This is a genomic window from Mucilaginibacter gossypii, from assembly GCF_900100945.1.
Lineage (GTDB): Bacteria > Bacteroidota > Bacteroidia > Sphingobacteriales > Sphingobacteriaceae > Mucilaginibacter > Mucilaginibacter gossypii.
In genome coordinates this window covers 749222-806892 of the sequence record NZ_FNCG01000001.1, presented here as the reverse complement: position 1 = coordinate 806892, position 57671 = coordinate 749222, and the positions used below count along the sequence as shown (strand labels likewise).

At 41.7% G+C, this 57671-nt stretch carries 45 protein-coding genes (2 of these 45 running past the window's edge); 13 read left to right on the top strand and 32 right to left on the bottom strand.

Features of this window, described 5'->3' with window-relative positions; genetic code table 11:
- From BLS28_RS03405 to BLS28_RS03385, 5 genes are all read right to left on the bottom strand, one after another.
- Positions 1-15 carry the beginning of a S8 family peptidase gene (locus BLS28_RS03405; protein WP_091162864.1) on the bottom strand. 1086 nt of this gene lie to the left of the window's left edge, so only the first 15 of its 1101 coding nucleotides appear in the window; it begins with the start codon at positions 13-15; the stop codon falls past the left edge of the window.
- Positions 15-1070: a hypothetical protein gene (locus BLS28_RS03400; RefSeq protein WP_091162863.1), complete on the bottom strand. Its 1056-nt coding sequence runs from the start codon at positions 1068-1070 to the stop codon at positions 15-17. The genes BLS28_RS03405 and BLS28_RS03400 overlap by 1 nt, the downstream gene beginning before the upstream one ends.
- Positions 1071-1255: 185 nt before the next feature.
- Positions 1256-1579 carry an HTH domain-containing protein gene (locus BLS28_RS03395; protein ID WP_091162862.1) on the bottom strand — a complete coding sequence of 108 codons (324 nt, stop codon included), beginning with the start codon at positions 1577-1579 and terminating at the stop codon, positions 1256-1258.
- Between the two features lie 105 nt (positions 1580-1684).
- A complete protein-coding gene (locus BLS28_RS03390; protein ID WP_091162861.1) occupies positions 1685-2260 on the bottom strand; it encodes a dihydrofolate reductase family protein in 576 nt (191 codons plus the stop codon).
- 59 nt (positions 2261-2319) lie between these two features.
- Complete coding sequence (locus BLS28_RS03385) at positions 2320-2742, bottom strand: DoxX family protein (protein WP_091162860.1); 423 nt, start codon at positions 2740-2742, stop codon at positions 2320-2322.
- Positions 2743-2899: 157 nt separating this feature from the next.
- Here BLS28_RS03385 and BLS28_RS03380 point away from each other — a divergent pair, with 157 nt between their 5' ends.
- Positions 2900-3880 carry a GlxA family transcriptional regulator gene (locus BLS28_RS03380; RefSeq protein WP_090525495.1) on the top strand — a complete coding sequence of 327 codons (981 nt, stop codon included), beginning with the start codon at positions 2900-2902 and terminating at the stop codon, positions 3878-3880.
- Positions 3881-4113: 233 nt separating this feature from the next.
- Positions 4114-5508: an arginine decarboxylase gene (locus tag BLS28_RS03375; RefSeq protein ID WP_091162859.1), complete on the top strand. Its 1395-nt coding sequence runs from the start codon at positions 4114-4116 to the stop codon at positions 5506-5508.
- 56 nt (positions 5509-5564) lie between these two features.
- On the opposite strand, the gene BLS28_RS03370 is transcribed toward BLS28_RS03375, so the two are convergent.
- From BLS28_RS03370 to BLS28_RS03340, 7 genes are all read right to left on the bottom strand, one after another.
- Positions 5565-5798 carry a hypothetical protein gene (locus BLS28_RS03370; RefSeq protein ID WP_091162858.1) on the bottom strand — a complete coding sequence of 78 codons (234 nt, stop codon included), beginning with the start codon at positions 5796-5798 and terminating at the stop codon, positions 5565-5567.
- 18 nt (positions 5799-5816) lie between these two features.
- The gene (locus tag BLS28_RS03365; protein ID WP_091162857.1) at positions 5817-6215 is read right to left on the bottom strand and encodes a hypothetical protein; all 399 of its coding nucleotides are present in this window, start codon (positions 6213-6215) and stop codon (positions 5817-5819) included.
- Between the two features lie 261 nt (positions 6216-6476).
- The gene (locus BLS28_RS03360; protein ID WP_090525486.1) at positions 6477-7493 is read right to left on the bottom strand and encodes a PorP/SprF family type IX secretion system membrane protein; all 1017 of its coding nucleotides are present in this window, start codon (positions 7491-7493) and stop codon (positions 6477-6479) included.
- 1 nt (position 7494) lies between these two features.
- Positions 7495-11028, bottom strand: a complete 3534-nt coding sequence (locus BLS28_RS03355; RefSeq protein ID WP_091162856.1) for a gliding motility-associated C-terminal domain-containing protein — start codon at positions 11026-11028, stop codon at positions 7495-7497.
- Positions 11029-11672: 644 nt separating this feature from the next.
- Positions 11673-12377, bottom strand: a complete 705-nt coding sequence (locus tag BLS28_RS03350) for an NUDIX hydrolase (protein WP_090525482.1) — start codon at positions 12375-12377, stop codon at positions 11673-11675.
- 174 nt (positions 12378-12551) lie between these two features.
- Positions 12552-14345: an ABC transporter ATP-binding protein gene (locus tag BLS28_RS03345; protein ID WP_256337329.1), complete on the bottom strand. Its 1794-nt coding sequence runs from the start codon at positions 14343-14345 to the stop codon at positions 12552-12554.
- Positions 14346-14347: 2 nt separating this feature from the next.
- The gene (locus BLS28_RS03340; protein ID WP_256337328.1) at positions 14348-16141 is read right to left on the bottom strand and encodes an ABC transporter ATP-binding protein; all 1794 of its coding nucleotides are present in this window, start codon (positions 16139-16141) and stop codon (positions 14348-14350) included.
- 209 nt (positions 16142-16350) lie between these two features.
- Here BLS28_RS03340 and BLS28_RS03335 point away from each other — a divergent pair, with 209 nt between their 5' ends.
- From BLS28_RS03335 to BLS28_RS03320, 4 genes are all read left to right on the top strand, one after another.
- On the top strand, positions 16351-16983 hold the full coding sequence (locus BLS28_RS03335; RefSeq protein ID WP_091162854.1) for a MarR family winged helix-turn-helix transcriptional regulator: 633 nt from the start codon (positions 16351-16353) through the stop codon (positions 16981-16983).
- Positions 16984-17135: 152 nt separating this feature from the next.
- Positions 17136-17825, top strand: coding sequence for an ABC transporter ATP-binding protein (locus BLS28_RS03330; protein ID WP_091162853.1), 690 nt, complete (start codon positions 17136-17138; stop codon positions 17823-17825).
- 4 nt (positions 17826-17829) lie between these two features.
- Complete coding sequence (locus tag BLS28_RS03325; RefSeq protein WP_218134334.1) at positions 17830-20388, top strand: ABC transporter permease; 2559 nt, start codon at positions 17830-17832, stop codon at positions 20386-20388.
- A 20-nt stretch (positions 20389-20408) separates the two neighbouring features.
- Positions 20409-21095, top strand: a complete 687-nt coding sequence (locus BLS28_RS03320) for an arylesterase (RefSeq protein ID WP_091162852.1) — start codon at positions 20409-20411, stop codon at positions 21093-21095.
- Positions 21096-21152: 57 nt separating this feature from the next.
- On the opposite strand, the gene BLS28_RS03315 is transcribed toward BLS28_RS03320, so the two are convergent.
- Complete coding sequence (locus tag BLS28_RS03315) at positions 21153-22166, bottom strand: LacI family DNA-binding transcriptional regulator (RefSeq protein ID WP_091162851.1); 1014 nt, start codon at positions 22164-22166, stop codon at positions 21153-21155.
- 191 nt (positions 22167-22357) lie between these two features.
- On the bottom strand, positions 22358-23161 hold the full coding sequence (locus tag BLS28_RS03310; protein ID WP_091162850.1) for a hypothetical protein: 804 nt from the start codon (positions 23159-23161) through the stop codon (positions 22358-22360).
- A 274-nt stretch (positions 23162-23435) separates the two neighbouring features.
- Between BLS28_RS03310 and BLS28_RS03305 the strand changes: the two genes are divergently transcribed.
- Positions 23436-24746: a PQQ-dependent sugar dehydrogenase gene (locus tag BLS28_RS03305; protein WP_256337327.1), complete on the top strand. Its 1311-nt coding sequence runs from the start codon at positions 23436-23438 to the stop codon at positions 24744-24746.
- Between the two features lie 251 nt (positions 24747-24997).
- On the opposite strand, the gene BLS28_RS03300 is transcribed toward BLS28_RS03305, so the two are convergent.
- The 8 genes from BLS28_RS03300 to BLS28_RS03265 all read right to left on the bottom strand — a co-directional run bounded on the left by BLS28_RS03300 (position 24998) and on the right by BLS28_RS03265 (position 35723).
- The gene (locus tag BLS28_RS03300) at positions 24998-25468 is read right to left on the bottom strand and encodes a RidA family protein (protein ID WP_091162940.1); all 471 of its coding nucleotides are present in this window, start codon (positions 25466-25468) and stop codon (positions 24998-25000) included.
- A gap of 45 nt (positions 25469-25513) precedes the next feature.
- The gene (locus BLS28_RS03295; RefSeq protein WP_091162849.1) at positions 25514-27247 is read right to left on the bottom strand and encodes a carboxypeptidase-like regulatory domain-containing protein; all 1734 of its coding nucleotides are present in this window, start codon (positions 27245-27247) and stop codon (positions 25514-25516) included.
- Entirely contained in the window at positions 27247-28209 is a 963-nt protein-coding gene (locus tag BLS28_RS03290; protein WP_091162848.1) for a FecR family protein, read from the bottom strand. The genes BLS28_RS03295 and BLS28_RS03290 overlap by 1 nt, the downstream gene beginning before the upstream one ends.
- Before the next feature lies 1 nt (position 28210).
- A complete protein-coding gene (locus BLS28_RS03285) occupies positions 28211-28816 on the bottom strand; it encodes an RNA polymerase sigma-70 factor (protein WP_091162847.1) in 606 nt (201 codons plus the stop codon).
- A gap of 241 nt (positions 28817-29057) precedes the next feature.
- Complete coding sequence (locus BLS28_RS03280; RefSeq protein WP_091162846.1) at positions 29058-31427, bottom strand: response regulator; 2370 nt, start codon at positions 31425-31427, stop codon at positions 29058-29060.
- 298 nt (positions 31428-31725) lie between these two features.
- The gene (locus BLS28_RS03275; RefSeq protein ID WP_091162845.1) at positions 31726-33582 is read right to left on the bottom strand and encodes a beta-galactosidase; all 1857 of its coding nucleotides are present in this window, start codon (positions 33580-33582) and stop codon (positions 31726-31728) included.
- A gap of 279 nt (positions 33583-33861) precedes the next feature.
- Complete coding sequence (locus tag BLS28_RS03270) at positions 33862-34716, bottom strand: sigma-70 family RNA polymerase sigma factor (protein WP_091162844.1); 855 nt, start codon at positions 34714-34716, stop codon at positions 33862-33864.
- Between the two features lie 11 nt (positions 34717-34727).
- Complete coding sequence (locus BLS28_RS03265) at positions 34728-35723, bottom strand: NAD-dependent epimerase/dehydratase family protein (protein ID WP_091162843.1); 996 nt, start codon at positions 35721-35723, stop codon at positions 34728-34730.
- 148 nt (positions 35724-35871) lie between these two features.
- Here BLS28_RS03265 and BLS28_RS03260 point away from each other — a divergent pair, with 148 nt between their 5' ends.
- Positions 35872-36345 (top strand): Lrp/AsnC family transcriptional regulator, encoded by a 474-nt coding sequence (locus BLS28_RS03260; RefSeq protein WP_090525447.1) that lies wholly within the window; start codon positions 35872-35874, stop codon positions 36343-36345.
- Positions 36346-36355: 10 nt separating this feature from the next.
- Here the strand turns inward: BLS28_RS03260 and BLS28_RS03255 are convergent, their stop codons facing one another.
- A complete protein-coding gene (locus BLS28_RS03255; RefSeq protein ID WP_091162842.1) occupies positions 36356-36664 on the bottom strand; it encodes a hypothetical protein in 309 nt (102 codons plus the stop codon).
- A gap of 231 nt (positions 36665-36895) precedes the next feature.
- On the opposite strand from BLS28_RS03255, the gene BLS28_RS03250 reads away from it, so the two are divergent.
- Both BLS28_RS03250 and BLS28_RS03245 read left to right on the top strand, forming a co-directional pair.
- Positions 36896-37171, top strand: coding sequence for an ArsR/SmtB family transcription factor (locus BLS28_RS03250; RefSeq protein ID WP_091162841.1), 276 nt, complete (start codon positions 36896-36898; stop codon positions 37169-37171).
- A 77-nt stretch (positions 37172-37248) separates the two neighbouring features.
- Complete coding sequence (locus tag BLS28_RS03245; RefSeq protein WP_091162840.1) at positions 37249-38457, top strand: MFS transporter; 1209 nt, start codon at positions 37249-37251, stop codon at positions 38455-38457.
- 70 nt (positions 38458-38527) lie between these two features.
- Here BLS28_RS03245 and BLS28_RS03240 read toward each other — a convergent pair whose 3' ends face one another.
- The 6 genes from BLS28_RS03240 to BLS28_RS03215 form a co-directional block, all read right to left on the bottom strand.
- Positions 38528-39772 (bottom strand): DUF4998 domain-containing protein, encoded by a 1245-nt coding sequence (locus tag BLS28_RS03240; RefSeq protein WP_091162939.1) that lies wholly within the window; start codon positions 39770-39772, stop codon positions 38528-38530.
- Between the two features lie 34 nt (positions 39773-39806).
- Positions 39807-41012: a DUF5000 domain-containing lipoprotein gene (locus tag BLS28_RS03235; RefSeq protein ID WP_091162839.1), complete on the bottom strand. Its 1206-nt coding sequence runs from the start codon at positions 41010-41012 to the stop codon at positions 39807-39809.
- Between the two features lie 37 nt (positions 41013-41049).
- Positions 41050-43026 (bottom strand): RagB/SusD family nutrient uptake outer membrane protein, encoded by a 1977-nt coding sequence (locus BLS28_RS03230; protein ID WP_091162838.1) that lies wholly within the window; start codon positions 43024-43026, stop codon positions 41050-41052.
- Between the two features lie 19 nt (positions 43027-43045).
- Positions 43046-46558 carry a TonB-dependent receptor gene (locus tag BLS28_RS03225; RefSeq protein ID WP_091162938.1) on the bottom strand — a complete coding sequence of 1171 codons (3513 nt, stop codon included), beginning with the start codon at positions 46556-46558 and terminating at the stop codon, positions 43046-43048.
- A 238-nt stretch (positions 46559-46796) separates the two neighbouring features.
- A complete protein-coding gene (locus tag BLS28_RS03220) occupies positions 46797-47942 on the bottom strand; it encodes a FecR family protein (RefSeq protein WP_091162837.1) in 1146 nt (381 codons plus the stop codon).
- Between the two features lie 36 nt (positions 47943-47978).
- The gene (locus BLS28_RS03215; protein ID WP_091162836.1) at positions 47979-48509 is read right to left on the bottom strand and encodes an RNA polymerase sigma factor; all 531 of its coding nucleotides are present in this window, start codon (positions 48507-48509) and stop codon (positions 47979-47981) included.
- A gap of 435 nt (positions 48510-48944) precedes the next feature.
- Here BLS28_RS03215 and BLS28_RS03210 point away from each other — a divergent pair, with 435 nt between their 5' ends.
- Both BLS28_RS03210 and BLS28_RS03205 read left to right on the top strand, forming a co-directional pair.
- Positions 48945-49340, top strand: coding sequence for a hypothetical protein (locus BLS28_RS03210; RefSeq protein WP_091162835.1), 396 nt, complete (start codon positions 48945-48947; stop codon positions 49338-49340).
- 442 nt (positions 49341-49782) lie between these two features.
- Complete coding sequence (locus BLS28_RS03205) at positions 49783-51474, top strand: sensor histidine kinase (protein WP_091162834.1); 1692 nt, start codon at positions 49783-49785, stop codon at positions 51472-51474.
- Between the two features lie 69 nt (positions 51475-51543).
- On the opposite strand, the gene BLS28_RS03200 is transcribed toward BLS28_RS03205, so the two are convergent.
- The 3 genes from BLS28_RS03200 to BLS28_RS03190 form a co-directional block, all read right to left on the bottom strand.
- Entirely contained in the window at positions 51544-53736 is a 2193-nt protein-coding gene (locus BLS28_RS03200; protein WP_091162937.1) for a carbohydrate binding family 9 domain-containing protein, read from the bottom strand.
- Positions 53737-54091: 355 nt separating this feature from the next.
- Positions 54092-55156 (bottom strand): M20 family metallo-hydrolase, encoded by a 1065-nt coding sequence (locus BLS28_RS03195; protein ID WP_091162833.1) that lies wholly within the window; start codon positions 55154-55156, stop codon positions 54092-54094.
- 161 nt (positions 55157-55317) lie between these two features.
- Entirely contained in the window at positions 55318-56628 is a 1311-nt protein-coding gene (locus BLS28_RS03190; RefSeq protein WP_091162832.1) for an MFS transporter, read from the bottom strand.
- Positions 56629-56770: 142 nt separating this feature from the next.
- Between BLS28_RS03190 and BLS28_RS03185 the strand changes: the two genes are divergently transcribed.
- Positions 56771-57671: the 5' portion of a DUF2851 family protein gene (locus BLS28_RS03185; RefSeq protein ID WP_091162831.1), read on the top strand. Its footprint extends 386 nt past the window's final position; the window shows 901 of its 1287 coding nt (coding positions 1-901); the start codon lies at positions 56771-56773; its stop codon lies beyond the right edge, outside the window.

The window sequence follows — 57671 nt, the reverse complement described above, 5'->3', positions numbered from 1 at the left end:
TACTTTAATGCGCATTAGCCTACTGGTTTTACGGTTACGGTGGTATTTTTAGTTGGTGTGGTTGCTTCTTCTTCAGGCTTTTTGCCTGCCGCACGTAAACTTACAATTTTGTTGATCAAATCGAACCAAAAAGGAGCGCCTAACATTAAAGCTATAGCTGTTAATAATAAACCAGTTATCTTGATTAAAAGCGACAAAAGGCTTTGGCAGAATGTTTTACCCTTCAAATCTGGAGTGTTTTGTGCCGTCCAACCCACAGGGATACCAGAGCTTACTAGAAACGTACTAACTGTGCTGATTTGCTGGGCGACTTTTTTCGCGTTAGGTGCGTTTTTACTTGTATCGGCAGGTATGTTTTTAATAACCGTTACTTTGCTGGCTTCAAACTTTATCGTATCAGTTTTAGGATTATATCCTTTTTCATTTACTTGTTTAACTACGGTTTGTAAATTGTCGGCTGTATGTTTCAATGCTTCCTGGTTACCCCAAAGCTTGTTTACAATATTTATGGTGTCAACATTTAAAGAGGCGCAGATTACCACCGAAATAATAAACACAATAAGCTGAGATGATCGTTTATAAACTCCCGAGGCCCTGTCCATAGCCGAATTATAAAATGTTTCGATCTGTTTTTGAAAACTCTGAAGATCGCCCTGGGCGCGCTCATAAAAATTAAGAAGAAGTTTCCTGATCCCGGCAGAGATGCCAACCTGTGCTGCTATGCCGTCATCTGTTAAAACATCCCGGATCTTATTCATATCAAGGATAATATTTTTATCACCTTTAAACTGATCCATTAAAGCTGCAGCGAAGTTGCCCGCCGGGATATATGATGGCAAGCTGCTTGTATCTTTTTTTAAAGATGTAATGTTCGGATTGTTATAAAGCTTCTCTGCTATTTTTTTCCAGTCCTGGTCAAATAGTAAACATTCGATAGCATTTTTCAGATACTCTCCCCGCTTGTTGAGCAGGGCAGACAGATACTCGTGAACTGTACTAACAGTTAGGCTGAGCGAAAAATAGGTAAACGACAGCGTGAGCGCAAGATCGATAATTGGGGAATTAAACATAAGGTTGCGGGTTTAGCAGGCATAAAAATATTCCCCAATTTACAAAGCAATCGGCCAAATATCAATCCGTTAAAATACGGTATTTTCATACGTATTTTTGCGCAAAAATCAGATGTTCCCTCGTTTTAAATTGGCTCAAAACAGCGAAGGCGTAAATTTTTATGAGTTGCCGAAAAACTAAGATATTACGACGATGAGTTTTGAGGATCATCATTTACCGCACGCGGAATAGTCAATAGTACCTCATTTTTTATGGCCTGCGGAATAACCAGCATCGGCTGAGAAATGATCTCACTTTTACCATCCGGCGAAAGGCAGCTTGCAACTAAAACCAAACATCCCTTTTCAGCTTCAAAGGTCACTGTTATTTTTAATTGCTTCAGGCACTCAAGGTCTTGGTAGGCTGTACGGGTACTGATATGAAAATGTGATTTTAGCAGGTCGATAGAAACCACATCCCTGGTTTGCAGCAGCACCAATACCTTGAGCAACCTGTCGGCTCTGTTCATAACGGATCACGTTTTTACATACAAAGGTGTAATGCGCTATTGACAACAGTGTGTCAGCAGTAAAGATGCCTTTTTAAACCGGTCGGTTTAATGCTGTTACCTAAGTTAATTGTGGGATTGATAAACCATCAATATAACACCCGATGAAAAAACTTTCTTTAAAACCAGTTTTAAAAGCAAGTGGCTTTTTACCCCGTTGAAAAGTGCTTTACCATTGCCTAAAATTACCGGGTGGATCCAAAACTGGTACTCATCAACTAAATTCGCGGCCACCAGCTTTTTGACCACACTGATGCTTCCGTAAGTAAGGATGTCACGGCCCTGCTGCTTTTTTAAATGCTTAACAACCTGCTTTAGATTTCCTTTGACCAGTAATGAATTGTTCCACAACGCGGAGGTCATTGTTGACGACATAACCACTTTTTGGTAGTTGTTCATCATATCTGCATAAGCAATATCCGTACGCGGAAAATTCATGCACTTGGCCTGAAAGGGCCAATAGGCAGCCATAGCCCGATATGTGTTTTTGCCCAATAAAATAGTATCGGCCCGGCTAAGCAATTCTGTTATTGTCTCGGCTATTTCATCCGTCCAGTATTGATAATGCCAATCCAGGCCTTCGTCCTCCGCCGCTACAAAACCATCCAGCGTAATGTTTAAGGATACGATCAGTTTGCGCATGGTAATAAATAAGCAAACCGGATTTGACAAACCCGGGATTTATAATAAAATTGAAAACACTAAGCCAGTTCAGTATTTCCGGCAAGTTTAGTGTTGGTTAAGCCCAGTTCCTTTACCTGCTCATACCTTTTCCATAAATAGTAGGTGAAGAACATAACAAGCAGCATAACTACCGGCGGAATGAGCATGGCAGCCCCGGCTCCAATAGCAAGCCACGATAAAAATGCACCGATAAAGCTAATGGTGAAGCCAGAATAAGCCCATTCTTTAATAACCAGGTACCTGGTTTGCGCTATGGCCAGTACACCTGCTATTTTTGCCCACCCCATAATAACCATGAGGTAAAAGGGATAACCAAGTTTAGCTAATGAATCTTTGCCAGCCCGCTGCATAGTGATTCCCCCGTAAGCATCGCCCAGCATAGCCAATAAAAAAAGGGCGGTAAAGATCCAGTACAGGGTTTTAATTGTTTTTGGTTTCATGATGATATTTGGTTTGCGTGATTATATGTTTGTTAACGATACAAAGTTATTTGGTGCGATAAAGTTGTGTAGCACGTAAAAAGGACTTGTTAAGGGGTTGTTTGCGACTTTAGTGTTCATTATCTTTATCCCAGATAACCAGTTATACAATAACAAAATGAAACATGTTGCCATCCTGATACCCAATGAAGCGGTTTTAGCCAGCATAGTTGACGCCAGAACCATTTTCACAGGCGCCAACGATTTTTTACAATCGATGGGGAGGCAACCTGTTTTTGACGTACAGATGGTTGGGCTTTCCAAAGAAGTTAAGGTGCATGGCGGCATGTTTTCGGTTCATACGGATATTTTATTAAGTGATCTGCAAAAAAGCGATATGGTGATCATCCCTGCCATAAGTGGCGATCTTCAAAACGCGGTAAACGTAAACCGGGATTTTGTACCGTGGATCATCAACCAGTACAATAATGGTGCAGAAATAGCAAGTCTTTGTATCGGCTCATTTATATTGGCCTCGACAGGGTTATTGAATGGTAAAGAGTGTTCCAGCCATTGGATAACAGCCGATGCGTTCAGAAATATGTTCCCGGAAGTGAAGCTGGTTGACGGGCGTATTGTTACCGAACAGCAGGGTTTATATTCAAGTGGCGGCGCTACTTCATACTGGAGTTTGTTACTATTACTGATTGAAAAGTATGCCGGGCGGGATATAGCCATCATGGCCGCTAAGATCTATGCCCTGGAGATCGACCGAAAAAGTCAGTCTCCATTTGCGATGTTCACGGGGCAAAAAAAACACGAGGACAATCCTATAAAGCAAGCTCAGGAATATATAGAAAATAACGTAACCGAAAAAATCTCAGTTGAAGACCTGTCATCAATGTATGCTATTGGCCGCAGGCATTTTGAACGACGGTTTAAAAAAGCCACCAATAATACTCCGGTTGAATATATACAGCGCGTAAAAATTGAGGCAGCCAAAAAACAATTGGAAAGTACCCCCAAAAACATCAATGAGGTAATGTATGATGTTGGGTATACCGATGCCAAGGCATTTCGTACAGTTTTTAAAAAGATCACCGGGCTCTCGCCAATTGATTACCGTAATAAATATAACAAAGAAGCGGCTGTAGCATAGGTATGTTTATCAAAATTTTAGGCGCTTGCTACCCCTTCCCGGATCACCTATGTTGTAGCTTGGTTATTATCGAAAATATCTATTGATTATCAGCCGCAACACACTGTATTGCAGGAGGTAATGGCTAATCTGGCTTCTACGGCAAAAACATTACATTCTGTCAATAAAATTAATCCTAACAAATAGCCAAATATTCCGTTTAAAAATTACATTTTTGCCCAAAATTTTTAAGGATGCAGAGTTATCAGGAATTTCTTGACTTAAGTGTAGGCTTTCCACAGGATGGTTTTGAGATCATCGACGATGAACTATACTTTCAGGACCTAAATTTGATGGAGATGATTGAAACGTACGGTACTCCCCTACGCTTTACTTATCTGCCTATGATATCCAAAAAGATCCAGCAAGCTAAACTGCTGTTTCAACAGGCCATCATCAAAAACAACTATCGCGGTAGTTATAAATATTGCTATTGCACCAAGAGCTCGCATTTCAAGCACATTGTTGAAGAAGCCCTGAAAAACGAGATTCACCTGGAAACATCATCGGCGTTTGATATGCCTATGATTGACGCGCTGGAGAAAAAAGGTACTGTAACAAAGGAAATAACCGTAATATGTAACGGCTTTAAAACCTTCCAGTACAAAACATATATTATTGATATGTTACATGATGGCTTTAAAAACATCATTCCGGTATTGGATAATAAAGAAGAATTTAACCTTTACGACGACGAAATTGAGATGGACACTCCTTGTAACCTGGGCATCCGGATTGCAGCTGAAGAGCAGCCTGATTCTCAGTTTTATACTTCACGTTTGGGTGTGCGTATGGAAGATGTTATTGATTTTTATCATAACAAAATTGAGGATAACCCTAACTTCCAGGTTAAGCTATTACATTTCTTCATTAACTCGGGTATTTCCGATACACCATACTACTGGAATGAACTTGAAAAATATGTAACTCTTTACTGTAAATTCAAAAAAGTAAATCCACATCTGGATACGCTTGATATTGGCGGTGGTATGCCATTTAAAGATTCACTGGTTTTCGATTTTGATTATGAATACATGATCAACGAAATAGTAAGCCGGATCAAAGAGATATGTGCCGAGCATGACACGATGGAACCGGATATCATTACCGAATTTGGTAAGTATACTGTAGCCGAAGCTTCTGGTATCCTGTACAAGGTATTAGGCCGTAAACAACAAAACGACCGCGAACGCTGGCTGATGCTTGATGGCTCGTTCATTACCAATCTGCCAGACGTTTGGGCGCTGAACCAAAAGTACATCCTGTTGCCGGTTAACAACTGGGATTCGGAATACGAACGTGTAAACCTTGGGGGTATCACCTGCGACGGGCAGGATTATTACAACCAGGAAGCGCATATGAACAGCGTATTTATGCCTAAAACCCGTAAGGTGCAATATTTAGGTTTCTTTAATACCGGCGCCTACCAGGAAGTATTAAGTGGCTACGGCGGTATCCACCACTGCCTGCTGCCATCACCCAAGCATGTGATCATTCGCCGTAACAGGGACGAAACGTTTAACTTTGAGGTGTTTGGAGAAGAGCAAAACAGCAAGCAAGTATTGAAAATTCTGGGTTATACCACGTAATTTTATATCTAATCATAACAGCAAAAAAAGGTGGCCATTTCGGTCACCTTTTTTGCTTAACGGCCTATGGTGCCATCTCCGACACCTGCTCCTTCAACATTTGGATCCGGAAGATCAGCCAGGCTCCCATCCTCATGTAAAACTTTAAAGTGTTTTCTTTGAGGACCTTTTGTTTCAAGACAGGGATTGTTTCGGGCAGCATAGTTATAGCTGTCTTTAATGTTACTTTCCCTGGTCTCCTTAATATTACCCTGCCGGGAAGCAGGATAGTTATTTTTATAATCATTCATGATTATACCCTCCTTTTACTAAATTCCTTCAGTTCCTGGTTCATGACCAACCATCCTGCCGGTGGTGCGTCCTTGCGGGCGGCTCTCAAAATCAGTTTTAGCGGGGCCTACCGACGGAAATTCCTTTTTATTCGGCGGTGTTACATCTGTTTGCTCACTAAATGAAGTATCGGCACTTCTGTTGGGTTGATCAATCTCCGATTGGCTATGGGTACCCACCTGTTCGTCTTCGGTTTTTTCTACCTCAGGCTGTTCATCATAGTCTACTATATCATTTACCTCATCCAAATCATCATCATTTTCAAGATCACGGTTTGGATCGGTTTCATCACCATTCACAGAAAATGAGTTGGTGTTGTTTTCAAAATCATTACGATCATTATCCTGGTTTCCCCAGTTTTCATTATTGGTATTCATAGGTTTTAATTTTAGTTGTTATTTAATAAACCTACGAAACAATTGTATTGTTTTATTTTTTATCCTTTTAAGAAATTAAATATCGCAAATTAAAACTATTATAGTTGTAATTATTAGGAAGCTTCAAAATAGTTTATAAATGTTATGCAGCATGGCATAATTGCGCCTTCGCGAGCCGAACCAGATTACAGAGCTTGATTCGGACTAATCTCGAACGATACGGTAGTTTATCCGCCAGTATATTAAAAACGCTTTTTAAAATTAAAAAGTATGCTGAGGGCAAGTTACTTTATATCGATTATTAAGCAGGATGCCTAACACAATTTCATGCGAACCATGACTAACCGTATTCAGGGCAGATGTTGTAAAATCGTATGAGTAGCCAACATTAATAAGCGAACTTAGGTTAAATCCAACCAATGCGGCATATGAATCATTGCGGCGGTATGAACCACCAATCCAGAACCTGTCTTTGAATGACATTTTCATGTTCACATCAAAAGTTACCGGAACCGGTGCTATAAATTTCAACAAGGCCGAAGGCATAAGCGTAATATCATCAGATACAAAAAGCTTAACGCCACCAGTCACAAAATAATGCGGTACCGTTTTGTTTTGTACAGCAGTTGTCGAAGTAGTTACATATAAATTTTGCGGAAGGATTTGCTGTACCGACGCGCCAAAAAAATAATTAGATGAATAAGCCCATACACCTACTCCCAAATCAGGTTTCCACTGCGCCCCCGCGATGCTATTAATGGTTGGGTCATTTTGATCAACATAGGTAAGTTTACTTTTATCTATAATATTATGACTTACCCCAGCAGACACCCCTACCGCTAAATTCAATGTTTCGGTAAGGCCGAGGTGATAAGCGTAGGTAGCGTCAATATTGGTTTGTGTTATCGGGCCTGTTTTATCAGACACCACCATTAATCCCACGCCATGATGCGGCTCGGCAGCCATGTAATTTTGTGTATATGACCTGCTTGATGGGTTTAAACCTCCACCCGCAGGAAATGCAGTGGCATCGCCCTGCAAAAACCGGTTACCTATAGGCGCGTTTACTGAAAAATAGGACGTTACCGGTGCACCTTCAAGCCCTGTCCATTGGCTGCGATAACCCAGTTTTACATCGGTATAGTTTTCAATACCGCTTAACGCAGGGTTTAAAAGGTAATTATTGAATACGTATTGAGTGTACTGCGGCCGTTGCTGTGCTTTTGCTAATTGAATTGTTACGGCAATAATAAGTAGAGTATATAAAATTCGCTTCATTTTATTTGATAATGGTCACATTACCTGCAATAACCTCCCGGCCATTTTTCGGATCAATAATATAATAATAAGTCCCGGGAGGCAAATATGAGCCTTTGTATTTCCCATCCCAGGGTACACTATAACCAATTGACGAATATACCTTTTCTCCGAATCGGTTGTATACGTCAACCTTATTATTTGGATAACTTTCTAAATATTTAACATTCCAAATGTCATTTACCCCATCTCCATTAGGCGTAAACACATTGGGAACGACTAAAAATTTTAAAACCTTTACCGATACGCTGGCCATAGCCTGGCATCCATGTGCCGATGTAACCACTACCTGATAGGTAATATCCTGCGACGGACTTGCAACAGGATTAGCCACATCATCATGATCAAGGCCTGTTGCCGGTGTCCATTTATAACTTAAGTTATTATCGTTTACTATGGGTTTTAAAACGCGCTTTGTGCCTTCAAGCATAGTAAAATCCGGCCCCAACGTTACAACAGGCGATACATCTACCTTAACCTGCTGCATAACTGTATCAGCGCACGCGTCCCGGGTGGTATAAATGTACATGATATCAAATTCGCCGACGCCCGAAACAGCAGGGTTAAACACACCATCTGTACTAATACCAGTTCCTGAAAATACGCCCGAACCGGCAGGGGCTTTAATTTGGGGAATCAATTTTTTGGGCTCCGATTCGATACAAAAAACAGGCGCCTGATCAAAGGTGACTACAGGCGAAGCTTTTAAATTAACCGGAATTTCTGCGACATCAGAGCATGATGTACCCGAATATGCAATTACTCGCAAGATAGCCTGCCGCGATCCTGATGTGAACAAAGGATATTTATGCCTGAGTTGCCTACCATATGCCGGATGGTCATAAACTACCGTAGTTGATGGGTCGTTGATGTCATAAGTAACCTCCAGCCGGGTAATCTCGCCGAAATTAACCGAGGATTGGTTTTCAAAAAACACTTCCTGAGCGCTGCACAAACCTGCCGGATCCTTAATAATTACTTTAGCTTTTGGCTTACTACCGTTAATTGTTAATGACTTTGAAGCCGATGTAAAAGAGCATCCATTTTTTGAAGTAACCCTAAGTGTAACCTGGTAATTGCCGGCTAAAAACTTGTGCTTCGGGTTTTTACCGTGGGAAATATTCGGGTTAGCTGGTGCTGCATTAGGGTCACCAAAATTCCATTCGTAGGTAAAGTCAGCTTCTGTGGCATCAGCAATTGTACTTTGATCAGTAAACTGAACAAAGTCATCTTCACAGGCATCGGGCAACAAAAAATCAACTACCGGCACAGGATAAACTTTGACAGGCAGCGGGGCTATATTACTTGTACAACCATTATCATTTGTAACGGTTAGCTTAACCAAATAATCTCCCGGTCCACTAAACGTATGATTAAATGGGTTCTTGCTTTTAAGGGTTTCAACCGGTGTGCCATCACCAAAGTCCCATTGCCAGCTAATGATACTTCCTTCGGCAGATGTGGAGTTATCCGTAAATGTAACATCCTGACCTGTACAGCTTGGCGACGAATAGCTAAAAGATGCAAGAGGTGGTTTTGATATATGTATTTTTATTGGATCAGATGCAGCGCCGCATCCATTTTCATTGGTAACAAAAAGTTTAACCAGGTAATAACCGGGTTGGGCGTATTTGTGTACAGGGTTTTGCACAACATCAGTTAACCCATCGCCAAAGTCCCATCGCCATGTTTTAATTTGCCGTGTACCTGAGGTTGACTGATCGGTGAATTGAACATCGCTACCAAAACAGGTATTTGCAAAACTAAACTTTACAACCGGCGGCACCGAGATATTAAAATCAAACTCTATGTCTTCATTCGATCCGCATTCGTCTGCAATAGGGTTAAATACAGTCGCCACCACACTATAATCGCCGTCGGTATAGGTTTTATCTACCGGGCATTCATAAGTATAAAGCACCTTCGAATCCTTTATGATGGAACCGGTTGGTATTGGGTTGTCTACAACAACAGCAGCACTGCCATCCTTAAAGTCCCAGCTTATTTTATTGGTTTGAAATGGCAGCGTAAGCTGCAGTTTATAATGAGTATCAGTACAGCCATTGGCCTGCACCGTCTTGTCCGCAGGATTTAATAATACAATAAACTCATTCAGGTTTTTAAGGTTGGTGCCCGCAGCATAACCATATGATTCCGTTTTGCCAAACCCATAAGCAATTGCGTTGAACCCGTCGGATGCTTTGATATTATGTACACCTGCATTTACGCTGATTTGTGCATAAGAATAAATACTGTTCGGCACAGGAGAAAACTGAGTATAAGGTTCTCCATCGAGCGAAAACGTTGGCACCGCAGCTGCTTTAATAATAACATTAATAAAATTATTCAGGATCCGATAGTTTCCGGTTGAGTTTAACGTAACGTGATCGAGTGTTTGTTCAATCGGGGTCAGATAGATCATTTCAGGATCACCTGTATCACCTTGAATAAACTGGCAATTTAAACCTTCGCCCTGGGTTACTGCATATTGCACTACCTGGATTGGTTTATCGGCAGTGATAACATTAGTTGTAGTTGATGTAAACTCGTAATACAAACCATTGTTCAGCCCTCCCGTTGGCGCGGCACCGTTTACAGTAACCTTTGTATCGGGCGAACTAAGCACTATTCTTAAGATATCATAATAGCGCCCTTTTAAAGGTGCGGTTACATAGTTCTTACCCCAAACTGCTAAAGGATAAACCTGCTGAAAGAGGTTATCTGATGATCCCTTATCGCCCTGACATCCTATGCTTATTTTTGAGCTGCCCGAAAAAACAGCGATTTTTTTACAGGCCCCGGCAGCGCTCACAATTGAGCGAATGCGGCTGCCGGTAAGGTCAGTAGCTGATAAGGCCTGGTATACTTCGCCTTTTTTCAAATTAACGGTAAATGGTTGGTTTGCAGGGATCCCGTTTAGCAGTGGCTGCGAGGGGGTTATTTCAACAGTGGTATTATCTTCTGTAGCTATTACCGCAAAGGTTGAATATGAGGGTACTTCTTCAGTATTTTTTGTGCCGTTGTTTGAGTTTGATATTTGTTTATAGTTAATGGAGAGGTAATCTTTACCGAGCGTATTAACGGGCAGCAGAAGCGTTGCGCCGGATACGTTCTCTGCAAAAATATGCGCGTAAACTGCAATAGGTTTTAACGACGTGATATGAATCCCCTTTAAAAACTGCCCCTGGTTTCCGATAAAGGCTTCGGGTGGGATAGCTACCGTCAATATATCCTTTGCGTTAACCTGATAGGTACTTGAAAAGCTGCCATCTGCAACTTTAACTGTTACAGTGGTATTTACGTCGGCAGTTATGTAAAGGTCCATCTGACTACCCCTGCCCAACGCGGTAGGACTGCCTGCTGCACCATCAACGTGGTCAATATATGCGGTATAAAACTCCGTACCCTGGTTTGAACCTTGCGCGTTAGTGCAAATAGCAATGCATATGAAAATAAAAGAGAGGCTTAACGACCGCAAAAAAATTATCTTGCTCAAAGGTGTACAGTTGGATTTGGTTTTGTAGTATTAAACTAACCCTTTAAAAATACAAAAACCTTTAATTTATACGGTATGATTATATAAAATAACCAGCCGTTTAATTGCCCGGTCAATTTCATAATTAGCTACGTTTAATTTATAACTAAGCTCAAGTCGCTTTTCCGCAGATCATAAACTTCAAGAGCATTTTAAATGATGTATTTCAGATCGTCACGTTATCATGATGTAGTAATGGTTTTGTTAATCCCCGCGATAACGGTGTCAGAAAAAATATGGCTATTTAAAAACCCGGTCAGCAGGTTCAGGTGGTAATTAAAAAACATGTTAAAACAGGAAACACGCAGCTAACCGGGGTTAACACGACTTAACACATTTTAAATATAACACATACAAATATCTAATAATGAATTATCTATCTTTTTACAGGGTTGACACTAAACATATTTTCTAAGTAATCACATACATCCGAATGTTGCGCCTGTTATTAGTAAAAACATGCTGATAAGACCGGGTGCGTTTAACCCGCATCAAGCTATAAAACAAGTATTATTTGATGCTAATAGCTAACCGACATCATTTCGTCAGCTATATAAACAACAAGGCGTTGTCACTAAAATATTAAAACGCATTTGTCGTGCATGTCAAAAAAACTTATCAGGGTTGGGCACCAGATTCAGGAACTTTTCAAAATTTTCCTCGTAATGTGACTGATCAAGCTTGTAATAAAATGCACCTTTTTTTGATGAGAGCTTATCTTTTTCAGGAAGCTTTACAAGCAAACCTGTTGAAAGCAGCTTACGGCTAAAGTTCCTGTCATCAAACTTGGTTTGATAAACTCCTTCATAAAGGGCTTGTAATTGCGGAATGGTGAACTTTTCCGGAAGCAATTGAAATAAAATCGGGTGAAGCGCGGCTTTATAACGCAGTTGTCTTTTAGCCAGTCGCACCATTTCATTATGGTCAAAGATCAGATCGGGCATCTCATCCAGTAAAAACCATTCGGGGTGATATTCTTCACTTAGTTGGGCTTCATATTTATGAATGTCGATAAGCGCGAAATAAGCAACGGAAAGGGTCCTTTCTACCGGGTCACGTTCCGGTTTACCGAATACCTGGAACTGCTCCATATACACATTCTTAAGCCCGGTGCGCAATTCAAGCACACGGTTTGCAGCATCTTCGGGTGATTCGGTTGGTTTTATAAAACCACCTATCAGGCTCCACTTGTGTTTTTCGGGCTCAAGGCCACGCTGAACAAGCAATAACTTAATATTTGCCCCGTCGAATCCAAATATGATACAATCTGTTGCAACTAAAATGCGCGTTTCGCCGCTGTACTTATGCATAACTTAGGTTAAGTTTATATGCAATTGTAAAAATAATTTAGCAATTATTTAGTGTTGATCGGACAACTATTTTATATACCGGCAATTTATCTCCAAAAATTTAAAACGATTTATCAAATCCGGATAAAAAACAAGGCAAAACCGTGATACCGCATATCCATATCCCAAGAAAGATCAGCTTACCCTCTTTCCTTGCAACAATAAATCCATAGCGTCATCAAATGATCCAGCCCTGATCACCTCGCCCGAATTAACAAAAAAGATCTCATCAGCATTTTCAATCGTATTTAAACGGTGTGCTATGATTACCCTTGTGGTGGTTTTAGGCAGGTTATCCAAAATGTCGCTCAGCAGTTTTTCGGTAATGGTATCAATGTTAGCCGTAGCTTCATCCAATATCAAAATCTCCGGGTTGCGTAAAACCGCCCGCATAAATGCAATAAGCTGCTTCTGGCCCAAGCTAATGCTGTCGCCGCCCGATAGAACTTTGGTGTCCAATCCCTCCTCAAAAATTGCCAGCAGGCTCCCCAGGTTAGCATCCCTGATCACCTGTTCCATTTCTTCGTTGGTATGATCTTTAAAAAGCTCGTTGCCATAAAGTATATTATCTCTTACCGTGCCTGTAAACAGGAACGGCTCTTGTAAAATAAAGCCTATTTTTCGGCTGCGTTCCTCGGCCGTAAAACTCCTGATATCTTTCCCGCCAAGTAACACCAGTCCTTTAGTAGGGTCATACAAACGTGCTATTAATGAAGCTGTTGTTGTTTTACCGCCTCCGGTTGGGCCAACCAAGGCATAGGTTTTGCCGCGCTCTAATTTAAAGCAGATATTATGGAGGATCTCCCGGCTTTCATCATAACTAAAGTGCACATGTCTGAACTCCAATAAAGCAGCATTAGGTTCGTTAATGCCTGCCTGCAGCACGGGCAAATCGGTTTCAAGGGATAAGATCTGCGAGATCCTGTCCCAGCCCGCCATCGCCAGCTGAAAGTTTGTCCACAAGGCAGCTAGTTGCCTTAACGGGTTATAAAAATTGGTAGCATATGATAAGTAGCTCACCAGCAATCCTATAGAGAACATACCTTTACTGATCAGGTAGATACCAAAGCATAGTACGGTAAGCTGGGCCATACTGGCAAGTAAACCATATACCGGCACAAAGACGTTGTTAGCCAGGCCCGATCCAATAGCTGTTTTATAGTTTTGATTGTTAGCTATCTCAAAACGCTTCCTGAAATAATCGCGCCGGTTAAAAGCGATGATCACTTTAAAATTATTAATACTCTCCTGGATCTCACCGCTCAATGCACCTGTACTTTTCAAATTTGCTGCATTTTTCCTTTTTATCCATGGTGATAATACCAGCGTTAAAAACAGGATGACCAAGGCCGGAGATAAAGCAGCTGCTCCCAGCTCAATATTGATAGCCAGCAAAAAAATACCGGCGCCAATCATAATAGAGATATTGCCGATAAACTGCATCAGTGACTGGGAGAAGAATTGATTAAGCTTATCGGTATCGTTGTTAACCCTCGATATCAGGTCGCCGGCCTTGTTCTGATTAAAAAAGGCTACCGGCAACTGCTGTAACTTATTAAAGATAGAATTGCGTAGGGTAAATAACATCCTTTGCCCTACCCCTCCCATCAGCGTGGTTTGCTTATAGCTGGTAAATAAAGCTACCAGGTACATACAAAATAAAATAGCCGCATTATGTAAGACCCCGCTGAAATCCTTGTGCTGCACATATTTGTCAATAGTATGACCAATAATGAGCGGTCCGAGCAGGTTAAGTGTAGAGTTAACAAGGATGGCGAAAAAAGCAATGATGAGTGTACGCTTTTCATGGGCTATCAGCTGGAGCAGCTTTTTTAACCCGGCCAGCGTAGAAGTTTTTGGCTGATTTTTACCTAATTGGTTAAGATCGTAGTTCATTGTAATCAATATTTTTTCAGTCGTTAACTTCATGTTTAATGGTTAACACCCTGTTCGTAATTGCTGGTGCTTTGCTGTGAATTAAAGATCTGTACATAATCCGGACTCGTTTTCATCAGCTCATCATGCACGCCGCTGGCTACTATTTCGCCTTGCATCAGCAAAATGATCTGGTCGTAATGTTCAACAGAGGCAATCTTTTGGGTCACCGATATCAGTGTTAAACCCGGATAGTTCTTTTGAATATTTGCCAGGATCTTCCTTTCGGTATTGTTATCAACCCTAGCAGTAAAATCATCAAGCAGCAAAACCTTTGGATTAACTGCAAGTGCCCGGGCAAGCATAATGCGTTGCTTTTGTCCGCCCGAAAGGCTTGAGCCCCGTTCAGAAACAATGGTGCTCAATTTATCGGGCAGGTTATCGATAAACGTACTTAACTCGGCCGTTTCAATAGCTTTTTGAAGCGATTCATCAGTTACCGTATCGCTGAAAGCTATATTTTCACGGATGCTCATGTTAAAGATGATGCTATCCTGAAAAACAAAGCCAACCTGCCGGTGAAAGGTTTCGCTGTCATATTCGGCAAGATCTTTACCATCAAACAACACTTCTCCCTCGGTAGCGTTGATCAAACCTGTAAGCAGGTACAACAATTGTGTTTTACCGGCAGATGTAGGCCCGATGATGGCGATCTTTGAACCCGCATTTACTTTAAATGAGACGTTTTTCAGCGCCGATTTTTGGCCGTAGCTTATTGTAACGTTCCTCAGTTCCACATCGCCGCGCAAAGTATCCTTCAACGGGCCACCGTCGGTAACATCCGGCGCATTCAAAACCATGCTGATCCTCGTAAATGAAGCGGTAGCCTGGGCTATCAGGTTGCTCATGAAACCTAAAATGAATATCGGGAATATCAATAACGACAGGTAGCTGTTGAAAGCCGCGAAACTACCCAGGGTCATGCTGCCGCTGATTACAAAATGCCCGCCCATTACCAAAATAGTAAATGCTGCCATGTTAGCGGTAAACGTTACAATGGGAATGAGCCCGGCAAAAAAACCAAGGATCTTTAAGCCGTAATCCTTTGCTTCGGTATTGGCAGCAAGGAATTTATTGTATTCCAACTGCTGCGAGTTGATTACCCTGATGAGTGCTGCGCCAAGTATGCTCTCATTAATTACCTTATTAAGCTGATCGATAACACCGCGGCTTTTCATAAACAGAGCACGTACGTTTTTCAAAACATAAAAAAAAGTACCGCCAATGATGGGAATAATAGTGATCACAACCAACGCAAGTTTCCAGTTAATGGTTAGCAGCATAACACTGCAGCCAATAATGATAAACAGCGACGATACAATAGAAACCAAAGCCTGCGATACGAATAGTTTGATCGAATCGATATCCGAAGTAAGGTTGGTTAACAGTTTTGAAGGATTTGCCTGTTCGATAAAAGCATGGGTTTGGCGGGATATTTTATTAGCCAGTTGCTGCCTGAGATCACGCGCTACTTTTTCAGATGCATATATTTGCACAATTGCCTGTAAGCCTGCAAACAAAAATACCACAATTGTCGCCGTCAGAAATTTGGCCATAACCTCGTTTATCACAAAATGATGATTGGAGTAGGCATCAATACCGTTAGCTATAATTTTAGGCAGCCAAAGGTTCATGGCATTGCCCAGTAAAGCAAATAACAGTAACAGCGCCACAAGCCCTTTATATGGTTTCAGCAAACTAAATACGCCGGGAGGTTTACTGTTTGTTTTTTTTGTAGGATCAGGTTGCATAGTGATCTTTGATTTATAATTCTCTTCTGCGGGTATCAAATCGCGCTTTTATTATAGTTGACGACTCAGCCTGCAAAACATTTTTATTTCAATCTAAAATTATCGAAATAAATCAGAACAGAACGGCAAGCCATTCTCATTTTCCATATATTTCTATTTCGATATAGTTTGGCAAATATATTTCTATTTAGGAACAATTAAAACATTTTAGAAATAAATTTATAATTTTACACCCAAACCGTAACAAAATGAAACCAATAGTGCAATTAGTTGATGAATGGGCTGCTTTTGAAGAAGTAAGTGAACAACCTACTGTAGAAGCGTTTTGCAGATATTATCTGCAAAAGCAACGCCCAAAACCTAAACAAGCCGGCAAAAAAGGTGAGCGCATCATGAACGGCGCATACCTGCTTAAAACCCTCGGCCGCATCCTGAGCGCTTATTCGCTTTATTTCCGGTCGGCAGTTAACCACATCGGCATCCCTCCTGCCGAAAGTTTCTATTACCTGAATGGTTTACTTCACCTTGGTGAGGTAAGAAAAAGCGACCTGATCAACTATATGTTTGCCGAAACAACAACCGGCATGGAAGTCATTAACCGGCTCATCCGGGAAAACAAGATAGATGAACGAACCTCCCCCGATGACAAACGGGCTAAGCTGATCAAAATAACCGAGAAGGGTATTACGGCTCTTGACGAATATTATAAGATCTCTGGAAAAGTGGTGGAAATGACTTTTAAAGGTATCGATGATGATATTTTAACCGATTGCTATGAAATGCTAAAATATTGTGAGCAGCGGAACTCCGCTGTTGCCATCGAACTAAAAAATAAACCTTTTGACCAGATGTATGAGCTTGCAATGGCAGATAAAGCTTAACTTCAATCCCGGTTACGTCGTTATTATTCAGATAAAAGCCAACCTCAAAACTCAATGTCAGCTAAAAGTAAAGATGGCATAATACTTGGGTGTTTAATGGCCGGGCGTAGTAACAACCCCGGCTTTTTTGTATCTATACCAAAAAAACATCTGTGGACAATATCCTCAATATCTCTGATTTAAGTAAAACATACCAAAGTGCAGGTCGTACACTCACCGTGCTCGATCAAATAAATTTCTCAGTCGCAGTAGGTTCAACCAATGCTATAGTCGGGCCATCAGGCAGCGGAAAAACCACCCTGCTTGGCCTTTGTGCCGGGCTTGACCGCTCAACTTCAGGCACCGTTGAACTCAATGGCATTAACCTTAACAAGCTTACTGAAGATCAGCGTGCACAAGTGCGGAATCAGCATGTAGGTTTCATATTTCAGAATTTCCAGTTGCTACCGACACTAACTGCACTCGAAAACGTCATGGTGCCACTTGAGCTTAGGGGCGAAAAAAACATCAAAGCAAGGGCTTTGGATCTTTTAGATAAAGTAGGCTTATCAGAGCGCAGCCATCATTACCCGCTCCAGCTTTCGGGCGGCGAGCAGCAGCGTGTATCACTTGCACGCGCATTTTCAAATGCTCCCCGGATCCTGTTTGCCGATGAACCCACGGGGAACCTGGATGCAGAAACCAGCGATAAGGTGATCAAACTTATTTTCGACCTGAATAAGGAAGCGGGCACTACCCTCGTGGTTGTAACACATGACCCTGAGCTGGCAGCCAAAACACAGCGCATTATCAGGATTAAGGGCGGCAAACTGATTGCCGACGAAAAAACCATTAACGGATAAGCTAATGGACAATACCGCAATTGATTTTAAAAGAAAGATAAATATCCCCTGGCTATTCCGGATGGCCTGGCGCGATAGCCGGCGCAACCGTTCAAGGCTCTTCCTTTTTATATCCGCCATTGTGTTTGGGATAGCTGCACTGGTAGCCATTTATTCGTTTAAGTACAATGTACAAAATGATGTGAACGATCAGGCAGCCACTCTCATAGGTGCAGATCTCGCCATATCCGGAAACAAACCTGTTGATGATAAATTGAAGCATATGCTCGATTCATTAGGCGACGAGCGCTCACAGGAACGAAGCTTTGCGTCCATGCTTTATTTTCCGCGCACAAATGGTACCCGGTTGGTGCAGATCAGGGCTTTACAGGGAGGTTTCCCCTACTACGGCACTTTAGAAACTACACCCGAGGTAGCCGGACTCACCTTTAAAAAAGGCAGAATGGCGCTGGTTGATAAAACCCTGATGCTGCAATTCGATGCCAAAGTGGGCGATTCGGTAAAAGTTGGCAATCTCAATTTTCAGATTGCCGGCATTCTGAATAAAGCACCCGGTCAAAGCGGCGTAATGGCGGGTATTGCCCCGGTGGTTTATATCCCCATGCAATACCTGGAACAAACCGGGCTTGTAAAAATTGGCAGCCGGGTTAATTACAGTTTTTATTACAAGTTCAATTCATCCGTAAATGTAGATAAGCTCAGCAAAAAAATTGACCCAATACTCGACAGGGCCGGAATGCGCTTTGAAACCATCGAAACCAAGAAAGACAATACCGGCCGAGCCTTTGGCGACCTGAGCCGTTTTTTATCATTGGTTGGTTTTGTAGCCCTATTGCTGGGCTGTGTTGGTGTAGCCAGTGCAATCCATATTTATGTAAAAGAAAAAATTGCATCGATAGCTATTATGCGTTGTCTTGGTGTTAAATCATCCGAAGCATTTTTGATTTACCTGATACAAATTGTAGGCATCGGGATTATCGGTTCTGTTACCGGGGCTATATTTGGTACCGCTGTTCAACATTTACTCCCCATTGTATTTAAGGACTTTTTACCGTTTACCATTTCCGTACAAATATCGTGGATGGCTATTGGCCAGGGTATTTTACTTGGGGTCATTATCTCCATATTATTTGCTTTACTCCCTTTAATCTCTGTTCGAAAAATTTCGCCGCTTAACACGCTCCGAATTTCAGTTGATGAGAGCGTGAACAGACGGGATCCTTTGCGTTGGCTGGTTTACCTGTTGATACTGATCTTTATAATAGCTTTTACTTATTTACAGTTAGACAGCGTGATAGGCAGTATCCTGTTTACACTTGGGATCTTAATTGCATTCATGATCCTTACCGCTACGGCCTGGCTGTTAATGCGCATCACTAAAGCAATAGTAAAAGGTTCATGGAGTTACCTGTGGCGACAAGGTTTTGCTAATTTATACCGTCCCAATAATCAAACAATTATTCTTATCGTATCAATCGGCTTAAGCACAATGTTTATCTGCACACTTTATTTTGTGCAGACGTTATTGGTACAGCAGGTTAATCTTTCATCCAGCGGTAATCAATCAAACATGATCTTGTTTGATATCCAAAGCAATCAGGAAAAAGGTGTTGTTCAGTTAACAAAACAACAGGGGCTTCCGGTACTGCAACGAGTACCAATAGTTACTATGCGTATTGAACAAATTAATGGCAAAACCGCTGCCGATCTTACGAAGGACACTACCATCAAAATACAGCATGGTGTTTTTGCCTGGGAATACCGGGTAACCTTCAGGGATTCATTAACATCTTCAGAAAAATTACTGGATGGCAAATGGATCGGTAAAGCTGATCCTTCAAAAGAAATCCCGGTATCCGTTGAAGAAAACCTCTCCAAACGGGGAAATCTTAAAATTGGCGACAAAATAGTATTTAATGTGCAGGGCGTACAAATGCCGGCATATGTTGCCAGTATCCGCAAGGTTAACTGGGGTAAGGTACAAACCAATTTTCAGGTGGTTTTTCCGAAGGGAATACTTGAGGGTGCACCGCAATTTCATGTGTTGATGACACACGTGCCATCAAACAAGGTATCAGCAGCTTTTCAGCAGGTTGTAGTAAGGGCTTATCCTAACGTTTCGATAATTGATCTGGGGCTAATTTTAAGTGTTGTTGATGAGCTGTTAAGTAAAATCAGCTACGTTATACGTTTCATGAGCGCGTTCAGTATTATAACAGGTATTGTGGTGCTGATAGCATCTGTGCGGATCAGCAAATACCAGCGCATCCAGGAAAGTGTTTTATTACGTACGCTTGGTGCAAGCCGTAAACAAATATTCACTATAACAGCGTTGGAGTATTGGTTTTTGGGCAGCCTGTCGGCCTTAACCGGAATCCTGATAGCTTTTGCGGGCACTTATTTCCTGGCAAAATATAGTTTTGAAATACCGTACAGTGTGAACATGTTACCGGCACTTGTACTATTTTTAATAGTAAGTTTGTTGACTGTTGTTATTGGCTTACTAAACAGCCGCGGAGTGCTAAACAAGCCGCCGCTTGAGATTTTAAGAACAAACGCCTGAGCGCATTGTATTTATTTTATATGAACAAAGTTACATTAAGCGGTATCTTGCTTGCGGCCCTTACAATGGCGGGTTGCGGTGACGGTGCTAAATCATCAAACAATGATCAGACGCAAGCTGCCACAGAAACTGCTAAAACTGATTCGGCTTCAAAAAAAATAGTTTTATTTTTTGGCGATAGCCTCACTGCCGGTTATGGTCTTGATGACCCTGCCGATGCATTTCCGGGTGTAATCAGTCGCCGGGTTGATTCATTAAAATTACCGTATAAAGTAATAAATGCCGGATTAAGCGGCGAAACTACTGCAGGCGGCAATGGCCGCATAGACTGGCTGTTAAAGCAAAAAGTAGACGTTTTTGTATTGGAGCTGGGGGCTAACGACGGCCTTCGCGGGATTCCGGTAAACGAAACCGCCAAAAATCTTCAGTCCATAGTAGATAAGGTAAAAGCCAAATATCCTGATGCTAAACTTGTTTTGCTGGGCATGCAAGTACCGCCGAACATGGGCGCCGATTATACCGGTAAGTTTAAAAACGTTTTCCCCCATCTGGCTAAAAAAAACAATATGGCCCTTGTCCCCTTTTTATTGCAAGGCGTTGGAGGCGTACCATCACTTAACCAGGGCGATGGCATCCACCCTACTGCTCAGGGTGCGAAGATTGTAGCCAATAATGTTTGGGCAGTTTTGCAAGATGAATTGAAATGATCAATCGTTCAAGACCTGGTACACCATCACCCCGAATTCATCCTGCAAAATAGTTCATTAGTTTGATGAATCCCTGATAATTAGTTCGGTTGCTAATGTTATGTGTTGATTTTTTTCTTCAGGGACAGTAGCGTTAAGCCTTTCCATCAGCAGCTTGATCACGTTGTCGGCTATTTCGTCAATTGGCTGAGCTATAGCGGTAACAGCCGGGGTATACAATTCAAAAAGTTCGTAATCGTCAAACGCGATCAAAGCAATATCACCCGGTATATTTTTACCTGCCTTACGGATGGCCTTCAAACCGCATTTACCCAAATGATTATTGGCGAACAGAATAGCATCGACATCCTTATTTTTTTCCAGGAAGTTTGTCATTAACTTAAGCATCTCCTGAACGGTAGTGTGAAAATCGACCTCGGTTATATTGGGTTTTAATTTGCTTTGGTGCATGGCTTTTTCATAACCCTCAAGCCTTTCTATCATTTGAGTTTGGATAGAGCTATAAGTTATAAAAGCAATATTTTTATGTCCCTTATCAATAAGATATTGTGTGGCGTTGAAGGTGCTGAACAGGTTATCAACCACTACATAGTCGGTAGCTACTTTAGGCAGGTAGCGGTCAAAAAGCACCACCGGGAAACCATCTTTGATCAAGTCGCTGATATCCTCTTCAATATTATCGGGCGGGGTAATAATGTAGCCGTCAACATGCCTGTCGCGAAACATAGCTATCAGTTCGCGCGTTTTTTGCGTATCGTTATCTGTACTGCTGTAAATGATCTTATACCCATTTTGGTAAGCGAGATCCTCTATGCGGCGTGCTATTGTGGCAAAAAAATGATTGGAAATATCCTGCACCAGCAAGCCAATGATATTTGATTTGCCGGTGCGTAAACTTTTGGCTAACGAATTGGGTTTATAACCAACCTCTTTTACATATTGAAGTACTCGCTTCACCAGCTCGTCGCTGATGCGTTTTTCCTGTGCGCGACCATTAAGGATAAAAGATACGGTAGTTTTAGATATATTCAGACTATTGGCAATGTCAACTATAGATAATTTCTTCTTCAAGGATTTAGTATTTTAAAACCAAATATATAATATAAATGGTAATGCTAAACAGGTTTAGTAGATAATAAATGGTTTATATTACTTATTAATTAATGCATGCAACATAACTCAAAAATGCACAACAACATATAAAACAAAAAAGATCGCCCATACCAGGCGACCTTTCAGTTAATATATAGGGAGTTAGAATATTAAAACCTGCGCATGCCGCGGCCGTAATTTCCATTTTGAGAAAAACGCTCGCCACCATTGCCCCTGTCATAACCGCCGCCGTTCGATGGTCGGCCACCCCAGTTGCCGCGATTGTCATGACCGCCATGGTTATCATTGTTGCCATTGTTAGGCTGTCCGTTACCCCATCCGCCATGATTACCATGGTTGTTATTGTCAGACTGGTTTCCATTACCCCAGTTACCACGGTCATGATTACCGTTGCTCCAGTTATGATCATCCCTGCCACTTCCCCAGTTACCACGGTTATCATATGGATTAGGCCTTCTGCCCCAGTTTCCACGATCACCACCCCAACCCGGGCGATAAGCATAGCCACCTGCAGGCCTTCTGTCAAAGCGGTGCCCCCAGTTACCGTGGTCGCCCATGTAACCGCCCCACCTTTGCCTGTAAAAATCGTGACGCAAGTATGGTCGTGGAGCTCTTACTTCGTAACGCACAGCGGTACGCCAGTTATAGTCCCGGTAAGCGCCTGGCAGGTAAGCACAGCTTACCCAGCGGCTTCCGTCATTGTAGTAGTAGCATCCGGCTCCTACATTATAGTAAGCTTCTACTTCCGGTAAATAGTAATAATCATCGTCGTCACTAACATTTACATTATCATCATAAACAGGCTCTTCTTCAACTACTGGCGGAGGAGGGGCAGGTACGTAAACGCGATGAGCGGGGATATTGATACCAAATTGTATAGATACCTGTGCGTTGGCTTTACTGATAAATAAGCTTCCGGCTGCTATTGCTGATAATATGGCTAACTTTTTCATAATTGTAAATTTTATATAGTTAGGACGATATCTATCAGCAATGGTTTAATCAAACACAGCATTATATGTCACAACATTAGTTGATTGATACTATGTTTTACCCGCAAGTCTTTTAACCAAATTTTATTTCAAACAATTAAGGCCGCAATCTATTGTTGCCAAATTTTATTAATTGATATGCTTAAAAAAAATCAACAATGTTACTCGATTACTACAAAAGAGATTTTAGGATTATCGGTATATTTACTTAATTTAATAACCATTAATTTTCACCATGAAAAACCGCAAATTATTACGTTCCATACTGCCTGTAGTTGCTATGGGAGGTATTATGTTTATTACAGCCTGCAAAAGTAATAGCGACTCAAAGAAAACTGCTGATAGCACTTCTACTCCTGCTCCATCAACAGAAAACGCGGGTATTAAAACTCCTGAAGGCTTTAGCGCCAGTATTATTGCTGAAAAACTTGGTGGCACCCGCCATATTGCCATTACACCGCAAGGCGACATCTATGTAAAGCTTACAAATGTTAAAAACAACAAGGGGATATTAATGCTTCACGAAGATGGCGGCAAGGCAACCGTAAAGAACAGCTTTGGCGCTTATAGCGGCACAGGCATGTCGATTAAAAACGGGTACCTGTATGCATCGTCGGATGAAGAGGTTTTTCGTTATAAACTGAACGATAAGGGCGAGGTAATCAATGCTGACCAGCCCGAAAAAATTGTTACCGGCCTTATTAGCCGTCATGAGCATGAAGCTAAGGCCATAACGCTTGATAACGATGGCAACATTTACGTAAACATTGGCGCTTACTCAAATGCCTGCCAGGTTGAAGACCGAAAAAAAGGTTCCCCGGGCCAAAAGGGCTGCCCTATTTTAGATTCGGCCGGCGGCATCTGGCAGTTTAAAGCAGATAAATTGAACCAGCATTATGGCGATGGTATACGTTATGCCACCGGTCTGCGTAATGTTGTAGGTATCACCTGGAACCAGCAAAACAACCAGCTTTTTGTAATGCAGCACGGCCGCGACCAGCTTTTTGAATTCTATCCACAATATTTCACCGCTAAACAATCGGCCATATTACCTGCCGAGTGTATGTATGCGCTTAAAAAAGGAGATAATGCAGGCTGGCCTTATATGTATTACGACCAGGAACAACATAAAAAAATGCTGATGCCTGAATATGGCGGCGACGGCAAGATTGAAGGCGGAAAAAATGCTATCGACCCTGCAGCTGCTTATCCGGGCCACCTTGCCCCTAACGGCCTGTTATTTTACACCGGCGATCAGTTCCCCGCGAAATATAAAAATGGTGCATTCATAGCTTTTCATGGTTCATGGAACCGCGCACCTGAACCGCAGGCTGGTTACTTCGTGGTATTTCAACCGTTTAAAGATGGCAAGCCTAATGGTCAGTGGGAAGTTTTTGCCGACGGCTTTTCTGGCTCTGCTGCTAATACTGCTTCGGGCGCTGCGGCCCACCGTCCATGCGGCTTGGCGCAAGCCCCCGATGGCTCACTTTACGTTACCGATGATGTAGCTGGAAATATTTATAAAATCACCTATAAAAAACAATAACGGACTAAGAAAAGCCCTCATTTTATCATTGATAATCTTACTTACAAGTATTGCCTCACAGGTAAAAATAAGACATAAAAACCGGCGACAAGGTAACCTGTCGTCGGTTTTTTTTAATTTAATGGCCTTTGGCAATAAGGCAAATGAGGTAACTGCTGCATAGGCAAAGGTAGCAAGGGCTGCCAATAAAAAGTGGTAACACGTAAATCAGCCTGCGAAGTTTTTAAAACTTCGCAGGCTTAATATCAACCTCACTTCTTTTTGATAACAGCCGTCGCTTTTATCTCAATTAAAATATCATCTCTGAAAAGCTTGCTTACCTGCACCAGTGTACTTACCGGTGGTTGCTTTGTATCCACATATCTATCCCTTATATTACGAACTACCTGTACCTGCGATGCGTCTATGATATAGTAGTTCAACTCAACCAAATCATTCATGGTGCCGCCTGCAGCCTCAACAATGTTTTTGATATTAGTAAAAACCTGTTCAGTTTGGCTCGCCAGATCACCTTTGCCGGCAAGCTTACCGGCCTGATCCAAACCAACCTGGCCCGACATGATCACCATTTTATTTTTACCCAGGTCAACAATTACAGCGTGAGAATAGCCAAATGGCTTACCGACTGTGGATGGGTTTAAAAAAGTCACGTCTTTATTAGCCTCCTGGGCAAAACAAGCCGACGATGTGCAGAACAAAATGAGGTAAAGGATTTTTTTCATCAGGTGATTATTGGTTTGCACAAATTTGACCATATTAAAGCACACTTACAATATCGTGATACCGGCCGACCAACCGATCCAACCTTTTGTGCGGTTACCCCAATCAATCAAACCGGGTTTGTTTTTTATGATCTGCTGAATATCGCCGTCACCGGGATGATGGCCATAGTTTGTGTAAACGTTAAATGACGGCCCTGCAAAGAAGCTAACTTTTGAACCTGCCCTGAAATTGAGCAACGCGCTTACCCGGTTTATCTGATTTTGGTTTTTCCATCCTTTTGCCAATAGTAAGTGAGTCGAACCTTCAGCTGACAGTGACATATTGTTATTGAAGATAAAATCGTGACCTAAGCCAAAACCTGTGCTATAATAAACATGCTTATCTGTAAAATTAACGCCGCCTGATATGATGGAATACAGTTTAGCATTCCCCGATTTAAAGGCGATGTTTGTTGTAGTGATCTCGTTACTGTACACTTCAATTTTAGCATATCCATTACGCGAAATATTCAATAAGCCGATGCCATAACCATCAAGCGTATCGGCAATATTTACCATAGCAAATGACACACCTTTTATTACCCGGGCTTTATTAAAAATTCCTGCCATCTGCATTCCACTTGCGTCGTTGCCTGTAACATTGGCTATCCCTGCAATACTAAAACCTTTGTTGTTTTTCCGGGTGTAATTGTAAATACCTGCCGCCTGGATACCTTTGCTATTTCTCACGTGGTTAAAGATCCCGGCAAGCTGAACACCCTTAAGACTGTCTTTTACCATATTATATATGCCCGCCGCCTGGATACCTTCTATGTTTTTCTGGTCGTTATTATTAATGCCGGCCAGTTGAACGCCTTTGCTGTTACCCCCAACAATATTAAAGAGCCCGGCCGCCTGTACATATTTAACTTCCTGTTTGTTGATATTAAACAGTCCCCCAAGTTCAACGCCATTAACGCCACCGTTATACCCCCCTAAAATATTGAGCGAAAAGTTATTGACAATTTGCCCGCTCATCATACCATGGCTTCCTAAACTTGGTAAAAGCGAGGTTTGTACCGGAACCGTTGAAAGGTAACCGCCTAAATTAAGGTTCTGTATTTTCTGGCCTGATGAAAGGAACATTCTGCCCAGCCAGCTCCTGTCTGATTTTGAATTTGCGGCATCGGCGCTGTAATAATATTCGCGTGATTTTATGGATACGTTTACATTATTTAAAAAATTGATACTGGTATCACGATATAGCTCCTTACTTACATTAAGAGTAATCATACCATTGGCTTTTATCTTGAGCTGGAAGTAACCGTTCTGATCGGTAAGGGTTGATTCCAGCGAATTTTTTTCATAAACACTGGCATTGTAAAGTTTTTTGCCGGTGAAATCATCATACACGTAACCGCTGATGTAATAAACATTGCCTGGCCCGGCCAGGGTATCAGGCACAAGGGTTAACCTGTATGGGGTAGGCCGGAGTATAATATATCCCGGCGACTCCTTATAATCAACCCTGCCATGAAACAGCTCATCAAGCAGGCTTTTAATTGTTTGCCCGGATGATACTATGCTCACCACACTATCAGTTTTAATGACATCATTGCTGTATGAGAAATAAAACTTACCTTTTTCACCGATAATGGTCAGTATCTCGGCTATCTTTTTTTGTTTAACACTGAGCGTTACAGTACGGCTCAGGTTATCCTGTGCCAGCGCGTTGGTAATGAGCAGGCAGCCCGCCAATACGAGCATTATATAAAATAATATATTTAGTTTCTTTTCCATCAGTTTTTGATTATGATGAGATGAGGCTTTTTGATCACTTTAACATCGCCAAGGGTTTTGCTTATGACCTCTAATATCCCATCAAGTGAACCTGCTTTAAATGTGGTTGTTATAGTCCTATTAGCCAGCTTTTTATTATCTATCACAATATTTGCGTGATAGGCCTCGTTGAGTACGTCCACAAGCCGCCATAGTGGTGTTTTATTAGCTACGAACTTTTGGGTACGATAATAATTATATAGCTCATCCTGGCTGCTACCTTTTTGCAGGCGACCACCTTGTACTGATGCTTTTTCCTTCGGCTTTAGCTTTACGGTGATCTCCTGCTGAATTACCTGCACTACGCCGGTTTCAACAATAACCTCGGTATTAGGGCCAATAGCTTTGATATTGAATGATGTGCCAACCACCTTTACAACCACATCATTTACGTGGATCATAAATGGTTTTGATTTGTCATGAGCCACATCAAAAAAAGCTTCTCCTTTTAACGATATCTCCCTGGTATCGCCGGTAAATCTGTCCGGGTAATTCAACACCGAGTTTTTATTCATGGTGATCAATGATCCATCTGATAAGGTAACCTTGCGTACTATATTACCACTTTGCAGTGCAAGCATATTAACTTTGACCGGCTTGAGCAGGGTGTATAAGGTACCGGCAGTGCCTAATATCACCAGCCACATAGCAGCCATTTTAAGCCAGCGGTTTACCGGCTTTAAAGATTTAATTTTAGCCGGTGCTTCACCCCTGTTTTGTGCCAACTGTTTAAATTCGACCCATGAAGTATCGGGATCAAGCTTACTTTCTATTTTAAGTTCGCGGCTGGTATCCCAGATCAGTTTAAAATGATCAAAATATTTCCGGTTATCATCATTTTCGCCAAGCCAGCGGTTGATGGTTTCATTCTCAACCGGCGTGGTCTCGTTCAGCATGTATTTGGTTAATAAATCGTCCATCATGTTAAATAATATTAAAAGCCCGGCTTATAAGCCAAATGATCAACGGCAGGTAGTCAACTAATTTGAGCCGTAATGTTTTCAGCGCCTTGCCCATCTGGTTTTCTACTGTTTTTATGGAGATGCCTAATTCATCAGCAATTTCCTGGTATTTTAAATCCTCAAACCTGCTCAACTGAAACACTGTACGGCATTTTTCGGGCAGGTCATTTAATGCCTGTTGTAATTTTTCTTTGAGGTCAAGCAGTTCCATACCGGCGGCCCCATCAACTTTATCCTTTGTCATATACAGTACGTGCTGCTGGTGATTAACCTTTACTTTCTGGTGCCTAAGGTTATTAAGGCATTCGTTATAAACCGCGCCATACAAGTAGGCCTTTATCGAGCCGGTAAAATTCAGCCGTTCCTTTCGTTCCCACAGCCGCATAAAAACGTTTTGTACCATCCCCTTCGCGGTATCTTCATCTCTTAAAATAGAGATAGCATACACATGCAGCGGCCTGATGAAGTGCTTATATACCTTTTCAAAGGTTGCTTCATCGCCCGAGAGCAGCAGCGGGATCAATTGTTCGCTATTTATATCCAAAATATGATCAGTTTGGGTTAACATTCAATTAAATCTTAATGCGGTAATTAATGGTTGCAAGGATGTTTATCCATTTATTTTCCTCCATTATCCGCCTGGCCCAATTATTATCGGGAGGGTAAATAAAAGTAATAAGAAGTAATAAGGAAGCTAATCTGTTCATTTTAGTAAAATTTATCCTGAAACACGCCAGGATCATTTTACCCCTATGAGTGAATGAAATTTTTATTCAGAAAATAAACAGGAAGTTTGATTCAGGAACATCTTACACATGCTCCTGCTTAAAAACGTAGTGCAATACTTTACTATGTAGTTCATCGGGTAAAAAAGGCTTCATCACAATGTCATCAAAACCTGTTTTATAAGCTTCGTCCTCTACATCTTTGGGAAGATTGGCGGTAAGCGCTATAATGGGGATGTTTATGCCGTTCAATCTCATTCTCTTTGTAGATTCATACCCATCCATCACAGGCATTTGCAAATCCATCAACACGAGACGATGTTTTGACGTATCCAGTTTGTCAAGCGCTTCCTGCCCGTTGGTTGCCACGTCGGTAGTAGCCCCCCAGCGTTTTAAATAAGTTTGCGCTACCAGCACATTCATCGGGTTATCATCAACCAGCAAGATAGAGATCCCGCTCAGGAGCTTATCATTTGCATCGGGTTTAAGGTTAACATTAACCGTCTCCGATATTTTACCAGCTTTTTCAAAGGTTTTAATAAAATAAAATACCGAGCCTACTCCTTCCTCACTAATTAACTGCAAGGACGATTCCTGTAACTCCAATATTTTTTTACTGATTGCAAGACCTAAACCTGTCCCACCAAAACTGCGTGATATGGACGAATCGGCTTGGGTAAAGCGCTCAAATATGAGTTTCTGTTTGCCGCGGGGAATGCCGATACCAGTATCTTTAACAAACACCATTAATGTAGCCGTAGTTTCGGTTTGCTCTTTCACCTCAATTCCTAAAACTACCTCGCCGCTTGGAGTAAATTTTATGGCATTATGAACGAGGTTGGTAATTACCTGCGATAAGCGGGTAGGGTCGCCAAGCAGTTTATGCTGCAATTTCTTATCAAAATCAAGGCGTAGGTTTATATCCTTATCGTGTGCTACTGTTTGCAAACCACCTACTACATTACGGGCAAGTGCAGCCAGGTCTATTTCAATACTTTCAAAAGTTATCTTCCCGGCTTCTATCTTGTTATAATCCAATACATCATTCACTATTGCCAAAAGGTTATTAGCCGAAAAAAGCATGACGTTGAGATGTTCGATCTGATCCTTGCGAGGCTCGTTCTTAAGCAGCAGATGGCTCATCCCTATTACCGAATTAAGCGGTGTCCGGATTTCATGGCTCATCGTGCTCAAAAATTCACTTTTAACCTTTAAACCCTGTTCGGCTTCAGCCCTCGCCTTTTTCAATACAAATGATACCCGGTGCGCTAACACCAGCGACTGCAAAAAGAAAAAAGCGATATATCCTAAAAAACTAATCAGCTGCAGCGGAGATATTAATGCCCAGTAATGAAAAAGCGATATCGCAAATACCGACATTAAAGCAAATGCGCTCATTAAAGCATAAACAGATCCGGGCCTGTTATTGCGCCAGGCTTTTGAGTATACATATGGAATATAAACGAGGCAAAACAGCATCACTGCTAAAAATGGGTTCACGAGCTGGGTAAAAATCCACGGAGGACTAAATAATGTCATTAAAGTGAACGAAAAGCAAATGCCATTAATAATATTTACAACCCGCCGATTTACATCTGCCGGATATAAGTATAACGTGTAAAGGCCAAACAAACCTATCCCTGAAAATAAGCTCATATATTCCAACCGGGCCGTTATGTACCAGTTAATATTAGGCAATAAGGTGTGCAGCACATAGTTATCTGTACCTATGATCCGGTAACTATAAACTATCGAGAACAGGGCAAAAAGTAAAATGGCTTTATCACGGCTGCCCAGCAGGTATAAACCAAGAAAAAATAATCCCCCCATCAGTAAACAGCCCGTCAGCATCAGATCAATACCTTCGGCGCGATGCCGGGCCAGGTCAATTCTTTCCGCAGGCCCTATGAAGATGGGTTTACTGATCCCTCCTTTACTGTGTATAAAATTGGAAACTTGTAATGTGATATTGATGGTATCGCTGCTGGGCAGGTCAACAGCATGATATTCCCAATGTCCTTCAAATCCCTTTCGGGAAGTAGTTACTTTCCCGTTCGACGATACTAACTTTTTGTTAATATAAAGCCTGTACGCGCTGTAAACATCAGGCATGGCCAGCTTTAATTCGCCGTGTTTTTGGGGAAGTAAAATTTTAAGCCGGTAAGTACCATAGCCAAACGCAGGTAGCTTTTTGCCCCGCCAGGTATAGCCACTCCATTTAAATGGGAACTCAACCAAAAGCCTGTCTTTAATAGCAGTGGTGTCAGTGGGATTTATTAATTGGTTCCAATAAAACAGCCAGTTTCCCGTCAGTTCAATTTTATCGTTGATAGGCTGATTACGAAGATCGAGCACGCCGTGTACCGCGGCTACATAGGTTTTTTGTGCAGATACCCTTGCTTTGGTTCCGATCAATAATATAAATATAACATATAGAACCTTACTGATCTTCATCGATTTACGGCACCTATTATCAAACCAAAAGCTTGCAAATTGTTTCGTTCAGAAATATGAAACAGGATTTATTTTCCTTAATCTAACTTAAGAATTTCATAATTAAGCGTGAATATAACAACCCGTACGAATATTTAGAACTATTATTAAGGCTTATCTATTGATATAAACGATAGGTTAAATTACCCCTTATGTTTAAATAGTAATAGTTAAATATTAAAATCCAACCCTGTTGAATAACAGCCATAAAAAAGACGCCAAGATAATTTCCTGCCGTCATTCCTTAAGTTAAATTATATTATTTACTCACCGGGCCATCTAATACCGGCATGGTTACCGTAACGATCTCCGTTTGATGGATATCATTCAACTGATCAAGTACAACGATACTGTTTGTACCTTTTTTAAGCCAGCAGCCTGGCAAATAAAGCGTTTGCTGCGGGCCAATTTTCCAATAGCGACCAATGTTGATCCCGTTTACAAATACTATACCCTTTCCCCAATTCTTCATGTCTAAAAAGGTATCCCCCACTTTATTCAGGTCAAATGTTCCCTGGTAAAGTGCTGGATGGCCGGTTGTGTTTGTTGTGCCTGCCCCGAGCGCCGGTGCTTTATCCATAGGTAGCTCATACATTTGCCAGTTACCTGTAATTTCATGATCGTCGTCCTTCACCGGGCTAATGATTCCTTTAAGATTGTGAATGATCTCGCCACCATAATTGATCCTGCCAAGGTTTTCAACCAAAATATCCAAACGCGCGTTAAAAGGAATATTTATAGGACAGCTGAATTTATTACTTTGTCTGTTAAGCTCCGCAACTTTTTCGCCATTTATATATATGGTTGCATAATCCCGCAGGCCTTCCAGGTTTAAAGTGCCGCTGACAGGCTGGGTAAATTTACGGCTGTATAATACATAACCATAGCCCTGATTAAGCGCTTCAAATGTTTGTGGGGTATCGCTTTCTACTGCCTGCTGGGCTTTCGCCATCTCCAGCAAATCGGCCGTTTTGGTAAGCTTAATAGCCGGAATCTGTATCACAGGGATCTGCGTAGGCACTTCAGGAATAGCATAGGCCGCATACTTTTTCATCAGGTTGCGGATAGCTGTAAACTTGGGAGTTATCCATCCTGCCTCACTAATAGGGGCGTCGTAATCATAGCTGGTGATATCCGGCTGAATTTGATGTTCCTTGTCATAATTAGCACCGCTTGTGAAACCAAAATTGGTGCCACCATGTGCCATGTATATATTAAATGATACGGTATCTTTCAGGTACTTCTCCAGGTCTTTGATTACCGAGGTTTCTGATACTTTTTCAAATTTCTCGCCCCAATGGTCAAGCCAGCCAGGATAATATTCGGCCACCATATAAGGGCCTTTTCCTCCGTTATATTGGTTAATGAGCTTCTTCAAATTTTTGGTATCACCTTCGCCATTGGCAGTTGGCAATGCCCCTTTAATTACGCCGCCTTCAAACAACCAGTCGCCATCAGAAGTAAACAATGGCACATCAACGCCCGCTTTTAAAAGCAGATCTTTTATAGCTGCGCTGTAAATTTTATGATCGGCAAGCGGCACATCCTTACGCTGGGCTACATATGATCCAAATTCATTTTCGGCCTGAACCATAATTATTGGCCCGCCATGGGTTATTTGCAAATCTTTAACCTGCCCCATCAACTGGTTGATGTAAGTTTTGCACGAATCAAGGAAGCGGTCGTTTTTACTGCGGATAACCAATTGTTTATCATTTTGGAGCCACCAAGGATAGCCGCCAAATTCCCATTCGGCACAAGCATAAGGCCCCGGCCTTAATATTACCATTAAGCCCTCCTGCTGTGCGGTTTTTACAAACTCGCGGATATCGCGGTTATCCGTTTTAAAATCCCATACACCCGGACTAACCTCATGATGGTTCCAGAAAACGTAAGTGGCAACCGCATTCATACCCATTGCCCTGAGCATTTGCAGGCGCTGCTTCCAGTAAGCTTTAGGGATTCTTGCAAAATGCATTTCGCCCGAGTGGATTTGGATAGGTTTTCCATCATAAATAAAATTGCCTTCAGCAATTTTAAAACTATGTTTCGCCTGGCTAAAAACCTGTGAAATTATGAGGGTTAGCAATAATAAAGAGAGGAGTGTTTTTTTCATTTGCATTTGTAGGGTTAAACATGATTGACCGTGTGTTAAGTGTACCGACCATGATGTTTTCAAGTTCCTAAATTATAAAGGTTAAATAGGAATGCCTAATTTCCTGCAATCTTAATTTAGCGCAAACGTTTGCTTAATCCAGCGGATGCAAGATAAATAGTTCAGCAGCTCATTTTAATCGCAAATTAGCCCTGAATAATGGACTGGTGAAGTTAATGCAGGATAAAGTATCGAAAGAAATTAAGACGCAGAAAAAAATAAAATCCCTACCTGCTTATTTTAAATTTCAAGCTTTTTCAAATTAGCACTTTCCCTAAGCTTGTCAATAGCCCGGTTTCGTAGCTGCCTCACCCTTTCTGCGCTAATACCAAGCCGGTTACCGATTTCGGGAGCCGAGAGTTCACTGTGCCCGTCCAGACCATAATGATAAAACACAACAGATCGTTCAGCATCGTTTAGCTTATTAAGCAAATCATCAAGCTGCTGTTTAAGTTGGTAAGCTTCCAAAAGGCCTTCTATTCCGGGTTCATCTGTATGTAAACGATCAAGCAGGCTGTATCCGTCATTGCCGGGTGTATTGGCTTTATCATACGAATGTGTAAAAGGCGCCGCATGCAAAGCTTCTTTCACTTTCCATTCAGCAGTTTCCAGGAATGCCGCTATTTCATCCTGAACGGGCAGTCGCTCAAGTCGTTGTTCCAGAACCCCTGTAGCCCTGTTAACATGAACAATCATATCCACCTGGTTGGCAGGCAGGCGGATCATCCGCGTTTTATCTAACAGTGCTTCCATGATTCGCTGCCTGATCCACCAAACTGCATAAGATATAAACTTGAAGCCGCGGGTTTCGTCAAACCGTTTCGCGGCTTCAAGCAAACCCAAATTACCTTCGCTTATCAGGTCGCCCATGGGCATGCCCTGGTGCTGATACTTTTTTGCCACGGAAACCACAAAACGCAGATTGGCCTTTACCAACCTATGCAAAGCCGACAGATCTCCCTGCCGGATCTTCCCAGCCAACAGAACTTCTTCTTCCGCATTGATAGTTGGCTCGCGGGTAATATCACTAAAATACTTCTCCAGCGAAGCAGCATCCCGGGCTGTGATCGATTGGGTAATATTCAGGTCTCTCATCAACCCCTTATTTAACTCACTGTTGCAATGTTGTTGTTTTTATAAACAGGTGTAAGATGATCAAGCATATCTGCAGTCATAGCGACAAGATCATATTCAGGGTGCCAGTTCCAGTCGCGCCTTGCTTCAGCATCATCAACACTGGCCGGCCATGAGTTTGCAATGGACTGGCGCTTGTCGATGCTATAACTGATGGTAAAATCGGGCAGGTGTTTGTTCAGTTCTGTGGCAAGCTCGGCAGGTGTAAAACTTAAAGCACCGATATTATATGCTCCGCGTTCTTTGAGTGCTTCCACGCGCGCGTTCATCAGTTGAAGTGTAGCCCTTACCGCGTCATCCATATACATCATAGGTAATGCAGTGTTGGGGCTTAGGTAGCATTCGTAACGTCCATTCTTCAAAGCTTCGTGAAATACAGCTACCGCATAGTCCGTAGTCCCCCCGCCAGCCGGGGCGCTGTAGCTGATCAATCCTGGATAACGCAGGCTGCGTACATCCACCCCATAATGCTCCCTGTAATAGGCGCACCATTGTTCACCAGCTTCCTTGCTGATACCATAGACAGTTTGCGGATCAAGCAAAGCATTCTGGGGACTGATCTTACGTGCTGTTGAAGGCCCGAATACAGCGATACTGCTCGGCCAAAACACTTTATCCAATTTATGATCTTTGGCTGCTTCCAATATATTGAGCAGGCTTTGCATGTTCAGGTGCCATGCTTTTAGCGGGGTCTCTTCTCCTTTGGCAGATAAGGTAGCTGCAAGATGATAAATTTGAGTTACTCCATAGGTAGCAACCAGGTTTTCCAGTTCATCTTTGTCTAATACATTTAACTGATGATATGGCCCTTCTAAATCCACGATTGTCGTAGCATCGTGTAAGTCGGTGGCAATTACTTGTTCCCTGCCATAAATATTTCTTAAAGCGGCAACCAGTTCGGTACCGATCTGCCCCCGGGCGCCCGTAACAAGGATTACCGGCGATAGTTGTTTTTTGTCGTGCTTCATAGTATTACGATGTAAAATTGTATATTCACAATCTCATAATCCACACAGCACTTAAAATTTGGTTTTTAAGACTAAAAATATTCTTAAAAACAGGTTTTAAAACTTTTGATAAATATTTAAAGCTTATATTTTAGTTTTTATAACTCTCATGCTCAACCAACTCGATGAAACAGATATCCGCATACTCCAGCTTTTACAGGAAAATGCGCGCCTTACCGGCCAGGAGATAGGCCTTAAGCTTAACAAAACCACTACTCCTATCAATAACAGGATCCGTTCGCTCCAGGAGCGAGGTTATATTAAAAAATATGTTGCGGTGCTTGATCATGAAAAGCTCGAGCTGGATTTCATGACCTTTACGCATGTGCAACTGAAGGACCACAGCCAGCACAGTTTAAGTCATTTTGAAAGTGAGATCATTAAACTTCCGGAAGTACTGGAATGCTATCACCTCACCGGCGATTTTGACTTTATACTTAAGGTAACCGTAAAAGACCGCAAAGAGTACTATGATTTTTTGATGAACCGGCTTTTCGCGGTTGTTGCCATTGGCAAGGTAGAAACCAAACTCGTAATGAAAGCTGCGAAAACAGAAACGGCTTTACCAATCGGCAAACAGTAGTTTTAGTGCATTAAAAATAGGTCTCCGTAGACGCCACAAGCGAAAGCAGCTCAAGCTTGGGTTCGACTTCTAAATCACTGGCCTCGAGTTCGTCAGCAAACTTATGGAACGAAGCCAGCCCTTGTAATACAAGGTGGGCTTCTTCATTTTCGAGCTGATCAAAATGCATGAATGTTTTACCGTCGGGCAATAGCCATGCTGTATATTTAATACCGGGATGATTTAAAGTTTTCAACTCTTCAACAATGGCAGCGATGTTCCGCTGATTGGTGGCCGCAAACTCCGCGCGCGTGGTGTATTGTACTCTTACTACTTTCATACCATAAAATTAAGATCAGCACGATCACTATTAAACAGGCAAATGTGCCAACAAACGGGTGTGTTTGTGACAAAATGAAACATCGGAGAAGCATCTCTCTCCCATAAGGCTTGCCCATATATCCTTTTATTGTCATTTATGCGTGTTAAATACATAGAAACATTTCTATATGTTAATATTATTTTACCTTTACACTATAACGTTGAATACATATATAATTGACGGCAAAAAATGGACAACAAAAAAATAGAGAAAATATCCAAGGCGCTGAGTGATGCGAACCGGATAGCTATTTTACAACAGTTTAAAAAAAGGAAAGATTGCCTTTACTGTGCGGAGGTAAATGATCTGCTTGACCTTACGCAGCCTTCCGTATCACACCACCTTAAACAACTGGTTGATGCCGATTTATTACTATCACAAAAAGAAGGTCGGAACCTTAAATATGTATTGAACCAACAGGTACTTAACGACTACATTGCCTGCCTGAACGAACTGAAAAGCTAAGTACTGACATCTTCTGATTTGACTGGTTACTTCAACATAAAACATCGAAACATTCAAATATTCAAATACATCTACTCATGAATAAATTAATCTACATTATGGCCCTTGGTGCCTTCGGCATCATAACCACGGAGTTCGGAGTTATCGGTATCCTTCCTGACCTGGTGAAAGAATTTCATATTTCCATTGATACGGCAGGTTGGCTGCTTAGTGCTTTCGCGTTAACTGTGGCCCTTGCGGGACCGTTTACCAATATGCTAACAGCACGTCTTAACCGCAAATTTGTGATGTGCCTGGTATTAGGGATATTTGTTATTTCCAACCTGTTATCGGCAATAGCGCCGAACTTCACCGTGCTTATGATTGCCCGTATATTACCGGCGTTTTTACACCCGGTGTTTTGGGCTGTATCCATGACTGCAGCTGCAAAACAAGCAGGGCCAAAAGACGCGCCCAAAGCCATCTCTATAGTAATGGCCGGACTTAGCGTTGCCACCGTGTTGGGCGTACCCTTAACCACCTATATGGCAGATCTCTTTAGTTGGAGGGCATCTTTTATCTTATCGGCCATCATTAACTTATTAGCCTTTGGCGCATTGACGCTATTTGCACCTTCAATGCCGGTTAATGAAGAACAGCCAAGCCCCAAAAGCCAGGTAAAGCTGCTGCGGAGTGCACACTTATGGATTAAGCTACTGGCTTCAACCATTATCCTGGCAGGCATGTTTGCCACCTATGGTTATCTTGCCGAATACCTGGATAAAGTTTCGCGTATGAGCGGGGCTCAGATTAGCATCATGTTGCTGGTATTTGGAGGAACAGGGATAGCGGGCAACTGGCTTATGGGTGTAGCGCTTAGTAAAAATGTAACGCTTACAACGCGGCTGTTTTTGCTGTCTTTAGTTGCAACCCATGTATTGGCCTATATGTTTGGCGGACATTTTATTCCAATGGTTATTATTCTTTCAGTTTGGGGATTTATACACACCGGAGGATTTTTGGCGGCAAATATACAGCTTACCCATGGCATTCAGGAACCAGCGCTTGACTTTGTAAACAGCCTGCTTCCCTCCTTCTTTAACGCCGGTATTACATTGGGCACTTTACTGGGTGGTTTTGTGATTGCTCATTATGGTATCCATCAGGTAATCTGGATGACAGTACCCCTGCTTTTACTTGCATTTGGCATGAGTTTTATTAACTCAAATGCTACAAAAAAATCGATATCAGCTCAAATTGACGAAATACCAGAGGGCGAACCTGTACAAGTGGCCATTTATGAATAAGCTCAATTGTAAACGATAGCTATATTAAAGTAAAAAGCCCCCGGCTAACACCAGGGACTTTTTATCACTTTTAATTTTTAAACAGTTTAATATTAAACACCGTAAAATAATTGCCCGGATTTCCATTACCGACCAGATTACCCAGAAATCCTATGGACACCACCTGCGGTGAAGAGATTGTAAAGGTGAAGGTTTTTACGTCTCTTGAACTCGGACTGGTTGTACCTACATTTGCACCGTTATACATCTTTACAGATCCCAGCGCTGTTGAAAGGTTTGCGAGTATCGGGATGCCGTTCCCTCCGGCAGCTGCCACACAATAAACCGATGAATTTGATTGCACCTCCGAATAGGCATCAAATGACACAGTATAACTTCCTGCCGATAGCTGCGAAGAAGTAACCTGATATACGATACCGTTTACTACCGGGGTATTATTCCATGTTTCCCAGTTAATGGTACCACCGCCATCAGAACTATAGCCCCCATTGGTACCGCCATCTTTATTTTTGGCCGCCGCATTGGTTATCCAGGGCGCAGCGAGGGTTCCCCAACGGCCATCAAAGGTGTTTCTTTGAAAAGGCCCTGTGTTTAAGAGGTAAGCATTAGTTACATCGATTACCTTCTGATCTACGTAATCTGCATAAAAAGTATCAATGGCCGTTTTATTGGGTTTAAAACCTGTGCGGTAACTAAGCGTTTTTCCAGCATTAAATTTAGGCAGAGATGTGCTTAAACCAGTTGGCTGCGATACAATTACTGTATCGCGTTGTTTGTTGGCAGCGTCTGTGTATTTTAGTTCCATTGAAACCAATCCGTCATCAGCATTCACGTCAGCCCAGTTAATTAACGCTGAGCCATCTGTTTGTAATTTGACCGCGATTATACCTCTGTTGATAAGTGAACTTTGGTAAAGATTACCATATACATTGGCAGCCAACGTAACCGGAACGGAAATATGCCCCCCGTTATCAAAAGTGCGGACCTCGAAGGTCATTGTACCTTCAGGTAAATTGGGTATGAACAATTTAGCCGTATCAACCCCGGATGTACGGGTTACCGGCGTTTCTATCGAATCCTGTTTACTGTTCCAGTATACCCGGTATTTCACAATTTTAGGGTCAGATGTAAACAGACCGGTTAGCAAAACACGGTTCCTGCCAGAGAACACCTGAACGGAATCCAGTTTGCCTGGATATATTATTGCCCCATTGGGCTCATATTTCTTTTTATAATCATCCATTTTTGTACAGGCGCTCATAGTGAAAGCGGCCAGCACTAAAAGATAGCATGATGTTATTTTATATAGTTTCATAATTGTAATTAAATTGATAAATGCATCGGCCTTGTTACTTTCCAAACATGGTAAATTCACTGATACTCATAAAGTACGATCCTGTCCAGTTACGCAAGCTCCTGATCCTGATGTACCTGTAAGCACTTAATCCGGCAGGGAAATCAAAACCCCATCCGTCATGTGCATATTTGTAATCAGCAGCTGTTTCCGTACCTGAAGGGGAACCAGATGGTTTTACTATGTTACAGGTTAACAATTTCGTCCATGAAGCATCCAGCGCGCCATTCACATTTGGCGAATTTGACCCCCATATTTCAAAATCACGCAAATTACCCCTTACATAATATACATTACCGATCTCGATGAATGGATTGAGAATAAAGCGGCTGAATACCCTTTGTTTACCAAGATCGATTGTTACCATTTGCGGGCTTCCGGCACTTTCAACCGTGAAGAGGCAATTTGGCCAACCGCCGGTAAAGTTTCCGTCAAAAATTTTGGTTACATCGGTATATGAATACAAGTTGGTTGCGTCGCCTGGCAGCTTGTAAACCGACCAATCCGATTTTGAAAACTGCTCCTCATAAAAAGGCGTAAGATTTAAAAATAAAGTGTCGGATTTATTTAAAAATCTATCCCTTACAAAGAATGCGTACTTACGCTCAATAGCCGGCTGACCTCTTACAGCAGCTTTTATTGAGATGCTGTTACTGTAAACATTATCCATACCCTTTGGCTGCACATATAAACTATTGTTAGCTGTATCAACCATTGGTACTATAACCAGGTTATCCTGGGTAAGGTTATCACAAGCAATGTTAAAACCACCGAAAGTAGCAGTTATTTTAAGTGATCGGTAAGCAAGGAGATACGGTGGCGTTAAAGGGTTTGCTGTGACACTAACAGGTGCCGAAACCTTTTCGCTTGAATTTACTGCGTAAAGCTTTATCACATGTGCCAGAGTATCGCCAAAGCCATCAACAGTTAATGTATTGGTGTAGCGTGATGCAATTACCTCGCGTGTTTTACCCGGAGAGGTTTCGTAAACTGCTTTTACGTAAAACAGATCATTATCTCCGGGTAACGTATAAGTTAAACTGGCTTTACCGTTTTCGTTTTGTACCTGCACGTTGGTAACAACTCCAGGCGGGTTGTTATTAGTTATAGTAGGTTTATTAAGTGTTTCCTGCTTACAGCCCGTTATTATTATTGCTAACAACCCGATCCAGAAAGCAGCCCGTAATTTCATTGTTTCCATGTGAATGTTTTTATTGTTAAACATATTGTCGCTATATCTACCAGTTAGGGTTTTGAACCAGGTTTTGGTTAACCAGTAAATCGCTTTCTTTTATCGGCCATAAGTAATCGCGCGGAATCACAAAATGCCGCGAAAAAATCAACCGTTCGCGATAATACAACTGAGGTGAATTTTCGCTTATTGTCCATCCTGTTACGTTTCCATTAAGTTCAACACCGGCTGTTTTCCAGCGTAAAAGGTCCCAAAACCGGTGGCCTTCAAAACAAAGTTCAAGGCTGCGTTCCCGCTGTATAATCGACCGCATTCCTTCTTTCGTAGTATATTTGGTTGGATTAATACTGTAATTAGTCCAGGCATCCTGAACCGTAGGCAGGCCGGCCCGCGCCCTTACGCGGTTTACGTAGGTATATACATCAGCTACAGGCCCCTGAGCTTCATTTAATGCCTCTGAATAAAGCAAATACAGATCAGACAAACGCATTTCGGGCCAAGGGTAATTGATATAGGTAACCGTTGCCCATTCGTAGTGCCAGTTAAGGGCTTTTTTCATATAAAAACCAGCAATTGGTATAGGTGAAGATTGGCCTACTTCAGCACCACGAGCCTTCATCCACCAGGTATCTTCATCGGTTTTAGTTGGGCTGTTGGCCATATACCAAACACCGCGGTCAAATCCCAGATCGGCATAGTAGCGCGGTTCCCTGTCAAAATTAAGCCTTGCAGTTGTTTCCCCTTCTTTGATGTTAAAACGCTCATCATGAGTACCAACTCTTAACTGGGCTACATCACTAAAATCAAGAGTTTTATCTTCGTTAATCGGCACCCCGTTTTTAGTGTAGAACATCTTAGCCATTTTTAAGGTAGGGCCAAGTAACGGGCGATTGGCTGACTTTGCTGCATCGGCATTGTTAAAATCATATTGCCCGGCGCACATCGACTGGAAGAATGAATTATAGTTGATGTTATTATTGGCAGTTAGCCCCCATATCAGTTCTTCATTCCACTTTTCGCTCATCGCGTTTCTGATACCCATTTGAGTCATAGTAGTTTGACTAAGTGGATTAGTAGGTGTAGGAAACGTATAAAGGCGTATATTTTGGGATTCGCAAAAATCAATGGCTGCTTTGCAGGCATCGGCAGCGCGCTGCCATTTTTCGACACTAAAAGTAGGGTTAAACAACTGCTCGCCATCCTTATTCTTGAATGAATTATAATCCGGGTTGCCATTAAACAACGGGCTTGCCGCCGTTACCAGCAATTTGGCTTTCATACTCAAAGCAGCCGCCTTGGTAACACGCCCCAGTTCACTTCCTTCATTCCTGATTGTTAAAGGTAGTTTTGCAGCAGCCTGATCATATAATCCGGCTATATAATTTACTACTTCATCAACCGGCCTGCGTTTTACCCGTATATCGTCGATGGACGCGTCAATGGGCAGATTTTTATCGATAATGGGTATTGGCCCATAAGCCCTGAAAAGTTGAAAATGATAAAAAGCCTTTAAAAATTGGGCTTCCGCTATCCAACGCTCACGTGTGTCAATATCCAAATCCAGCACCTTGCTTTTGTCGCTTACATTTTCAATAAAAACATTACAATCCCGTATAGCCTTATAATTCGCAGCCGCGTCCCTGGTACCATTCATATAATTGGCTATAGGGTCAGACGAGTTTTGGAATCCTCTGGGCAGTTGCAGTACGTTTGTTGACCGTATGTGATTTGCAGGGTCTTCCACCCAAACTTCATCACCGGCGGTAAGCCCAACGTTATAAGTAGGATCTGTTTCCGTTGGCAGGTATGAGTAGCAGGTAAATAAATACTTTTCGGCCTCGGTTTGTGAAACAAAGGCGTTGGCTATTGTTGATACGTTATCAGGGACAACATCCAAAAATGATTTTTTACAGGATGTTACCGGCACAATCATTATCAAGATCATTATTACCATGGAGATATTCCTCTTTGGTGTTTGACTTAATACCGATTGCTTAATTTTTTGTATAAAATTACTTTTCATATAATTAATTTGAAAGCTTTTAAAATTCTACCCGCAGGCCCACGTTAAATACTTTTTGAATCGGGTAACCCAATCCTGAGGTTCCCATTTCGGGATCCCAAAGCTTGAAGCTGCTGAAGGTTAACAGGTTTAAGCCGTTTAGATAGATACGTGCGCTATTCAAATGGATAAACTTGAGTTGACTCTTATTGAAATTGTATCCAAGTTCTGCCGACTTCAGGCGCAGGAACGAACCATTTCTTAACCACCATGTTGATGTTGGAGAATTTGGGGTTGCGCTGTTGTTGGCTTGTATGGTATTACTTAAGCGTGGCCAAAACGCGTAAGGGTTACGATTATCTTCAGACCAGTGATCATCGGCAATTGATTTTAACAAGCCGCTTTGGTTACCGGTGTTAAGACCGTTATCCTGCCTGCCGCTCACTAAATAAAAAGGAGAAATATCTGCTGAATTGATGACGAAAGAAGATCTTGCCGAGCCCTGGAAAAACGCGCTGATATCGAAGTTTTTATACCCAACAGAAAAACCGAAACCGTAGATGATTTCCGGCACTTGCGGATACCCTATCGGCACTATATCTGAACTGGTTATTTTTCCATCGCCATTCATGTCGCGGTATTTAATATCGCCGGCTTTATAGTCGCCAAAGCTTTGGACGGGCGAGTTGGCTACCTCTACATTATCAATAAATAACCGCTCGGCTATAAGTCCATATATCTGGCTTAAGGAATTACCTACTTTGCTCAGGTATTGAAGGTTATTTGGGTAAACAGGTTCTTCATTTTTCAACAGCTTGCTCTTAGCATAAGTAAGCGTACCGCGCGATTGGATCCAGAAAGAGTTGTTAAAGTTTTTCTTGTAATCCATAGCAATGTCCACCCCTTTACTGGATGATTTACCTGCGTTTGAAGATATATCAGCCTGTAAACCCATAGAGGTTGGGATGGTGCTGCGTACCATTAAAATATTATCACGTTTTTGTTGGTAGGCATCAACTGTTAATGTGAAGTTTTTGGCCACAGTTAAATCCATACCGATGTTAGTTTGCCTTGATTGCTCCCAGGTGATATTTTGATTTTCATAACGATTGGTAACCACGCCCGGCCTGCTATACAGGTAGTTGGTACCAAACTGGCCATAGGCGCCATTATTTAAGTTAACATCAGACAGGTAGAAAAAACGATCTTCCGGCTTTCCTATCTGATCGTTACCCACTAAACCATAGGTAACCCTGAATTTAAGGTTATCGATAGTTGAAAGCAATGGCTCAAAAAACTTCTCGTTAGATACTACCCAACCTGCACCCACAGACGGGAAAAAACCAAAACGGTGATTACTTGCAAAACGCTCAGACCCATTGTAACCAAAGTTAAACTCAAATAGGTAGCGGTTATCATAACCATAGGTAAACCTGCCCGACACCCCTTGATTACGTGACGGCAATGATAATTGTAATGTTTTGGCATTACCTGTAAGATAGTTACGCATAGTCCCGATCAGTAACCCGCTAACAGCGTGTTTTTGGGCAAAGGTGCGGTTATAGGTTACCGCCGTTTCAATGTAAGCTATGGAATTAGAAACATTTAACGCCGGATCTTGATTATAAGTCAAATATTCGGTTGGCGTATTGCCAACGCTGCTGCCTGCCAATCCGTTATTAAGTAGCGTTAACCCATTAAAAGTTCCGTTAACTACATCCGATTGGTAATAATAAGGGCTATACTGACGCGAAACGGTGAAGTATGAATAACGCGTAGTATACGCCATTGCCCTTGCCGATAAACCCTGCGTTATAAAATCAAGCTTTTGACTTAAGCTTAATTGCGCTGTCAGTGTGCTGGTATTTGAGCTTTGGAAACCAGACAGGGATTGCGCATATGGATTCATATACAAACCGCCACCGGGTATAATGGCATTACCGAAAAGCGGGTGGTTTACATATGGCAGCAAATTACCCGGATAAATTGCCGGAAAAGCTACAGGATTACTCCAAAGGGCATTTAAAAAAGTGTAACCGCCGCCGCCGATAGGGCCATGATAACTATCAAACTGACCTTTTAAGCTCACCACCGCCTCTGTGGTTTTAGTAAGGTTTAAAGTTGTATTTGATAAAAGAGAATATGATTGCAGCTTAATGTTGTTGCTGAAATTGTTAAGGCTGTTCTCGGCCAGGTTGCCATTATCAATATTATAGGTCATGGCCAGATAGTACTTAGCTTTTTCTGACCCGCCGCTGGCGTTCATATTAAACCGTTGGTTATTGGTTTTGGTTTTGATCAACTGCTTGATCCAATTATTACTGGGATATAACAGCGGGTCATCGCCTTTTGCAGTATGATCTATTTTATTTTGAGAATAAGGCAAGATGCCCAGCGGATTACGGGTAAGTACCGCTTCATTAGCCAATGTCATGTAACTAATATTATCGGCCAGATCAATATTCTTGACGTTTGATGATGTTGAATTTTCACCCCGGATATTGAATTTTACAGCCCCTGTTTCACCACGCTTAGTGGTTACCAATATTACACCGTTTGCCCCCCTTGCGCCATATAGTGATGAGGCTGTAGCGTCCTTCAGTACCGAAAAGCCCGATATGTCATCCGGCTGAAGCCTTGCCAGATCGGTTGTGCCCATTTCAATGCCATCGATCAATATCAGCGGATCAACCTTACCAGCTCCAAACGTACCCACGCCCCTGATAAAGAACTGGGCATTATCAGCACCCGGTTCACCACTTCTTTGATAAGAGATCATCCCCGGTACCACGCCTGCCAGCATGGTGGTAAGGTTACTTGAAGGTCCTTTTAGTTGCTTAGGGTTTACAGTTGTAATGGAACTAACAAGACTTGTCTTTTTTTGCGTACCGTAGGCAACAACTGCAACCTCCTCAAGCGCATTTTTATCAGCCCCCATTTGCACGTTTATTTTATAAACGCCGGCTGCCGACGGGGAATAGTTTGCAAGATCAAACTCCTGCGATTTTGATCCCACAAATGAAAATATAATAACTGAACTTCCGCCTTCCTTTAAATTGAGAGTGTACTTTCCATCCATGTCTGACTGTGTGCCGTTCATGGTTCCCTTAACCTTAACACTTACACCTGGTAAAGTAAGCCCCTTGTCATCAGAAACAACTCCCTGCACTTTTTTAGGAACGACGGCTCCTGCAGGTTCTTTTTTGGGAGGGTTTACAATGGGCGCGGGTTCACTCTTTTCAATAACAATGAGTTGGTCGCGCACTACATAAGTCAGGTTTTTTCCTTTTAAAAGAACGCCGAACACTTCTTTCAGTTCAGCGTTTTTAAAATCTACAGTAACCAATTCTTTGTCATTCAAAAGAGTGTTACTGTAAAAAACGGTTAGGCCCGTTTGCTTTTTGATTGATTTAAATACATCGGCCAAACTGATGTTAGCCTTTTTAAGTGTTATTGGTCCGGTACCCTGCGCTTGTACAGCGCTATACCGGGTTACCAATAAAAGAAAAATAAAGGGCAGTATAAGCCGCCGGCTGAATAGAATTCTCTCCATATTTATTGGGTTTACGATTTGGTTTTCTCTAAGACCTGTTCCTGCTAAAACGGGTGAACGGAAATAAGAAAAATTGTATTTTTTATTAAAATGAAAAACCAACATTGTTAATCAACACTATTTCAATACATTACTAATGCTATCCGTTTGACAAACAAGGGCAAATGATTCCCATGGCGCATAACGGCCAGGCATTAAATAACCAGGAAACAGGTTGTGGTTTAACCGTGGCGTTTTCTTACCTGATGTGTAAAACCCCTTCCTTTAAAAGGGCCGAAACTCCTGCAGATGCTTTAATATTTTGAATGAAAACTTCAATTGGTTTGTTTTTTTGAATAGCGCCACTAAATGCTTCATCAGCTTTCGCAGGATCGTCAAAAACTACTTTTACATCAAACCAGCGGAGCAGTACATCGCTTATATCGTGAAGTTTAGTGTTATGGAAATAATAAATATCATTCATCCAGGCCAGTTCAACGCCAGGATCAAATGGCTGAGCCCGGAACCCGGAACCCGATGTATAAACAGCCTGGTAGCCTGGTTGTAAAAGCATTTTTTGCTTATCCCCCCCGCTTGTTGATACCGAGCCTTCAACCAACGAAGTTACTATTTCATCAGCATGATAAGTATTTACATTAAACTCCGTACCTAAAACTTTCACATCAGTTTGGCCCGTATGAACTATAAAAGGGTGAGCAGCATTTTTTGCAACTTTAAAAAAAGCTTCGCCTGTTAAGTACACTTCCCTGGTTTTGCCTAAAAATGAAAACGGGAAGCGCAGGCTCGATACCGAATTTAACCAAACCTGTGTACCGTCTGAAAGTACTATCCGGTAGTTTAATTTTGAAGGAATAAGGAGCGTGCTCCACTCCTCATTTTTACTATTATCTACCTGGTAACTTAAACCGTTAACACCTTTCTTTAAATGAGCAAACGACATATTAATCACCTTTTTGCTGGTATCAGACAGGTTGATATGCTCACCGTTTGCCAGCCGTAACTCAATGGACGGCGTTTTAAGATTTTTTTTTGCAGCAACAAGATTATTAACAGGTATTTGCCGCCAATAATATCCGGCAGTAAAAGCGACACATAATAAAGCCGCTATAGAAAGCCATTTTATTGCGCCTGCCCAGCCATGCCTGATCGATCGTACCGGCTTTATTTCGGGCTGGATTGTATTCCAGGCTTTATTTTCATCAATATTATTAAAGAAGGTTTGAGCTTTATCTGAAGTAAGTACCTGTTGCATTTCATCCCACAGTTGTTTAATCCGGGGATCATTTTGTATAGCCTGTTCAAGCAAATGACTGTCTTCCTCACTTATTACGCCTGCAATTTGCTCAATTATCAGTTCCTGAAAATACGCTTTATTGTATGTCATTATATATAAGACCTCATTATGGATAAAAGGGTGAACTTATTTGGCACTTTTTAACCCTTCTTTTAAAGTTTTTATTGCCAGTTTCAAATGAGTTTTCAAAGAATTTATACTAATACCCATTTCAAGGGCCGCATCTTTATACTTTTTATGCTCATAATGCACCAGGGTAAAAGCCTGCATCCGCTGTATCGACAAATCAGCCAGCACTTTTTCAGGATAAATTTCTGGTACAGGTGTTTCTTCCTCCTCTATTTCGGTAAGTGTATATTTATAATCTACCAATTTTTTTTGCGTTCGTGTTTCGCTTTCAACTTTTTTGAGGCATCTGTTACGGATTGCTGTAGTTAAATAAGCTTTTAATGACGAATTAATATTGGTATATAATTGTCTTTCCCAAAGATCGACAAAAAAACCCTGAACGGTATCTTCTGCTTCCATTTCATCCCGTAAAATATAAAAGGCCGATACATTAAGCAGCTTATAGTATTTTTTAAATACTGCTTCAAAGGCCTCCTTGTTCCCCAATTTTAATTGCTCAATAATATAAGCATCGTTCAAAATCTCCATGAATTGGTCTTAACTGGTTTATAACTAAATAGGTTGGGCTACTATAGAAAGCTAAATGTAAAAACTTTTATTGTCAAAACAACAATTATTAAAAAAATATTAAAAATTGTCACTTTACTCAAAAACAGGATCTGTAACAAGCCTTTTTTACTAAACGGGCCATTTAATTATAGCGGAGACATTCTTGATACATCGTAAGAAACGGGATATACCTTTGTTTTAAAAAATGTTCAAAAGCAATCGATTTCATTCAGTAATTAATGTAATAAAAACAATTAAAAAATAAAAATAAGGCATTCCCTTTTAATTCTTTTTAACTTAGAATATCCAGTTCAGCATCAAAAATTCATCCGGCTCTTTTTTTACAAAATGAGCACAAACACTCGTTCTATTTCGCATTTCATTTAATCCAGCTTTGTTTTTAATTTTGTTTTGATGATAAACAGCTTGCAAATTAAACTTCACAAAGGGCAGCTCGATGAGTTAAAGGATGAACCTGCCAGCTTATTGAATTTTTTGAATATAATATTTGAGCCTCTTTCAGCAAACTACGAACAGCTTAAGTATGCCCTTGAGCGTGAATTCAGACCTGAGGGCTCGCCGGAAGTGGTCAGCTTAAATTTTGACCGGATCAAATTTGATCAGAACACAGGCCAGGGAAGTTTCCGAATAGTATTAGATATAGATTATGCGTTCGGCTGCGAAGACCTGGTTACCCATAAAAAAAATCAAACATCAGAATGGACTTTCATAGTTGATTACAAGCTTTTAATTATAAATCTTTATAGTTCTCCATTTACAGACAGTCGCACAACGTTTGATGAATTTTAATTGCGCTATCACCAATATTGACAGGTATTAAATCTTTAACTAAGTAATTGTATTTTTTTAACCGGCTCGATGTTTTTCATCTCAAGCTTTTTTTCTGCCACATAACTTGTGGTTAAAATAAAAGCTTCCATTTCCACAACACCCACAACATTTAACCCAGGCGAAAGTTACCTGATAAATTATAAGTTACATGTTTAACCCTGCCTTAAAAAAACCTGACAATCAATGGTAGCAATCGCTGAATGATTCTATTATTTTTATAGTTACCTGATAAATTATAAGCTACATGTTTAACCCTGCCTTAAAAAAACCTGACAATCAATGGTAGCAATCGCTGAATGATTCTATTATTTTTATCATTATCATTGTTCTTCAAAACCATTGGGAACGTCGGAATCGATTTTAAATTAATAAAGTCCGGCATACTGATGAAAATAAATATATGAACGTTTTATCAAGGAAAATCCTGCTTGCTTTTTTAGCATTTACAATAATTTTAGTCATCGCCGCCCTTTTCGTGAGGGACAAGATCACCGAAAGATTGGCGCATACGGCCCGGGTGTCGCACCTTATGGATCTTAACAACTCCAGGCCGCAGCAGGCGTTATTATTACTCCACGAGGCCGAAGATCTGTTTCAGTCATCGCTTGTAGATGCCAGTACCGCCAAAGCTCAGGCCTATCAGGATAAACTTTCAATGGCTTTTGCCGAAATTGACACGCTGCTTAATATGCAGCATGATACAACCAGGCTTAACACAGCACAACGTGCGCAGCTCCACACATGGCACACTCAAAAAGTAAAGTTATCCGCCGAACTCTTCTCCGCCCGGCGCGACTTTGACTCCCTGTTAACCACTTATTCAGACCTCAATACGGCAACAGCTCAAAATAGGTTAGCAGTTAAAAGCAGCCGAACGGTGCAAAGCAGCAGCGACACTTTAACTCAACCAGGAAACGTAAAAAAGAAAGGTTTTTTTGCAAGGATCAAAGAGGCTATAAAAAATAAAAATGCCTATGCAACCGGCACCGGTAATGTTGTCATTAATCATCAAACACGCGTTTACATAGATTCGGTTACTCAAAAGCTCCGAACTAAAGATAAATACGCCTATCTCAACAAACTCAAACAGCTAGAACAGAGCAACTTAAAATTACAGGAAACACAACGGCAGCTCATTATGCTTAATATGCGTATTACTCATAAAATGGAGCAACTAATTGCGGCTATTAAAGATATCAACTACAGCATGACCGACGCCTTTAAGGGTTTGGCTTTTAATAGCTATCTTGAAACTACAAGCTTACTGAATAAACTTTACCTGATTACACTATTGCTGCTTTTGGCTTTTGCCATATTGCTGATCGTGTTTGTTATTAAACTGGGGAAATCTGAAGAACTTTTACTTAAGGAGAACGAGCGCGCAGTAATGATAGCCCGGCAAAAAATGGACTTGCTGCTGCATATGAGCCATGAAATCCGCAATCCGCTTACATCAATAAATGGTTTTCTATACATTTTCAGCAGAACGACACTCACACCCAAACAGGCGGAAATGTTGGGTACTGTGAGAGCATCATCCGACCTGTTGTTACAAACACTCAACGATACACTTGATGCTGCCAAAATGGAAAGCAGTGAACTAAAAATCCATCGAGACCCCTTTTGCCCTGATAAAACATTGAAAGAGGTTATCGAAAGTATGGCATTCAGCGCCGATAAAAAACAACTGGGGTTAAACTATCATTTTGAAGGCGACCCTGACGCTGAAGTTTTGGGCGACAGCTTCAGGCTTAAACAGATCATGGTGAACCTCATTAGTAATGCCATTAAATATACAGATACCGGCAGCATAAAGATCATTGCAACCCTTAAATTTGCGGATAGTAAAGGCGAATTAACAATTGATATTACTGATACAGGGGCAGGTATCAGCCAGGAGCAGCAGGTTAACCTGTTCTCCAAGTATTATCAAACCAATTCGGCCAAAGGCAATACTGGTACCGGGCTTGGTTTGTACATCTGCAAGCAGTTGCTCGAGTTGCAAAAAGGAAAAATCAGTGTGAAAAGTGATGCAGGTAAAGGAAGCACTTTTAGCTTTGAGATCCCTTACGAAAAGTATGAAATAGACTAACTGCCGACGTTTTACTTAAAATTTGATTAAATACCCAAAATCTTAAAAAGCTGTTCATTCTCCAGCTAATTATAAGTTACACCAGTACGTCCATTTTAACGTTAACTGCCTGTTTTTTACTGTATACGGTGATGGCGTGGTATTATCGCCATAAACAATAAACAGGTCGGAAGCAGGCTTATAGCGCCATTGCAGGCGGGTATTAATGTTGATATTATCCACCTGCTCATTATATTGTATATAGGTGGTAAAATACAAGCTATTGGTGAAGGTAACATCAATTTTTGGCCCTACCAGCCAGAACGTATTATGGCCAAATGGCTGCGGCAACCTTAAATCATTGAAGGAGGTATTGATAGCAATATTTACATAAGGTTGAAAACGATAGCCTATTAAACTTGTAACGCTATTGCGTACGCCCTTATCATAATACCCACCGTGCGATGCTTCCAGCAAATAGGTAAACACATTTTGCGGCTTCGATACAAACTGCACATCAATAGTGTTCCAGTTATGCTCAGAGCCGGTAGGTAATAAACCTTTACCGATATTAGTTGGATCATAAGGCCTCAGAAGGCGCACATAATCATTTATACCGGACACCGACAGTGTTGCCCGGTTACGGAATGTGATCAAATATGACAGGATACTTTCATTATCAGTACGGTGAAACGACTCATCGAAGAAATAATTAGAGGTAAGCTGGATGCCATGGCTTAGAATATTACCCTGCTTAGGAAAAAAATTACGGAGTAACAGCGGGCTTAACTTCACATAACCAACACGGGGAACATAGCCTACTTCGGCATTGTAATTTTTACCTACGTACTCCTCCTGCATATAAAGCGTCCAGTATTTGCTCAGGTATTGGAAATGATCGGATACCACGTAATCATGCCCGCTCACGCCGGGCGTAAATGATTTAAGGGCCAGTACTTTGCCTGTCCAGATATTACTGCGCGAGGCAAGGTTAAACTCAGCGCCTATATTACGGTTATAAGCAGTTGATCCGGTGGTGCCGGGAATATTGGCAGTAGCGTCCTTATTTACAAATAGGAAAGCGATATTTGAGCGATCAAGGATCCGTCTTTGCAGGGTAATGATGCCATAGTTTTCAGGAGCCTGCTGGGCGCTGCCCGAGCCGCCTGTTTGAATATCCATAGCGCCAATACGCCAGTCCTTATCTAATTTACCGGTCAATCTTGCTCCAAAATCAATCGGTACGTTGAGGCCTATCCGCCTTGAAAAAAAAGGGCGAATATCAGAATAACCAAAGTTGGCAAACAGGTCACCATTTTCTAAAAAAAACTGTCGTTTTTCGGGGAAGAAAAGTTCGTATCTGTTGAGGTTGATCACCTGTTGATCAACATCAACCTGCGAAAAATCGGGATTGACTGTTAAATCGAGGTTAAGGGCTGGTGTAACGGAGATCTTGGCGTCCCCTCCTATTTCATGTTTATATTCGGTTTTGGTATTATGCTGATAATCTTTAGATAAACCCGTAAGCGCGTATGGAATTATAGATACGTTGCTGCTGGCTGTTGGGGGCGCTTCGTCCCAAACAAGTGTGCCGGTATAAGCCAATGAAGCTGTAGGGAATTGCCGTGGGATGGGTGTCCAGCTTGATTTTTCGGCAGTCTTGAGATCATTACGGCTAAAGTTGATCCCCCATTCCTTTATGCCTTTTTTATAACGGATACTCTTAAATGGAATAGATGCTTCCCAAACCCATTTATCAGGATAATTTTTTACTGCCGAATACCAGCGGTTATCCCAGCTCAGGTCAACCTTGCCGCCTTCATACATGCTGCCGTCCCACTGCCCTCCCGCCGCGTTGGCACCAAAACTAAAGCCATCGGTGCGGGCATCAAATGGGTCCATGAAAATCAGGAAGTTATCATTTTTTACAAAACTGAAATCACGTTTTAACGATTCAACCATGTAAGGCCCCGGTACCGAATTATAATTGATAGCTATGATGTACAGGTTTTTATCATCGTAGGTCATCCGCACCTCGGTTTTAACAGTAGCCTTGCTGGTATCCATCGGCAGCACCATGAAAAAATCTCCCGCCGAATCAGCTTGCATCCAGGCCTGCTCATTCATCACTCCGTCTATATTAATAGCCGAAGCAGCCCTGCGGATATGGTACTTATACCCCGCGTTCTTTTTTTGAGCCGATGCATAAAAGGAGGTTATACAGCATAAGATGATGAGCAAGAATGTTTTTGCCGAAAGGCGGCAATAGCGTTTTAAGGGCATTAAGATAAGGGTATATAAACTTATTGGTTCACGAATTTTAAAACTACATTTTTTTAGTAAAAGTAAATGCCTTGTATCATATAATTTACCGCTCGGTTTCTCCATGCAATTAGCTATACACCTACTAATCAGTAAAATATGCTCAACTCAGGTAAATTAAGTTTATTCTTATAATGAAACAGCCCGCTTAACCAATCGGTTAAGCGGGCTGTTGGTTACCCGTTATCATAGGTTTGAAATCCTGCGGACTTTGAAAGGCAATGACAAAGCCAGAGAAGAAAGACTTACGAAGTTTGAAAAGTTCTTAAGTCTGGCTTCTACAACGTGTCATGGGTAAATTTTTATTTTGACAATGTTAATTAATACTCTCCAGCATCTTAATGTACAACTCAATGCCCTCCCTGATCTCATCTACATAAACAAACTCATCGGCAGTATGTGAACGTGCGGAATCGCCGGGGCCAACTTTTATGGAAGGGATATCCAGCAATGATTGATCTGATGTTGTTGGTGAGCCATAGGTGGTACGGCCAAGCGCTATACCAGCCTGAACTATGGGATGTTCTTTAGGGATAGATGATGGTTTTAACCTGATAGAACGCGGTTTTACATCGCTGGCAACATGCTCACGGATAATCTCCAGCACTTCCTCATTACGGTAAGCATCAGTTACACGCACGTCAACGGTATACACGCAGCTGGCAGGCACAACGTTGTGTTGTGAGCCAGCATTAATAATAGTCACCGACATTTTTATCGGCCCAAAAACTTCTGATTCTTTCGGAAATTTAAAAGTACGGAACCATTCAATATCTGTTAACGCTTTGTAGATAGCGTTCTCCCCTTCTTCGCGGGCGGCATGTCCGGCACGGCCATGAGCAGTGCAATCTAACACCATTAAACCCCGTTCGGCAATTGCCAACTGCATCAGGGTTGGCTCACCTACTATACCAAAAGATAGTTGCCCCAAATCGGGAATGATCAGTTCCAGACCATTTACGCCTGAAATTTCTTCTTCGGCGGTAGTCGCCAGACAGAAATTATATTTCAGGTTTTCCTTATCATGAAAATAAAGAAATACCGCTATAAGTGAAACCAGGCAGCCCCCGGCATCATTACTACCAAGGCCATATAATTTACCATCTTCAATTTTGGCATCGTAAGGATCGCGTGTATAGCCCGAATTGGGCTTTACGGTATCATGATGTGAGTTAAGGAGGATAGTTTCTTTAGCCGGGTCGAAATGTTTATTCCAGGCCCAGATATTGTTAAGCTTACGATGAGTGGTTACCCCATGCGACTGCAGGAATTCGTTGATCAGATCGGCGGTGCGGTCTTCCTCTTTACTAAACGATGGAATGGATATTAGTTGTTGCAGTAATGTTACCGCCAGTTGAAATAAATTGCTTGTGTCAGTCATAAATTTAAGGGTTATCCCTTGTAATGAACGGGCAAAATTAACACTTTTTATTTATGTGGATGAAATACATTTCCTGAACATTAAGTCACTTTAATAGATTTACAAGTAACTTAATATTCACCTAACGCAAACATTACATATCATTTGTAATCTGCACATTTTCAAATCTGCTCATCTTCCATTTTTGAATGTTTGCGGGTATCATTCATGGTGATATATAAAACCAACGATAGCCCGATACAAACAGTTACATACCAATAAAACCATTGCGCATGATGTTCATTTTTGAACCACAGGGCAATATATTCGGCAGTGCCGCCAAACAGGGATACGGCTATTGCATAAGGAAAACCTACGCCCAGGGCGCGCACATTGGCCGGAAAAAGTTCGGCCTTAACAACAGCATTGATTGAGGTATAGCCGCTTACAATGACCAGCGCGCAAAGGATCAGCGCGAATGCAACCCATACATCTTTAGTATGGCTTAGCAATGTCATGATAGGAATTGTACAAAGCGTACCCAATATGCCGAAACCAATTAGTAATGGCTTCCGGCCAACTTTATCCGACAGTAAGCCAAATAAAGGTTGTATCACCATAAATACAGCTAATGTTAAGGTTGAGATGAGCGTAGCGGCGCTCTTACTGAAGCCGGACGTATTAACCAAAAACTTTTGCATATAGGTGGTAAAGGTGTAAAACGCCAGTGTGCCGCCAATGGTTAATCCAATTACCGTAAAAACAGCATTAGGATGCTCTGTTAAAGCTTTTATAGTGCCATTCAAGGCATCAGCTTTTTTACTTTCTTTATCAAACGATGCTGATTCCTGTAAGCTTCGCCTTAAATACATAGTGGTGACAGCCAGTATTGCCCCGATTCCAAATGGAATGCGCCAACCCCAGTCATGCAATTGTTTTTCAGATAAAAACGCTCTTTGCAGCAAAACCAAAACACCCAATGCCAGTAATTGCCCCATAATGAGCGTTACATATTGAAAGCTTGAGTAAAAACCACGGTGCTTTTTTGTAGCCATTTCACTCAGGTAAGTGGCGCTGGTTCCATACTCCCCTCCTACGCTCAGGCCCTGGATAATGCGGGCCAACACCAGCAGTATAGGCGCAGCAACACCGATGGTTTTGTAGCCAGGTGTTATAGCAATGATCAATGAACCAACGCTCATAAGCAATACAGAAAATGTAAGCGCAGTTTTACGGCCGCGCTTATCCGCAAAGGTCCCCATTACCCAACCGCCTATAGGGCGCATTAAAAAGCCGATGGCAAAAATACCGGCTGTGTTTAAAAGCTGTACGGTTTGATTATCTGAAGGAAAAAAAGCATCTGAAAAATAAAGGGAAAAGGCAGTGTAAGCATACCAGTCATACCATTCAACCAAATTTCCCAGCGATCCGCCGATGATGGACTTGATGCGTCCGCCCGTGGTTTGGGGTATTGGTGATTTTATTCCATTCATAGGTTTGGCAGATATTGTTGGTTTCCGTAATATTAGGAGTTTTAAAATAGAGGCGCAATACCAATATAATAACCGGCATATTTGCTTTAATAAAAACTTATTCACACAATAACGCTATCAACCATTCAGCCAAACCACAACCATGCTTTTCACCGAAGATTTTTTGCATTACATCTGGAAATTCAGGCTTTTTGAGCGCGAAAACCTTCAAACTGTAGATGGAGAGGAACTGGAAATCTTTTCGGCCGGGCTGCACAATTCAGATTCAGGTCCAGATTTTCATAATGCGGGGATCCGTATTGGCGAGACTGTTTGGGCAGGTAATGTAGAAGTGCATCTTTCCGCGTCCGACTGGCAAAAGCATGGCCATACTAATGATGGCGCTTATGATAATGTGATATTACATGTAGTTTATCGTAACGATGCGCAGTTGTTTTTACCAAATGGGCGCAAAGTTCCAACGCTTGAACTGCAAAGCCGTATTAGTGAAGCGCTTTACAACAAATATCATAAACTGGTTTTCGGTAACCAGAGTTTTATACCCTGCGAAAACGGCATCGCTACAGTGGATGCCCTCACCATGCAAAACTGGCTTACCCGCGTGCTGGTTGAGCGGATGGAAAAACGATCGGCAAATGTGGCAGCGGCTCTGGCACTTAATAAAGGCGATTGGGAGGAAACTTTTTACCAGTTTTTAGCGGCAAACTTTGGTTTTAAAGTAAACGCCCTGCCGTTTGAGCTGATGGCTAAATCGCTGCCTCAGCTTATCCTCGCCAAAAACAAAAACAGCCCGATGCAAATTGAAGCTTTGATATTTGGGCAGGCAGGCTTTTTAGAGGGTGAATTTAAAGATGATTATCCCCTCAAACTTCAAAAGGAGTATGAATATCTGCGTAAAAAATACAACCTTAAACCTATAGAAAGCCACCTGTGGAAGTTTATGCGGCTAAGGCCCCAAAACTTTCCAACCATCAGGCTGGCGCAATTTGCCGCACTTATCGTACAGTCAAACCACCTGTTATCTAAAATATTAGAGATTAAAG

Coding starts and splice junctions, on each gene's coding strand:
- BLS28_RS03305 (WP_256337327.1), top strand. CDS start 23,436: ATGAAAAACCGCAAATTATTACGTTCCATACTGCCTGTAGTTGCTATG.
- BLS28_RS03220 (WP_091162837.1), bottom strand. CDS start 47,942: ATGACATACAATAAAGCGTATTTTCAGGAACTGATAATTGAGCAAATT.
- BLS28_RS03375 (WP_091162859.1), top strand. CDS start 4,114: ATGCAGAGTTATCAGGAATTTCTTGACTTAAGTGTAGGCTTTCCACAG.
- BLS28_RS03270 (WP_091162844.1), bottom strand. CDS start 34,716: ATGAGAGACCTGAATATTACCCAATCGATCACAGCCCGGGATGCTGCT.
- BLS28_RS03210 (WP_091162835.1), top strand. CDS start 48,945: ATGATAAACAGCTTGCAAATTAAACTTCACAAAGGGCAGCTCGATGAG.
- BLS28_RS03275 (WP_091162845.1), bottom strand. CDS start 33,582: ATGAAAAAAACACTCCTCTCTTTATTATTGCTAACCCTCATAATTTCA.
- BLS28_RS03225 (WP_091162938.1), bottom strand. CDS start 46,558: ATGGAGAGAATTCTATTCAGCCGGCGGCTTATACTGCCCTTTATTTTT.
- BLS28_RS03190 (WP_091162832.1), bottom strand. CDS start 56,628: ATGAATGGAATAAAATCACCAATACCCCAAACCACGGGCGGACGCATC.
- BLS28_RS03235 (WP_091162839.1), bottom strand. CDS start 41,012: ATGGAAACAATGAAATTACGGGCTGCTTTCTGGATCGGGTTGTTAGCA.
- BLS28_RS03260 (WP_090525447.1), top strand. CDS start 35,872: ATGCTCAACCAACTCGATGAAACAGATATCCGCATACTCCAGCTTTTA.
- BLS28_RS03395 (WP_091162862.1), bottom strand. CDS start 1,579: ATGAACAGAGCCGACAGGTTGCTCAAGGTATTGGTGCTGCTGCAAACC.
- BLS28_RS03300 (WP_091162940.1), bottom strand. CDS start 25,468: ATGAAAAAAATCCTTTACCTCATTTTGTTCTGCACATCGTCGGCTTGT.
- BLS28_RS03365 (WP_091162857.1), bottom strand. CDS start 6,215: ATGAATACCAATAATGAAAACTGGGGAAACCAGGATAATGATCGTAAT.
- BLS28_RS03320 (WP_091162852.1), top strand. CDS start 20,409: ATGAACAAAGTTACATTAAGCGGTATCTTGCTTGCGGCCCTTACAATG.
- BLS28_RS03310 (WP_091162850.1), bottom strand. CDS start 23,161: ATGAAAAAGTTAGCCATATTATCAGCAATAGCAGCCGGAAGCTTATTT.
- BLS28_RS03350 (WP_090525482.1), bottom strand. CDS start 12,377: ATGCATAAGTACAGCGGCGAAACGCGCATTTTAGTTGCAACAGATTGT.
- BLS28_RS03205 (WP_091162834.1), top strand. CDS start 49,783: ATGAACGTTTTATCAAGGAAAATCCTGCTTGCTTTTTTAGCATTTACA.
- BLS28_RS03265 (WP_091162843.1), bottom strand. CDS start 35,723: ATGAAGCACGACAAAAAACAACTATCGCCGGTAATCCTTGTTACGGGC.
- BLS28_RS03195 (WP_091162833.1), bottom strand. CDS start 55,156: ATGACTGACACAAGCAATTTATTTCAACTGGCGGTAACATTACTGCAA.
- BLS28_RS03285 (WP_091162847.1), bottom strand. CDS start 28,816: ATGTTAACCCAAACTGATCATATTTTGGATATAAATAGCGAACAATTG.
- BLS28_RS03295 (WP_091162849.1), bottom strand. CDS start 27,247: ATGGAAAAGAAACTAAATATATTATTTTATATAATGCTCGTATTGGCG.
- BLS28_RS03335 (WP_091162854.1), top strand. CDS start 16,351: ATGAAACCAATAGTGCAATTAGTTGATGAATGGGCTGCTTTTGAAGAA.
- BLS28_RS03390 (WP_091162861.1), bottom strand. CDS start 2,260: ATGCGCAAACTGATCGTATCCTTAAACATTACGCTGGATGGTTTTGTA.
- BLS28_RS03280 (WP_091162846.1), bottom strand. CDS start 31,427: ATGAAGATCAGTAAGGTTCTATATGTTATATTTATATTATTGATCGGA.
- BLS28_RS03250 (WP_091162841.1), top strand. CDS start 36,896: ATGGACAACAAAAAAATAGAGAAAATATCCAAGGCGCTGAGTGATGCG.
- BLS28_RS03215 (WP_091162836.1), bottom strand. CDS start 48,509: ATGGAGATTTTGAACGATGCTTATATTATTGAGCAATTAAAATTGGGG.
- BLS28_RS03325 (WP_218134334.1), top strand. CDS start 17,830: ATGGACAATACCGCAATTGATTTTAAAAGAAAGATAAATATCCCCTGG.
- BLS28_RS03200 (WP_091162937.1), bottom strand. CDS start 53,736: ATGCCCTTAAAACGCTATTGCCGCCTTTCGGCAAAAACATTCTTGCTC.
- BLS28_RS03255 (WP_091162842.1), bottom strand. CDS start 36,664: ATGAAAGTAGTAAGAGTACAATACACCACGCGCGCGGAGTTTGCGGCC.
- BLS28_RS03345 (WP_256337329.1), bottom strand. CDS start 14,345: ATGAAGTTAACGACTGAAAAAATATTGATTACAATGAACTACGATCTT.
- BLS28_RS03385 (WP_091162860.1), bottom strand. CDS start 2,742: ATGAAACCAAAAACAATTAAAACCCTGTACTGGATCTTTACCGCCCTT.
- BLS28_RS03290 (WP_091162848.1), bottom strand. CDS start 28,209: ATGATGGACGATTTATTAACCAAATACATGCTGAACGAGACCACGCCG.
- BLS28_RS03230 (WP_091162838.1), bottom strand. CDS start 43,026: ATGAAAAGTAATTTTATACAAAAAATTAAGCAATCGGTATTAAGTCAA.
- BLS28_RS03400 (WP_091162863.1), bottom strand. CDS start 1,070: ATGTTTAATTCCCCAATTATCGATCTTGCGCTCACGCTGTCGTTTACC.
- BLS28_RS03360 (WP_090525486.1), bottom strand. CDS start 7,493: ATGAAGCGAATTTTATATACTCTACTTATTATTGCCGTAACAATTCAA.
- BLS28_RS03380 (WP_090525495.1), top strand. CDS start 2,900: ATGAAACATGTTGCCATCCTGATACCCAATGAAGCGGTTTTAGCCAGC.
- BLS28_RS03370 (WP_091162858.1), bottom strand. CDS start 5,798: ATGAATGATTATAAAAATAACTATCCTGCTTCCCGGCAGGGTAATATT.
- BLS28_RS03245 (WP_091162840.1), top strand. CDS start 37,249: ATGAATAAATTAATCTACATTATGGCCCTTGGTGCCTTCGGCATCATA.
- BLS28_RS03240 (WP_091162939.1), bottom strand. CDS start 39,772: ATGAAACTATATAAAATAACATCATGCTATCTTTTAGTGCTGGCCGCT.